The organism is Rhodococcus sp. Q, from assembly GCF_005503035.1.
Classification (GTDB): Bacteria; Actinomycetota; Actinomycetes; order Mycobacteriales; family Mycobacteriaceae; genus Rhodococcus_G.
Window position 1 is genome coordinate 57,186 of sequence record NZ_SCOY01000018.1, and the last position, 47,568, is coordinate 104,753.

The 47,568-nt window shown below is 69.3% G+C and carries 48 protein-coding genes, 1 tRNA gene and 2 pseudogenes (1 of these 51 cut by a window edge); 31 read left to right on the top strand and 20 right to left on the bottom strand.

Translation table 11 applies throughout. From position 1 onward, the window contains the following. A protein-coding gene (locus FFS72_RS17085; RefSeq protein ID WP_137875044.1) for a UvrD-helicase domain-containing protein crosses the window boundary here: on the top strand, positions 1-507 show its end. Its footprint begins 1,983 nt before the window's first position; the window shows 507 of its 2,490 coding nt (coding positions 1,984-2,490); its start codon lies off the left edge, out of view; it ends in the stop codon at positions 505-507. 36 nt (positions 508-543) lie between these two features. Here FFS72_RS17085 and FFS72_RS17090 read toward each other — a convergent pair whose 3' ends face one another. Continuing rightward, positions 544-1,212, bottom strand: a complete 669-nt coding sequence (locus tag FFS72_RS17090; RefSeq protein WP_137875045.1) for a response regulator — start codon at positions 1,210-1,212, stop codon at positions 544-546. Further along, on the bottom strand, positions 1,209-2,417 hold the full coding sequence (locus tag FFS72_RS17095; protein WP_249353376.1) for a sensor histidine kinase: 1,209 nt from the start codon (positions 2,415-2,417) through the stop codon (positions 1,209-1,211). Before FFS72_RS17095 ends, FFS72_RS17090 begins: the two co-directional genes overlap by 4 nt. 171 nt (positions 2,418-2,588) lie before the next feature. Between FFS72_RS17095 and FFS72_RS17100 the strand changes: the two genes are divergently transcribed. The 3 genes from FFS72_RS17100 to FFS72_RS17110 are packed head-to-tail and all read left to right on the top strand — an operon-like array spanning position 2,589 to position 6,165. Next, on the top strand, positions 2,589-2,960 hold the full coding sequence (locus FFS72_RS17100) for a hypothetical protein (RefSeq protein ID WP_137875047.1): 372 nt from the start codon (positions 2,589-2,591) through the stop codon (positions 2,958-2,960). A 14-nt stretch (positions 2,961-2,974) separates the two neighbouring features. Beyond that, positions 2,975-3,685 (top strand): ABC transporter ATP-binding protein, encoded by a 711-nt coding sequence (locus FFS72_RS17105; protein ID WP_137875089.1) that lies wholly within the window; start codon positions 2,975-2,977, stop codon positions 3,683-3,685. Beyond that, positions 3,682-6,165, top strand: a complete 2,484-nt coding sequence (locus FFS72_RS17110) for an ABC transporter permease (protein WP_137875048.1) — start codon at positions 3,682-3,684, stop codon at positions 6,163-6,165. Before FFS72_RS17105 ends, FFS72_RS17110 begins: the two co-directional genes overlap by 4 nt. Positions 6,166-6,226: 61 nt before the next feature. On the opposite strand, the pseudogene FFS72_RS27130 reads toward FFS72_RS17110, so the two are convergent. From FFS72_RS27130 to FFS72_RS17125, 4 genes and pseudogenes are all read right to left on the bottom strand, one after another. Next, positions 6,227-6,352: pseudogene (locus tag FFS72_RS27130) on the bottom strand (M23 family metallopeptidase); the annotation flags it as partial. Positions 6,353-6,379: 27 nt separating this feature from the next. Then, positions 6,380-7,333 (bottom strand): glutaminase A, encoded by a 954-nt coding sequence (gene glsA / locus FFS72_RS17115; RefSeq protein WP_137875049.1) that lies wholly within the window; start codon positions 7,331-7,333, stop codon positions 6,380-6,382. Next, positions 7,330-8,877 (bottom strand): glutamine/gamma-aminobutyrate antiporter GadC, encoded by a 1,548-nt coding sequence (gene gadC / locus FFS72_RS17120; RefSeq protein WP_137875050.1) that lies wholly within the window; start codon positions 8,875-8,877, stop codon positions 7,330-7,332. The genes glsA and gadC overlap by 4 nt, the downstream gene beginning before the upstream one ends. A gap of 317 nt (positions 8,878-9,194) precedes the next feature. Further along, a complete protein-coding gene (locus tag FFS72_RS17125; RefSeq protein ID WP_502704126.1) occupies positions 9,195-10,190 on the bottom strand; it encodes a M23 family metallopeptidase in 996 nt (331 codons plus the stop codon). A 334-nt stretch (positions 10,191-10,524) separates the two neighbouring features. On the opposite strand from FFS72_RS17125, the gene FFS72_RS17135 reads away from it, so the two are divergent. The 7 genes from FFS72_RS17135 to purH all read left to right on the top strand — a co-directional run bounded on the left by FFS72_RS17135 (position 10,525) and on the right by purH (position 19,541). Further along, positions 10,525-12,318 (top strand): hypothetical protein, encoded by a 1,794-nt coding sequence (locus FFS72_RS17135; protein WP_137875052.1) that lies wholly within the window; start codon positions 10,525-10,527, stop codon positions 12,316-12,318. Between the two features lie 145 nt (positions 12,319-12,463). After that, a complete protein-coding gene (gene sucC / locus FFS72_RS17140) occupies positions 12,464-13,633 on the top strand; it encodes an ADP-forming succinate--CoA ligase subunit beta (RefSeq protein WP_137875053.1) in 1,170 nt (389 codons plus the stop codon). Between the two features lie 13 nt (positions 13,634-13,646). Then, the gene (gene sucD / locus FFS72_RS17145; RefSeq protein WP_050062822.1) at positions 13,647-14,561 is read left to right on the top strand and encodes a succinate--CoA ligase subunit alpha; all 915 of its coding nucleotides are present in this window, start codon (positions 13,647-13,649) and stop codon (positions 14,559-14,561) included. 205 nt (positions 14,562-14,766) lie between these two features. After that, on the top strand, positions 14,767-15,708 hold the full coding sequence (locus FFS72_RS17150; protein WP_137875054.1) for a DUF5336 domain-containing protein: 942 nt from the start codon (positions 14,767-14,769) through the stop codon (positions 15,706-15,708). Positions 15,709-15,793: 85 nt separating this feature from the next. After that, the gene (locus FFS72_RS17155; RefSeq protein WP_137875055.1) at positions 15,794-17,236 is read left to right on the top strand and encodes a cell division protein PerM; all 1,443 of its coding nucleotides are present in this window, start codon (positions 15,794-15,796) and stop codon (positions 17,234-17,236) included. A gap of 95 nt (positions 17,237-17,331) precedes the next feature. Beyond that, a complete protein-coding gene (gene purN, locus FFS72_RS17160) occupies positions 17,332-17,991 on the top strand; it encodes a phosphoribosylglycinamide formyltransferase (protein WP_137875056.1) in 660 nt (219 codons plus the stop codon). Then, entirely contained in the window at positions 17,988-19,541 is a 1,554-nt protein-coding gene (gene purH, locus FFS72_RS17165; protein ID WP_137875057.1) for a bifunctional phosphoribosylaminoimidazolecarboxamide formyltransferase/IMP cyclohydrolase, read from the top strand. Before purN ends, purH begins: the two co-directional genes overlap by 4 nt. A 90-nt stretch (positions 19,542-19,631) precedes the next feature. Here purH and FFS72_RS17170 read toward each other — a convergent pair whose 3' ends face one another. The 3 genes from FFS72_RS17170 to FFS72_RS17180 all read right to left on the bottom strand — a co-directional run bounded on the left by FFS72_RS17170 (position 19,632) and on the right by FFS72_RS17180 (position 21,786). Beyond that, entirely contained in the window at positions 19,632-19,823 is a 192-nt protein-coding gene (locus tag FFS72_RS17170; protein WP_137875058.1) for a hypothetical protein, read from the bottom strand. A 385-nt stretch (positions 19,824-20,208) separates the two neighbouring features. After that, positions 20,209-21,180 carry an alpha/beta hydrolase family protein gene (locus FFS72_RS17175; protein ID WP_137875059.1) on the bottom strand — a complete coding sequence of 324 codons (972 nt, stop codon included), beginning with the start codon at positions 21,178-21,180 and terminating at the stop codon, positions 20,209-20,211. 27 nt (positions 21,181-21,207) lie between these two features. After that, a complete protein-coding gene (locus FFS72_RS17180; RefSeq protein WP_137875060.1) occupies positions 21,208-21,786 on the bottom strand; it encodes a DUF4126 domain-containing protein in 579 nt (192 codons plus the stop codon). A 76-nt stretch (positions 21,787-21,862) separates the two neighbouring features. Here FFS72_RS17180 and FFS72_RS17185 point away from each other — a divergent pair, with 76 nt between their 5' ends. The 3 genes from FFS72_RS17185 (at position 21,863) to FFS72_RS17195 (ending at position 25,798) form a co-directional block, all read left to right on the top strand. After that, a complete protein-coding gene (locus FFS72_RS17185; RefSeq protein WP_212744367.1) occupies positions 21,863-23,272 on the top strand; it encodes a sigma 54-interacting transcriptional regulator in 1,410 nt (469 codons plus the stop codon). Next, positions 23,272-25,218, top strand: coding sequence for a vWA domain-containing protein (locus tag FFS72_RS17190; protein WP_137875061.1), 1,947 nt, complete (start codon positions 23,272-23,274; stop codon positions 25,216-25,218). The genes FFS72_RS17185 and FFS72_RS17190 overlap by 1 nt, the downstream gene beginning before the upstream one ends. Positions 25,219-25,297: 79 nt before the next feature. After that, entirely contained in the window at positions 25,298-25,798 is a 501-nt protein-coding gene (locus tag FFS72_RS17195; RefSeq protein ID WP_137875062.1) for a hypothetical protein, read from the top strand. A gap of 10 nt (positions 25,799-25,808) precedes the next feature. On the opposite strand, the gene FFS72_RS17200 is transcribed toward FFS72_RS17195, so the two are convergent. The 3 genes from FFS72_RS17200 to FFS72_RS17210 all read right to left on the bottom strand — a co-directional run bounded on the left by FFS72_RS17200 (position 25,809) and on the right by FFS72_RS17210 (position 28,682). Further along, positions 25,809-26,735, bottom strand: a complete 927-nt coding sequence (locus tag FFS72_RS17200) for an AEC family transporter (RefSeq protein WP_137875063.1) — start codon at positions 26,733-26,735, stop codon at positions 25,809-25,811. Positions 26,736-26,885: 150 nt separating this feature from the next. After that, the gene (locus FFS72_RS17205; RefSeq protein ID WP_137875064.1) at positions 26,886-27,824 is read right to left on the bottom strand and encodes a TauD/TfdA dioxygenase family protein; all 939 of its coding nucleotides are present in this window, start codon (positions 27,822-27,824) and stop codon (positions 26,886-26,888) included. 111 nt (positions 27,825-27,935) lie between these two features. Beyond that, positions 27,936-28,682: an IclR family transcriptional regulator gene (locus tag FFS72_RS17210; protein ID WP_137875065.1), complete on the bottom strand. Its 747-nt coding sequence runs from the start codon at positions 28,680-28,682 to the stop codon at positions 27,936-27,938. A gap of 175 nt (positions 28,683-28,857) precedes the next feature. Here FFS72_RS17210 and FFS72_RS17215 point away from each other — a divergent pair, with 175 nt between their 5' ends. Next, positions 28,858-29,631: an RsiV family protein gene (locus FFS72_RS17215; protein ID WP_137875066.1), complete on the top strand. Its 774-nt coding sequence runs from the start codon at positions 28,858-28,860 to the stop codon at positions 29,629-29,631. 77 nt (positions 29,632-29,708) lie between these two features. Here the strand turns inward: FFS72_RS17215 and rpsR are convergent, their stop codons facing one another. Genes rpsR through rpmB form a run of 4 tightly spaced genes read right to left on the bottom strand, consistent with a single transcriptional unit; the run spans position 29,709 to position 30,702 of the window. Then, a complete protein-coding gene (gene rpsR / locus FFS72_RS17220) occupies positions 29,709-29,966 on the bottom strand; it encodes a 30S ribosomal protein S18 (protein WP_050062834.1) in 258 nt (85 codons plus the stop codon). A gap of 17 nt (positions 29,967-29,983) precedes the next feature. Continuing rightward, positions 29,984-30,289, bottom strand: a complete 306-nt coding sequence (gene rpsN, locus FFS72_RS17225) for a 30S ribosomal protein S14 (RefSeq protein ID WP_137875067.1) — start codon at positions 30,287-30,289, stop codon at positions 29,984-29,986. 9 nt (positions 30,290-30,298) lie between these two features. Continuing rightward, entirely contained in the window at positions 30,299-30,466 is a 168-nt protein-coding gene (gene rpmG, locus FFS72_RS17230) for a 50S ribosomal protein L33 (RefSeq protein ID WP_050062836.1), read from the bottom strand. After that, positions 30,466-30,702 (bottom strand): 50S ribosomal protein L28, encoded by a 237-nt coding sequence (gene rpmB / locus FFS72_RS17235; protein WP_137875068.1) that lies wholly within the window; start codon positions 30,700-30,702, stop codon positions 30,466-30,468. Before rpmB ends, rpmG begins: the two co-directional genes overlap by 1 nt. Positions 30,703-30,809: 107 nt before the next feature. Between rpmB and mrf the strand changes: the two are divergent. From mrf to FFS72_RS26815, 10 genes and pseudogenes are all read left to right on the top strand, one after another. Next, positions 30,810-32,058: pseudogene (gene mrf / locus FFS72_RS17240) on the top strand (ribosome hibernation factor-recruiting GTPase MRF). After that, the gene (locus FFS72_RS17245) at positions 32,055-32,315 is read left to right on the top strand and encodes a type B 50S ribosomal protein L31 (RefSeq protein ID WP_137875069.1); all 261 of its coding nucleotides are present in this window, start codon (positions 32,055-32,057) and stop codon (positions 32,313-32,315) included. The pseudogene mrf and the gene FFS72_RS17245 overlap by 4 nt, the downstream one beginning before the upstream one ends. A 25-nt stretch (positions 32,316-32,340) precedes the next feature. After that, positions 32,341-32,514 carry a 50S ribosomal protein L32 gene (gene rpmF, locus FFS72_RS17250; protein WP_050062840.1) on the top strand — a complete coding sequence of 58 codons (174 nt, stop codon included), beginning with the start codon at positions 32,341-32,343 and terminating at the stop codon, positions 32,512-32,514. Positions 32,515-32,652: 138 nt separating this feature from the next. Continuing rightward, the gene (gene cycA, locus FFS72_RS17255) at positions 32,653-34,101 is read left to right on the top strand and encodes a D-serine/D-alanine/glycine transporter (RefSeq protein WP_171018725.1); all 1,449 of its coding nucleotides are present in this window, start codon (positions 32,653-32,655) and stop codon (positions 34,099-34,101) included. A 91-nt stretch (positions 34,102-34,192) separates the two neighbouring features. Continuing rightward, positions 34,193-34,801: a trimeric intracellular cation channel family protein gene (locus FFS72_RS17260; protein WP_050062841.1), complete on the top strand. Its 609-nt coding sequence runs from the start codon at positions 34,193-34,195 to the stop codon at positions 34,799-34,801. Positions 34,802-34,859: 58 nt separating this feature from the next. Continuing rightward, positions 34,860-35,546, top strand: a complete 687-nt coding sequence (locus FFS72_RS17265) for a response regulator transcription factor (RefSeq protein ID WP_137875070.1) — start codon at positions 34,860-34,862, stop codon at positions 35,544-35,546. Beyond that, the gene (locus tag FFS72_RS17270; protein WP_137875071.1) at positions 35,546-37,015 is read left to right on the top strand and encodes a sensor histidine kinase; all 1,470 of its coding nucleotides are present in this window, start codon (positions 35,546-35,548) and stop codon (positions 37,013-37,015) included. Before FFS72_RS17265 ends, FFS72_RS17270 begins: the two co-directional genes overlap by 1 nt. 104 nt (positions 37,016-37,119) lie before the next feature. Continuing rightward, on the top strand, positions 37,120-38,559 hold the full coding sequence (locus FFS72_RS17275; protein ID WP_137875072.1) for a trypsin-like peptidase domain-containing protein: 1,440 nt from the start codon (positions 37,120-37,122) through the stop codon (positions 38,557-38,559). Between the two features lie 71 nt (positions 38,560-38,630). Then, a complete protein-coding gene (locus FFS72_RS17280) occupies positions 38,631-39,128 on the top strand; it encodes a MogA/MoaB family molybdenum cofactor biosynthesis protein (protein WP_212744368.1) in 498 nt (165 codons plus the stop codon). Then, a complete protein-coding gene (locus FFS72_RS26815) occupies positions 39,125-39,310 on the top strand; it encodes a hypothetical protein (protein ID WP_137875074.1) in 186 nt (61 codons plus the stop codon). Before FFS72_RS17280 ends, FFS72_RS26815 begins: the two co-directional genes overlap by 4 nt. 11 nt (positions 39,311-39,321) lie before the next feature. Here the strand turns inward: FFS72_RS26815 and mscL are convergent, their stop codons facing one another. From mscL to FFS72_RS17305, 4 genes are all read right to left on the bottom strand, one after another. Then, entirely contained in the window at positions 39,322-39,714 is a 393-nt protein-coding gene (mscL, locus tag FFS72_RS17290) for a large conductance mechanosensitive channel protein MscL (protein ID WP_137875075.1), read from the bottom strand. Positions 39,715-39,802: 88 nt separating this feature from the next. Beyond that, a complete protein-coding gene (locus tag FFS72_RS17295; RefSeq protein ID WP_137875076.1) occupies positions 39,803-40,471 on the bottom strand; it encodes an SAF domain-containing protein in 669 nt (222 codons plus the stop codon). A gap of 88 nt (positions 40,472-40,559) precedes the next feature. After that, the gene (locus FFS72_RS17300; RefSeq protein WP_050062848.1) at positions 40,560-40,847 is read right to left on the bottom strand and encodes an FmdB family zinc ribbon protein; all 288 of its coding nucleotides are present in this window, start codon (positions 40,845-40,847) and stop codon (positions 40,560-40,562) included. 98 nt (positions 40,848-40,945) lie between these two features. Next, positions 40,946-41,524 carry a 5-formyltetrahydrofolate cyclo-ligase gene (locus FFS72_RS17305; protein WP_137875077.1) on the bottom strand — a complete coding sequence of 193 codons (579 nt, stop codon included), beginning with the start codon at positions 41,522-41,524 and terminating at the stop codon, positions 40,946-40,948. 76 nt (positions 41,525-41,600) lie between these two features. On the opposite strand from FFS72_RS17305, the gene FFS72_RS17310 reads away from it, so the two are divergent. The 6 genes from FFS72_RS17310 to FFS72_RS17335 all read left to right on the top strand — a co-directional run. Continuing rightward, entirely contained in the window at positions 41,601-42,521 is a 921-nt protein-coding gene (locus FFS72_RS17310; RefSeq protein ID WP_137875078.1) for a UTP--glucose-1-phosphate uridylyltransferase, read from the top strand. 24 nt (positions 42,522-42,545) lie between these two features. Further along, the gene (gene glp / locus FFS72_RS17315) at positions 42,546-43,805 is read left to right on the top strand and encodes a molybdotransferase-like divisome protein Glp (protein ID WP_050063399.1); all 1,260 of its coding nucleotides are present in this window, start codon (positions 42,546-42,548) and stop codon (positions 43,803-43,805) included. A 16-nt stretch (positions 43,806-43,821) separates the two neighbouring features. Beyond that, complete coding sequence (locus FFS72_RS17320; RefSeq protein WP_050063400.1) at positions 43,822-44,466, top strand: GNAT family N-acetyltransferase; 645 nt, start codon at positions 43,822-43,824, stop codon at positions 44,464-44,466. A gap of 190 nt (positions 44,467-44,656) precedes the next feature. Beyond that, positions 44,657-45,487 (top strand): divisome protein SepX/GlpR, encoded by an 831-nt coding sequence (sepX, locus tag FFS72_RS17325; protein WP_137875079.1) that lies wholly within the window; start codon positions 44,657-44,659, stop codon positions 45,485-45,487. A gap of 89 nt (positions 45,488-45,576) precedes the next feature. After that, positions 45,577-45,652, top strand: a tRNA-Ala gene (locus FFS72_RS17330). A 282-nt stretch (positions 45,653-45,934) separates the two neighbouring features. Further along, a partial coding sequence (locus tag FFS72_RS17335) for an Ig-like domain-containing protein (RefSeq protein WP_137875080.1) occupies positions 45,935-47,568 on the top strand: 1,634 nt, incomplete at its 3' end.

The following is a 47,568-nucleotide window of genomic DNA, read 5'->3' on the forward strand; positions in this document are numbered from 1 at the left end:
GCGGAGTTGTCCGAGGAGCGACGCCTCGCGTACGTGGGCATCACCCGGGCACGGCAGCGGCTGTACGTCTCGCGTGCCGTGCTGCGCTCCGCGTGGGGGCAGCCGATCACCAATCCGGAATCACGGTTCCTGCAGGAGATTCCGCAGCACCTCATCGACTGGCGTCGGGAGGACCCCGGGCCGGGTATGGGCGGTGCGATCGGCGGCGGCCGGTTCCGCGGCGGACAGGGCTACGGTGGCGGCTACGGCGGCGGTGGTGGTTTCGGTGGCGGCGGCTACGGGGGTCGTGAGAAGGCGGAGGCGGCACCGAGTTTCGGCGCCGCACGGCCTCGCAACAACCACCTCGTGCTCGCGGTCGGCGACCGGGTCAGCCACGACAAGTACGGCCTCGGCACCGTCCTGGAGACGAAGGGCGCAGGCCCGACGGCAACGGTGACCGTGGACTTCGGCTCCGCGGGCAAGGTGCGCCTGATGCTCATCGGCGGCGTGCCGATGATCAAGCTCTGACGGCTCGCCGTCAGGTCAAGCTCTGACGGCCCACCCTCAGGGGGTGGGAGCGCCGGGGGTCACGATGCCGTGGTCGAACGCGTACACGATGGCGGCGGCGCGGTCGCGCAGGTCGAGTTTGACGAAGATGTGGCCGACGTGCGACTTCACCGTCACCTCGGAAATCCCCAGGTCGAGTGCGATCTCGCGGTTCGTGAGACCGCGGGCGATGCGGACCAGCACGTCGGCCTCCCGCGCGGTCAACTCGCCCGGTGCCTCGCGCCGGGGGGTCGCCGCGGACCGGTAGGCGGTGAGCACGCGTCCCGTCACCGCCGGGTCGAGGCACGATCCTCCGACCGCCACGGTGCGGACCGCGCGAATCAGGTCCTCGGCAGCCGAGTCCTTCAGGACGAAACCCGCCGCCCCGGCACGCAACGACCCCGAGAGCAGTTCGTCGTCGTCGAAGGTCGTCAGCACCAACACGGGCGGATGGTCGCCCCGGGACGCCAGGTTGCGCGTTGCGGTGATCCCGTCGACCCGCTTCATCCGCAGATCCATCAGCACCACGTCGGGGCGGTGCTCGTCGACGGCTGTGGGCACCTCGTCGCCGTCGGAACACTCGGCGACGATCGAGAAGCCATCCTTGCGGCGCAAGATCCGGCGCAGCCCCGACCGCACCAGCTCCTGGTCGTCGACGAGCAGTACCCGCACGTCGGGCGCCGTCACGACATACCCGGGAGGATGCGCAGGAACGCCGGCCGACACGATCCGCCCGGCAACGGAACCCGGGCGCGCACCGACCAGCCGTCACGGTCGGGGCCCGCCCGGAGGTCGCCGCCGAGCAACGCGGCGCGCTCGCGCATGCCCCGCAGCCCCGTCCCCGGTGGCCCCTTCGTGCGTCCGGGAGCCGTGGCCAGGCGGTTGCGGACCTCGACGGTGACGGCATCCGGCGCGATCGCCACCCGGACCGCCGCTGCCGTTCCCGGCGAATGCTTGACGACATTCGCCAGCGACTCCTGCGAGATCCGGTAGACGCCGAGACCGGTCGCCGGGCTCACGGAAGCGAGGTCACCGGTCATCTCGAAGTCGACGGGCAGGCCGACCCGGCGGAAGTCGTCGATCAGCTCCGGGACGTCGGCGATGCCGGGTTCGGGTCGGTGCGCGGACGGTCCGGAACCGAGCAGTCCCACCGTCCGGCGGATGTCCGCCATCGCCTGCCTGCCGAGCCGTTCGGCGTCGGTGAGCGCGTCGACGGCCTCGTCGACGTCGCGGTCCTGTTCGAGCGCCCTCCGCGCGGCCGTCGTGTGGAGCAGGGTGATGCTCAGCGAGTGCGCGATCACGTCGTGGACTTCGCGCGCGATCCGCTGCCTCTCCTCCGTCGCGGACTGCTCCGCCGCGGTGGCCCGGGCCGCCCGCTCCTGGTGCAGGAGCCGCAGCTGGACCTGCATGAGCCTGCCGATGATCCAGCCGAGCGCGATGATCAGGGCGTACAGCCAGGCGGCGCCACCGAGCGGCCCCAGTGCGGCGAAGGCCAGCGGCACCGCCAGGGACGCGGCCAGGGTCGTCAGGCTCACCGCGAGGCCGGACGTCGCCGCGACCTCGCCCACCATCATCACCAGCAGGAGCGGGGCGAAGTCGAACTGGGTGGCAGGAGGATCCAGCATCAGCAGCGACGTCGCCGCGATGACGACCGCGGCCAGCACCGGCCGCGGGACCAGTGCGCCGGTGCGGACCATGTCGGCGATCATCGGGGCGACCGAGGCGATCACCCCGAGCAGAAGCGGCCAGCCAGGCGGGACGAACGCGTCCCGCTGCGCGACCGCGACGACGGCGATGACGCACGTCGCGACGTGCTCGAAGACGGGCACCCCGACGGGATAGTCGTATCCGCTTGCCGCCAGCCGTGGGCGGAAGAACTCCGTTACCGGCACAGGGTCAGCGTAAACGGGGGTCGGCGCCGGCGCATCCACCCGTGACCGGACCTGCATCTCCTACTGCGGTAGGAGGCGAGATCCCGACTCCGGCACGGCGACGGGACGCGTCCGCTTTCCTAGGGTTGGTTCCACGATGCAGTCACGTCACCACGGCTAGGGGGCCGAGAGATGTCCTGGACCGAATTCCGAGAACGTCGCCGAGTGCTGGAGGACGTCATGACCCGGGCGGCGGCGGACCCGACGATCGTGCGCCGGCTCGGTGAGATACCGAGCGCCCGTGAGCATTTCCGGTCACCCGACGAAATTCTGCTGGCGCTGCAGCACCGCTGGAGCGGCCATCTGGCGGCCCTCCTCGACCAGGCGCTGGAGGACGGGACGACGCCCCAGCAGGCGTGGTTGCGGCTGGCGTCCGAGCAGCCGGTGCTTCGCGCCGTGCTGGACGAGGGCGCGACCATGTCCGCCGCGCTGCGCCGAGAACAGCGTGGCGAGCAGGGTATGGCCGACGCCATGGCGACCGGTGTCTCGGCAGCGTCGGTGTGACCGGCCCGCGAGAGGTGACGGTCGAACTGTCCGATGTGGTCCGCGAATACCGCATCGGCGGCGGCCTCGTCCGGGCACTGGACGGCGTGTCCCTGACGCTCGGCGCAGGGGAATTCGTCTCCGTCGTCGGACCGTCGGGTGCGGGCAAGAGCACCCTGCTGCATCTGCTCGGAGCGCTCGACAGTCCGGACTCCGGCTCGATCAGGTTCCAGGGCAAGGAGATCGGGACCCTCGACGACGGTCAGCAGTCGGATTTCCGGCTTCGCCGCGTCGGCTTCGTCTTCCAGTTCTTCAACCTGATCCCGACGATGTCGGCGTGGGAGAACGTCGCCGTGCCGAGACTGCTCGCCGGTGTCCGGCTCGGCCGGGCGAAGGCCGACGCGATCGCGCTCCTCGACCGGGTCGGGTTGGGGGACCGCGCCGACCACCGGCCGTCGGAGATGTCGGGCGGCCAGATGCAGCGCGTCGCCCTCGCCCGCGCACTGATCATGGATCCCACCCTGATCCTCGCCGACGAACCGACCGGCAACCTCGACTCCGTCACCGGTGCTGCCGTCATGGAACTGCTCGCCGACGTCGCACACGAGTCCGGACGCGACCGCACCGTGGTGATGGTGACCCACAACCTGGACGCGGCGGAGTCGACCGACCGCGTCGTCACCATTCGAGACGGTCGGGTCGGATCGGACCGGCCGGCCACGGTCCGTGTCGGGAGCGGTGGATGATCGGCTCCGGACTGTCCCGAATCCGCGCCCTGAACCTGCGTGAACTGCGGGTCCATCCCGGACGCACCGTCACCTCGGCAGGGGTCGTCGCGGTCGCCGCGTGCCTGCTGGTCGCAGTCTTCGGCATCTCCGGGTCGGTCACCGGATCTGCCGAGCGGCTCGTCGACGGGGTCGGTGGCACGGCGGACCTGGAGGTCTCCGGCGTCACGGACAGTGGTTTCGACGAGGGCCTGGCCGGGTTGGTCGCCGCTGTTCCGTCCGTCGCGGTGGCGGCGCCGATGCTCCGGATGCAGGCCGGCCCCGACCGTCTGCTGGTTCTCGGGGCCGACCCGCGTGGCGCCTCGCTCGGCAGCGATCTGGGTCGGCTGGTTGCGCCGGTAGCCGTGGCGTTGGCGACGACTCCGAACGGTGTCGCGGTCGGCCCGGACACCGGACTGGCAGTAGGGGATTCGGTTGATCTGGGTGCGGGAACGGCGACGGTCGCCGCGGTACTCGGCGGCGACGCCCGCGACCTGTCCGGTGGGCGGTTCGTCGTCGCGCCGCTGACCACTGCCCAGAATCTCACCGGCAGACCCGGGCGGATCGACTCCGTCCTCGTCGCCACCGACCCCGGCGCCAACACCGTGCGGGTGCGCGACGACATCGACGCCGCGATCGGCGGCCGAGCCCTCGTCGCGACGCCGAACCTGCGGGCGCTCCAGTCCAGCGGCGGCATCTCACTGATGCAGGCGCTGACGCTGTCCGCCGCGTCCGGTGCGCTGGTGGTCGCGGCCTTCCTCGTCTACAACGTGACCAGCATGGCCGTCGCCTCACGCCGCCCGACGATCTCGCTGCTGCGCGCGATCGGCGGGCGTCGCCGGGTGATCGTGGCCGACCTCCTCGGCGAGGCGGCGGTCCTGGGGATCGTCGGCGGTGTGGTCGGCGCCGCCGCGGGGGTGCTCGTCGGCCGTGCCGTCATCGGACGGATTCCGCCCGCACTGTTGCAGGGGGTCGAAGCCGACATCGAGTACATACTGCCGCCGTACGCGATCCCGGCCGCGGTCGCGGCCTGTCTGTTGGCGGCGGTCGCCGCTGCCGCGCTGGCGGCACGGCAGGTGTACGCCGTCGCCCCCGTGGAGGCGCTGGTCCCGGTCGGGGCGTCCAGCATCGACACCGCCACGCGGAGTACGCGTGTCCTCGCACTCGTCGCCGGGGTGTTCGTGGCGGCCTGCGCGGTCGGTGTCGCGACCCAGGCGACGGGACGCGTCGCGGTCACCGCCATCGCGTTGACCTCCGCAGCGCAGGTCCTGCTGTGCTTCGCGGCGGGCCCCTATCTGGTGCGCGCGACGGCCTCGGTCGCCCGGACGCTGGGTACGCCCGGCGTCCTGGCTGCTACCACGCTCGAACGTGCACCCCTTCGCGTCTGGACGACCCTGATGACCGTCGTCGTCGGAGTGTCGATGACCGTGTCGACGACGGGCTCCAACACCAACGTGATCGACTCGGCGACAGCGAGTTTCGCGTCCCTCGGAGAGGTCGACGCGTACGTCGGCAGCGCCGATCCCGGCGTGTTCCCCACCGCGCCGATCCTCCCGGCATCCGTGGAGGCCGCGGTCGGGGCGACCCCGGGCGTCGCGGGGGTCGGTGAGGGGCAGATGGCGTACACGACCGTCGGGGACAGCAGGGTCATGCTCACCGGGCTTGCACCGGGCAGTACCGCACCGCCCGCGGATGCGCTGACGGACGAGACGCGCGAGCGCCTGATCGACGGCGAGGGGGTCGCCGTGTCCCGCGATGTCGCCGCGGCCCTCGACGTCGGCGCGGGCGACGTCGTCGACCTCCCCACCCCGACCGGCGTGCACCCTGTCGAGGTGCTGCAGGTCGTCCCGTTCTTCGCAGCGTCAGGAGGTGTCGTGGCGCTGAGCATGACGCAGCTGCGAGCGTGGTTCGAGCGGCCGGGAGCGACGATCCTCGGTGTCCTGTTCGAGCCGGGCGCCAACCCCGAGACCGTCATGGGCGCGCTGCGCGCCGCGCTGCCGGAGGGCATCAACGTGTACTCGGGCGCCGAGAGTGTCCGGGCCGTTGGCGAGTCGGTGCGCGGAGGGACGGTGCTGGTCGCCGCGATGGCCTGGATCGTCGTCGGCGTCGCCGCCGTGGCACTGCTGAACACCCTCACGCTGTCGGTGCTCGAGCGCCGTCGGGAACTCGGTGTGCTGCGCGCGATGGGGGCGTCACGTCGTTTCGTCTCCCGGTCGGTACTCGCGGAGGCGGCGGCGATAGGCGTCGTCGGCGGGGTGCTCGGAGCGGCGTTCGGGGCTGCGAGTCAATACGTGACGTCGTTCGCGATGAGCAGGGTGCTGGGAGTCGACGTCGCCTTCGCCACCGGACCGATGCTGCTCGTGTCCACCTGCGTCGCAACAGCTCTCGCGATGGTGGGCGCGGTGGCGCCGGCCGTGCGGGCGTCGCGGCGCACCATCGTCGGGGCGGTCGCCGTGGAATGAGACACGAACGACTGTGCCGTGGAGTGAGGAACGAACGACTGTGCCGTGGGGTGGGGCGGTGTCAGTCGCGTTCGACGCCGAGGCTGATGCCGCGGGTGGCGAGCCACGGGAGGGGGTCGATCTTGTTGTAGCCACCGAGATGTACCTCGAAATGCAGGTGCGGGCCGGTGGAGAAGCCGCGGTTGCCGGTGAGGCATGGGGGCGTCCGCCGGAATCAGGGCAGGCCAGGGACCCGGAACAGGCCCAGTTTCAGTGCCGCCGCGACCTGGCCGACGGCCGCCTGAGCGCGCACGCTGTTGCCTGCGGAATCGAGCGGCGGCGAAAATCCTGCTATGGCGAGCTTTCCTGGCGCGACCGCGACCAGTCCGCCGCCGACGCCGCTCTTTCCGGGAAGGCCGACGGTGTAGGCCCAGTCGCCCGAGCGGGTGTACAGGCCCTCCATGGTCATCTCCGCGAGCATGTGCGGCACGTTCACGGCGCTGACCACTCGGTCGCCGGTGACCGGGTTGACTCCGCCCGCGGCCAGTGTCGCCCCCATCGCCGCCAGGTCGACGGTGTTGACCAGGGTGGAGCACTGCCGCGTGTAGATCTCGCATGCCTCCATCGGATCCGAGTACATCGCGCCGCCGCACTGCAGCAGCCAGGCGATCGCCCGATTGTGCGTGTTGGTGGTCTGCTCGGAGGTATTGATCGCGTCGCTCAGGGTGATCTGCCGACCGGCGAACCTGGACTGCGCGCCGAGGATCCGTCGCCAACGGTGCTCCTTGTCGTCGGCCTGCACCGCGCTGGTCGCCGACATCGCGCCCGCGTTCACCAGCGGTGTCAGGGGCATGTCGTCGTTGAGTTCGAGCGCCATCACCGAGTTGAACGGCAACCCGGTCGGATCCGCGCCGATCCTGCGGTGGAACTCTTCCGCGCCGAGATCCTCGAGCGCGACCGCCATGGTGACCACCTTGGAAATCGACTCCAACGCGAATTCGACCCTGCTGTCGCCGGCCTCGAACACCTGACCGTCCACGGTGACCACGGCGACGCCGAACAGTGACGGGTCCACGGAGGCGAGGTACGGGATGTAGCTCGCGTTCTTGCCGCCGTTCACCCCGGTGCAGTCCCGGTGGGCGTCGGCGACGGCGGTCTCGACGGCCGCGGGCGCGATGGCGGGGCTCACGCGGACTCCCCCTTGACGGCCGTGCTGGTGTCGGTGGCCGAGGGGCTGACCACCCCCGGATGGGTTCCTTCCGCCTGCCACGTGAACGGGGCGAAGTCGTTGCCTGGGTCCACCCAGTGTGGCTTACGCGCGTGGTAGATGAAGAACGGCAGGGACACGAAGAAGACGGTGAGCGCCAGCAGGATCACCACGTACACGACCGGGCTTCCGACGGCGATCTGGTCGGGCGGGATGAAGCTGAAGATGAAGGCAAGCAGTGCGCCGGTGAACCCGGCGCCGGCCACGATCCACATGCCGGCGACTCCGCCGGGGATCCGGTACGGGCGAGGCCGGTTCGGCTGACTGAACCGGAGGTAGATCGCTGCCGCGAACATCAGCAGGTACATCACCAGGTAGAGGATCACGGTGAGCTGGCTGAGGATCTGGTAGGCCGCCTGTACGGAGGGCAGCACCACGAACAGGATCGAGAGCATCGTGACTGCGAGAGCCTGGATGAGCATGATGTGTGTCGCCATGCCGTGCCTGTTGGTCGTCTGGAAGAACCGGGGCAGGTATCCGGCCTTCGCGACCTGTAGCAGGCCGGAGGACGGTCCTGCCACCCAGGTGACGACGCCCGCGAGCACACCGACTGCGAGGGCTGCGGCCATGATCGGTGCCGCCCATGAGATCCCGGCCCACCTGAACATGTCGACGTACGCGGTGAGCAGGGACTGGGTCAGGTTGATGTCGGACCGGGGGACGACGAAAGCGATGGCGAGCGTGCCCAGGACGAAGATGATCACGGTGCCGAGCGCCGCGATGCCCACCGCGATCGGATAGTTTCTCGTCGGGTTCTCGACGTCCTTGACGTGAATCGCGTTCATTTCCATACCCGCGTAGAAGAGGAAGATGCTCGCGGCCAGGACCACGTTGCTGAAATTGTTGAAGTTGGGGATCAGCTCTCCCCACTCCAGGTCGATCTGCGACTTGTTGCCCGCGAGGACGTACGAGAATCCGAGCACGATCAGGATCGCGGCAGGGATGATGGTGCCGAAAATGCCGCCCCATTTGGCAACGCGGGCAAAGGCGTTCACGCCGCGGAAAGAGATGAATGTCGCCAGCCAGTACACCGCGAGCACGATGACGAGGACGAAGACCTTGTTCGACGACAGCTGCTCGGCGAAGCTGAGATCTCGGTCGGTGTAGGCCAGTGAGACGGCCGCGAATGTGAGGGCGGTGGGGAACCAGACGCTGACCTCCACGAACAGCATGAACATCGCGAGAAACGCCCATTTGGCTCCGAAAGCCTCACCTACCCAACGGAATACGCCACCTTTTTCCGGCCAGCCGGTGGCCAGCTCTGCCGCGACGAGGGAGACGGGGACGAGGAAGAAGAGCGCCGCGAACAAGTAGTAGAAGATCGACGAGAGACCGTACTCGGCCTCCGCGGGCAGACCGCGGAGACTCACCACAGCAACGATGTTCATGATCGCGAGCGCGAAGATGCTGATCTTGCCTACTGGTGCTCGGGTGGCTGTGGTCTTCGAGTGGTCTGCGGGCGCCATGATGCCTCCACATGTCATCGATCGCCGGTGATCTGTACATCGCGACGACTCGGACGGCGGCGCAGGGTTGGACGAACGAGACGGCCACATCCGTCGCGGACGCAGCACCGTGGTCGCAAGTCGTTCGGTCGTCGATCAGTCACCGTCGTTGTGCGCTTCGTCGTCGCCGACGCTAGTCGCGTCGGCCCGGAACCGCTCGGTGAACGGGCGCGGTCGCCAAATCGTTAGTAGTTGTCAGAGTGGGCGTCGACGACTCGGGCCGCCTCCCCGAGCGGGGAAGACGGCCCTCGATGATGTGTGGGTGTGGTGGTCGGAGCTCAGTCGCGTTCGACGCCGAGGCTGATGCCGCGGGTCGCGAGCCAGGGGAGCGGGTCGATCTTGTTGTAGCCACCGAGATGTACCTCGAAGTGCAGGTGCGGACCGGTGGAGAAGCCGCGGTTGCCCATACGCGCAATCTGGTCGCCCGCCATGACCTGCTGGCCGACCGACACCAGGGACGAGTCGATGTGTCCGTACACGGTGACGGTGCCGTCGGCGTGCTGCAGGCGTACCCACATGCCGAAGCCGGAGGCCGGGCCGGAGTCGATGACGACGCCGTCGGCGACGGCGTAGATCGGGGTTCCGATGGCGTTGGCGATGTCGACACCTGCGTGCAGCTCGCCCCATCGTGCGCCATAGCCGGAGGTGTAGGCGCCGAGCGCGGGGAGTGCGAACAGGGGGCGACGGGCGGCGAGGTCGCGGGCGGCGCGCTCGGCGCCGAGTCGCTCGCCCTTCGCGAGGAGGTTGGAGAACTGGCTCAGGTCGGCGGGATCGGCGACGTTGAGCACCTGCGGCGCCTGCGACGAGCTCGCGGTGTCGGCGGCGAACTGTGCGGCCTGCGGCTCGGCGGTCGACGCGATGGTGGAGGCGTCGTCGGCGGCGGCGAGCGTGAAGTCGGGAGAGGCTTCCGGTCCGTCGCCCGCGGCCTGCCCTGCGGCGACGACTGCGCCTGCGGCGACGGCCACGACTGCGGCGCGGCCCTTGAGGGCGGTGGGCGGAGTGGGGATGCGGTGCGCTCCACCGCGGCGAGCGGGAGCTGCGACATTCGCATGATCGGACGCGGGTCGGTCCGTGTTGTTCGGGAGCGGGGGGAACTCGTGCAGAGCGGGGACGATCGCGGTGGGTCCGTCGTCGACCTCGTCATGCTCGGTACTGGGGTGAGGCGTCGTGGTGCGGTAGTTCATGGAGCCGTGGGTCTCGAGACGTGATGACCCGGTGTAACGCGGAGCCGAGTACTGCGGATGTGAATACGTGCTCGCGTCGTCTCCCGCCATCCAGTCCCTGCGTCTACTCGGGTCCGGCGTCGGGGCCTGCTGCGGCATGACGGTCTGAGCTGCGATGTTGTCGGCATAGGGCGAGTCCGGTACTGGGACGGTGCCGTAACTGTGGGTCGTGGAGGGCGCGCGGTGTCTGGACAACCTGCCGTCCTCCATTCGTGACCCGTCTGTGACTTTGCCTCAGCGACGGTAACGAAACGGCCGCAACAGCCGCAACCTCTGCGCACAGGTGACCCAACAATGTGAGATGCATCACAAATGCATCACGGACGAATCCCGAGGTCGTCTCGTCGTCCGCCACTCGAGGAGTTCCCGGCTAGCGTCGGGCGCCGTGTCCACCACATCGCGTCCGGTCCTCGCGCCTACCTCCGGCAGCGACCCGGCACCGAATCCGACCCGGCCTGCCGTCGCCGCCACCGCCGCAGCTCTCCTCGGCGCGGTGCTGCTGGTCGCGGCACCCGTTCTCGGTGTGGTCGGTCCGAACGCAGGGCCTGCAGTGGGCGCCGCCGCCGCGGTGGCGCTCGCCTGTGCCTTCCTCCCGCCGCTCCTCTCCGTTGTCGCGCTCGCCCGCCGCGCAGTCGCCGTGGCCGGTGCCCTGCTCGCGGGCTCGGGCGGCGTCGCCCTCGGAATCGTCGTGCTCGACGCCGCCCTGTGGAGCGACCCGATCGACGCCAACCGCCTCGACCTGTTCCGGCCGCTGACGGCAGCGCACCTGCATGCGGGCCCGGGCGCCGTCGCCCTCCTGGTCGGCCACGTCCTCGCGGTCGTCGCGGGGATCCTCGGACTCGTCGCCGTCACCCGCGCCGCACAGGCCGACGGATACGGGCTCGGCGCGGATCCCGCGCTCGACGGTGCGCCCGTCGCCCGCCGCATCGGGCCCCTGTCCGGCGCCGTCGCGGTCGGTGCCGCGCTGCTGCTCGGCGCAGGAGCGTTCGGTGTGCCCTGGGCGACCACCGACCCCGTGCTGGTCGTGCACCCGCTGCTCGGCTCGAACGCTCCGACGGCAATCGGTGTCGCCCTCGTGGTTCTTGCCGTACTGGTCGTGGTGGCGGCCGCCCTCGCCTCGGAGTCGACCGACGTCGCGGCGGCCGCGGTCGTCGGTGCCGGAGTCGGCGCACTCGGACTGTTCGGTTCTCGGGTCGCGGCGGGTGTCGCGGCCGGCGGTGGAGTGTCCGTCGCAGCCGGATCGGTGGTGTCCGCGCTCGCCGCGCTCGTACTGATCGCGGTGGGGGCGACGATGCCTGCGGCGGCTCGGGCACGCGCCCGGTCCGTCACTCCGGTCCGGGCGTCGGGCGCCTCCCGTGCAGTGGCCCACCGCGCTCGTCAGGCACGCCAGCACGCTGTCGCAGGAGCGGCAGGCGTCGTGTCGGGCGCGCTCGCCGTGGTCGGGTCCTTGCTTCCCGTGTTGGCGGTGCCCGACGGCGTCGACCGTCCCCACGTCCTCGTCGCCCGAGTTGCACTCGTCGCAGGCGCGATCCTGTTCGTCTCCTCGACGGCACTGCTGCTTCCCGGACTCGCGTCGGTCGTCCGGCCCGCCGTCGCTGTCGTGTGGGCCGCTCAGTTCGCGGCCGTAGCTGCGGTGTTGCAGGCGGTCGTCGTCGCCATCGACGTCCCCGGTGTCGGAATCGGCGCCGGAACAGTCCTGCTCGGGGCGTCCGCGCTCGGCGCCGTCGCGACGGGAGCACTGTGCTGGCATGCGGGTTCCGTCGAACGTGACGTGGTCGATCGCTCCGTCGGAACCCCGTGGCGTCGCGCGGTCCTTCTGGTCGGGGTTCCCGCGGTCGTCGTCTCGACGATCGCGCTGGCCCTTCCTCTCTACACCGGGCCCGGCTACGCGCCCGACTCGGTGACCGACTGGCCGTGGGGGTGGGACACATGGGGCAAGGGAGTACTGGTGGTGACTCTCGTGGTCACCGTCCTGACCGCGGCACGGGCCCGCCCGGCGCGCGCAGGGGTGGGGGCGGTTGGGGCCGCATTGTCGATGGGCGTATACCTGACTGGGTGGCCCTTGACCAACAGTCGGATCGCCGAGGCGGCTATCGGACCGGGAACCTGGGCTGCGATCATGGGTGTGGTGCTGTTCGTGGCGACCGCCGTCGTGGCGGTTCGGCCCAGACGGCCGTGACCTGCAGCGCGCCACATCGGACTCCGTGACATATGCCACATAGCACCAAGGCGAGGGCTGCGTCACGGAATCAACTAGATATTGTCCCGGACGGACCCGCTCCTACCCCTCGAGCGGGCGTCAACGCAGACGAGACGGTGAGCAGATGGATCTCTTCGAATACCAGGCGAAGGAACTCTTCGCCAAGCACGATGTGCCGACGTCGGCCGGCCGTGTTACCGACACTGTCGCCGGAGCCCGCGAGATCGCCGAGGAAATCGGCAAGCCCGTGATGGTCAAGGCGCAGGTCAAGGTCGGCGGCCGCGGCAAGGCCGGTGGCGTCAAGTACTCGCCCGACGCGGACGCCGCGCAGGCGAACGCCGAGGCGATTCTCGGCCTCGACATCAAGGGCCACGTCGTCAAGAAGCTGCTGGTCGCAGAGGCGAGTGACATCGCCGAGGAGTACTACATCTCCTTCCTGCTCGACCGCACCAACCGCACCTACCTGGCCATGTGCTCGGTCGAGGGTGGCGTCGAGATCGAGGTCACCGCCGAGGAGAACCCCGACGCCCTCGCGAAGATCCCCGTTGACGCCGTCAAGGGTGTCGACCTCGCGTTCGCGCGCAGCATCGCCGAGGCAGGAAAGCTGCCCGCAGAGGTGCTCGACGCCGCGGCCAACACGATCCAGAAGCTGTGGGAGGTCTTCATCAAGGAAGACGCTCTCCTCGTCGAGGTCAACCCGCTCGTCCGTACGCCCGACGACCAGATCCTCGCCCTCGACGGCAAGGTCACCCTGGACGCCAACGCCGACTTCCGTCAGCCCGGCCACGCCGAGTTCGAGGACAAGGACGCGACCGATCCGCTCGAGCTCAAGGCCAAGGAGAACGACCTCAACTACGTCAAGCTCGACGGCGAGGTCGGCATCATCGGCAACGGCGCGGGCCTGGTCATGTCGACCCTCGACGTCGTCGCCTACGCAGGTGAGAAGCACGGCGGCGTCAAGCCCGCCAACTTCCTCGACATCGGTGGCGGCGCCTCCGCAGCCGTCATGGCCGCCGGTCTCGACGTCATCCTGAACGACGTCCAGGTCAAGAGCGTGTTCGTCAACGTCTTCGGCGGCATCACCGCCTGTGACGCGGTCGCCAACGGCATCGTCGGCGCCCTGGAGACCCTGGGTGACGAGGCCAACAAGCCGCTCGTCGTCCGTCTCGACGGCAACAACGTCGAGGAGGGCCGCCGCATTCTCGCCGAGGCCAACCACCCGCTGGTCACGGTCGTCGCCACCATGGACGAGGCCGCCGACAAGGCCGCCGAACTCGCGTTCGCAGCGAAGTAAGGGACACAGAACAATGGCTATCTTCCTGACCAAGGACTCCAAGGTCATCGTCCAGGGCATCACCGGCGGCGAGGGCACCAAGCACACCGCCCTGATGCTCAAGGCCGGCACCCAGGTCGTCGGCGGCGTCAACGCCCGCAAGGCCGGCACCACCGTTTCGCACACGGACAAGGACGGCAACCCCGTCGAGCTGCCCGTCTTCGCTTCCGTCGCCGAGGCGATGGAGAAGACCGGCGCGGACGTGTCGATCGCGTTCGTTCCCCCGGCGTTCTCCAAGGACGCCATCGTCGAGGCCATCGACGCCGAGATCCCGCTCCTCGTGGTCATCACCGAGGGCATCCCGGTGCAGGACTCCGCGTACGCGTGGGCCTACAACGTCGAGAAGGGCAACAAGACCCGGATCATCGGCCCCAACTGCCCCGGCATCATCACCCCCGGCGAGGCGCTGGTCGGCATCACCCCGGCCAACATCGCGGGCAAGGGCCCCGTCGGCCTGGTCTCGAAGTCCGGCACCCTGACCTACCAGATGATGTTCGAGCTGCGTGAGTACGGCTTCTCGACCGCCATCGGCATCGGCGGCGACCCGGTCATCGGCACCACCCACATCGACGCCATCGAGGCGTTCGAGAACGACCCGGAGACCAAGCTCATCGTCATGATCGGCGAGATCGGCGGCGACGCCGAGGAGCGTGCGGCCGATTACATCAAGGCCAACGTCACCAAGCCGGTCGTCGGCTACGTCGCGGGCTTCACCGCCCCCGAGGGCAAGACCATGGGCCACGCGGGCGCCATCGTCTCCGGTTCCTCGGGCACCGCGCAGGCGAAGAAGGATGCGCTCGAGGCAGCCGGCGTCAAGGTCGGCAAGACGCCGTCCGAGACCGCGGCTCTCGCGCGTGAGATCCTCCAGACCCTCACCGTGGGCGCGTAACACACCCACTCGACGCCGACGGGCACCTGCAATTGCAGGTGCCCGTCGGCGTTTGCGCGTCCGACACGGTGGCGCCACTCCAGCACCACGCGCCACCGGCTCGGCGCGGCGGCGTGCGCTAGCGTTGTGAGGCACCGCCCGTGTGACGAACAGCCCTGCGGCGGCGCAGACGCCGAATTCAGCGCCCACATATCGAGGAGCCGAGATGACGTACCCGCCCACCGGACCCGGTTACCCGTCTTCGGGCCAAGCGGGCCCGGGTCAGCCGCCGTCCGCTTCGGCCCCCGGCGGCGGGAGCCTGACCTCCAAGCCGTTGCCGTACCTGTTCTCGATCGCCGTCCTCGTTCTCGGCATCGCGGGCTTCCTCTTCGGATTCGCGCCGTACATGAAGGTCACCGCCTTCAGCGCCGCCGCCGTCTCCCAGAACTCCTTCGAGGGTGGCTACCCCGTCATCGGGCTGGCACTGCTGCTGATCGGCGGACTGCTCGCCGGCGTCTCCCTGCTGCCGGGGCAGTCCCAGCCGGCGGCTGCGGCGGTGACCTCGCTCGTCGGATTCGTCGTCGGACTCTTCTTCGTGTTCAACCTGTCCGACGGCGTCAGCCTGGCGTGGGGCGGCATCCTCGGCCTCGTCATCGCCTTCGTGCAGGCGGCTCTCGCCGTCGCGTTGCTGCTGTTCACGGTCGGTATCGTCCAGCCGCCCACCCCGCGCAGCGCCGGTTATCAGACGCAGCCGTTCGGGGCACCGGGATACGGCGCGCAGCCCGGATACGCGCCCGGTTACGGTCAGGCACCGCCGCCGGCAGGCCAGCCCGGCTACGGTCAGCCGCAGGGCGGATATGCCGCTCCCAACCCCTACTCGGCCCCGCAGCAGCCGTACGCGCCTCCGCAGCAGTTCGGGCAGGCCCCTCAGTTCGGACAGGCTCCGCAGCCGGGACAGGCGCCGCAGTACGGCCAGCCCCAGCAGTACGGTCAGGCTCCGCAGTACGGCGAGTCCCAGCAGTACGGCGAGCCCCAGCAGTACGGTCAGTCGCAGCATGCTCAGGGCGCGACGCCGCCCTCGGCCACGCCGGATTCGCCCACCGGATCCACGCCCGCCGCACCGACGCAGGCATTCGGCGTCGACAAGCCCGAGAAGACCGACGACTGATGCCGCGGCGATGAACTCCGTGCTCAGCCGCGGCGGCGCGCGCTCGGACGGAGGGCGGCGCACCACGCGCACGCCGGAAGGCCGGATGCCCAGCCGAAGCCGGCCGAGCCCCACCCCGGAGCAGGTGCGGGCGCTGCTCGGTGTCGCGCTGCGGCCCGCGCTGCTCGCCCTGGTCGTCATCGCGACGTGCATGGTTCTCACTCTCGTCGCAGCCAACAGTGACCTCACCGGAACCAGCGGCGCCATCGCTGCGGGATGGCTTGCGCTGCATCAGGTTCCGCTCACCATCGGTGGAGCCTCCCTCGGTGTGCTGCCGTTGCTGCCGACTTTGGTGATGATCGCGGCGGTCGCCCGCGGCTGCTCCCGTGTCGTCACCGCGTCGACGCCCCGCCACGAGTGCTGGTGGGTGCTCGGTGCCGCGGTCGCGGGCCCGGTCGTCGTGACCGCGATCGCGCTCGCCGTCGTGGCCGACGCGTCGTCCGTCATCCCGCTGTCCTCACCGAACACCCTCGCTGCGCTGGTCTGGGTGATCGCCGTTCACCTGATCGGTGCGGGTATCGGAATCGGCGTGCGCCTGTGGCGTCCCATCGTCACCCTGCTCGGCGTGCCGGACTGGGTCCTCGCGGCCGCCCGGCCCGCAACGCGCTCGGGTATGGCCCTGCTCGCCACGGGCGCCGCGATCACCGTGGCGTCGCTGCTCGCCTCGTGGTCGACAGTGGGAATGCTCGTCGAGGCAGGCGACGGGTTCATGGGCGGACTCGGATTGACCGTCCTGTCGATCCTGTACCTACCGAATGTCGTGGTCGGGGCCACGGCGGTGCTGGTCGGATCCGCGATCCACGTCGGATCGGCGTCCGTCAGCCTCTTCGACGTCATCGGCGGACCGGTGCCCGCGCTGCCCGTCCTCGGTGCGCTGCCCGAACAGGCAGGCGGCGACGGCTGGCTCGTCGGACTGGTGGTACCCGCCGCGATCGGCATCATGTTCGGCCGCGAATGCGCACGCCGCGCCCCCTCGCCGCTGTCCGCCGTGCAGACGGCGCTCGTGGGGTCGGCCGGGGTCGCTCTCGTCTTCGCGCTGCTCGGTTTCGTGTCCGGCGGCGCGATCGGCTCGTTCGGCTCGGTCGGCATCGACCTGCTCACGTTCGTCGGGGCCACCTTCGGGTGGCTCGCGGTCTTCGGCTCCGCCGCGGCGGCGCTGACCCGGTGGCGGACGCCACCTGCCGCGTCCGGGGAGCCGCGGCGTGCGCCTGTGTCGGCTTCCGCTGCTGCCGCAGCGACCCCGGCACTGCCCGCGGGTCCGCACTCGCCCCCGCGAACCGAACGCGGTGACGCATCGACCGTGATCGACGCGGAACTGCTCGACGACGGAGCCGAGGCTCTGCCCGGTGGCGACGCCGAACCCGCCACTGTCGTCGTCGATGCCGAGGTCGTTGACGACGCAGTCGCGGAAGACGACGCAGTGGCGCAGGTCACGGAGCCGACTGGTCAGCCCGACCTGCCCGACGGTCGTCGGACCAGCAGCGACTAGTCTTGTCGCGTGCCGACTGCTGTTGCCGTCGGTGGCGCCGAAGGTGTAACCAGCTCGGCGGCGCCGAAGGTCCCCCGGTCGGAGTCGCCCGGCCGATGCCTACGAGGAGTAGAGCGCTGACTGCCCCGCACGTGTTCCGGCCCACCACAGGCAACCCGGCCCGGGTAGTGGTTCTCGCTTCCGGTACCGGAAGCCTTCTGCAGTCCCTGATCGCCGCTGCCGTGAACGACTACCCGGCACGGATCGTCGCCGTCGGTGTCGACCGCGACTGCGCCGCGATCGGGCATGCCCAGTCCGCCGGGATTCCCGCCTTCACCGTCGCGTTGAGCGCTCACCCCGACCGCGCCGCGTGGGATGGTGCGCTGACCGCAGCCGTCGCCGCCCACGACCCCGACCTGATCGTGTCCGCCGGGTTCATGAAGATCCTCGGACCGGAGTTCATGACGCGATTCGGCGGCCGCATCGTCAACACCCACCCCGCGCTGCTGCCGTCGTTCCCCGGCGCGCACGCCGTCCGGGACGCCCTCGCCTACGGCGTCAAGGTCACGGGGTCGACCGTGCACCTCGTCGACGCGGGCGTCGACACCGGGCCCGTGCTCGCGCAGGAGCCGGTCGCCGTCCTCGACGACGACGACGAGGCGACGCTGCACGAGCGCATCAAGACCGTGGAACGGCGACTGCTGGTGGAAGTTCTCGCCGCCGTCGCCACCCGAGGAGTTGTATCCGATGGACGAAAGGCCGTGATCCCGAAGTGACCGAACGTAAGGCACTGCGCCGCGCACTGGTGAGCGTGTACGACAAGACCGGTCTGGTGGAACTCGCCACCGGCCTGCACGAGGCCGGTGTCGAACTGGTTTCCACCGGATCGACCGCCGCGAAGATCGCCGAGGCGGGCATCCCCGTGACGCCCGTCGAGTCGCTGACCGGATTCCCGGAATGCCTCGAGGGCCGCGTCAAGACGCTGCACCCGCGCGTGCACGCCGGCGTCCTCGCCGACACCCGCAAGCCCGACCACCTCGCCCAGCTCGAGGAGCTCGGCATCGAGGCGTTCCAGCTCGTCGTGGTGAACCTGTACCCGTTCACGCAGACCGTCGCCTCGGGTGCCACGCCCGACGAGTGCGTCGAGCAGATCGACATCGGCGGCCCGTCGATGGTGCGTGCCGCCGCGAAGAACCACCCGTCGGTCGCCGTCGTCGTCGACCCCGCGAAGTATGCCGACGTGCTCGCCGCGGTCGCGGCAGGCGGGTTCACCCTCGCCGAGCGCACCGCGCTCGCCGCGCAGGCGTTCCAGCACACCGCGTCGTACGACGTCGCGGTCGCGTCGTGGATGACGTCCACCCTCGTCGAGAGTGACGTGCAGTTCCCGGAGTGGGCAGGCGCCAGCTGGGATCGTTCCGCGGTGCTCCGCTACGGCGAGAACCCGCACCAGGCGGCTGCCCTGTACGTGAACCCGGCCGCACCCGCGGGCCTCGCACAGGCGAAGCAGCTGCACGGCAAGGAGATGTCGTACAACAACTACACCGACGGTGACGCCGCGTGGCGTGCCGCGTACGACTTCGCCGAGCCCGCCGTCGCGATCATCAAGCACGCCAACCCGTGCGGCATCGCGGTCGGCGCGGACATCGCCGAGGCGCACCGCAAGGCCCATGCGTGCGATCCGGTCAGCGCGTTCGGTGGCGTCATCGCCGCGAACCGCGAGATCACCGTCGAGATGGCGGAGCAGGTCGCGGAGATCTTCACCGAGGTCATCATCGCGCCGTCGTACGCGGCTGGTGCCGTCGAGGTTCTCGCGCGCAAGAAGAACGTGCGCGTGCTCGAGGCCGTCGCGCCGACGGAGACCGGCATCGAACTGCGTCCCATCTCGGGCGGTGCGCTGCTGCAGGAACGCGACGTCCTCGACGCCGAGGGTGACAACCCCGCGAACTGGACCCTCGCGGTCGGGGAGCCGGCGGACGAGCAGACCCTCAAGGACCTCGAATTCGCCTGGCGGGCTTGCCGTTCGGTCAAGTCGAACGCGATCCTGCTGGCCTCGGGCGGCGCCTCGGTCGGTGTCGGTATGGGTCAGGTCAACCGCGTCGACTCCGCGCATCTCGCGGTGAACCGGGCCGGTGAGCGCGTGGTCGGGTCGGTCGCGGCGTCCGACGCGTTCTTCCCGTTCCCCGACGGCTTCCAGGTTCTCGCGACAGCGGGCGTCAAGGCGGTCGTGCAGCCGGGCGGATCGGTTCGCGACAACGAGGTGATCGAGGCGGCACGTGAGGCCGGCGTCACGATGTACCTGACCGGGGCGCGCCACTTCGCGCACTGACGATCGGTACCTCCGGAAGGTGCACCCTCGGCCCCGCGTCGAGTGTGCACCTTCCGTCGTTTCCGGGGAGGACGCACGCTCGCGCGAGGGTCAGGCGGCGGTACCGGAGATGACGATGCGCGCAGCACCGCGGTCGAGCAGTTCGCGAGCCAGGTCGGTGGCGGCGGCGCGCTGGTCGGCGTCGGTGTGCGAGAGGTCGAGCGTGATCGCGTGACCGGTCAGGTCCTCGGGTAGCTCGGCGAGAGGCCGTGTCTGGGACAACTGGTTGAAGCGAAGTTTCATGTCGGAGCTCCTTGGCTCGGTGCCTGCACGACGAGTGTGTCGGCGTCGTGTGTTCGGCAGGTTTCGTCGTGGCGACGGTTCGGGAAAACGTCCGGGAAAAAGAAAAGGCACCCGGGCCGGGTGGCCGTGGGTGCCGAGAAGTCGATCTGCGTCGTCAGGACGATTCTCGGCGTATGTGCTTGGCGAAAATGTGGAACTGCCACATGGCTGCTGCGGGTACGACTACGGCGTGCGCAAACATTTCGTGCGGTTCCTTTCTCGCTCGGCGACTGGTTAGCCGAGGACGCTACAGCATCGGCGGGGTCGCGCGCACCTCGGTTTCCACGCCGAGGGTGCGCGCGAGGGGCACACGCCGCCGCGTTGCCCCCCGCGACCGGGTGCTGGGTCAGCGGGGGAGGGCGGCCAGCCAGGCGTCGAACGCGGCGCTGAACTCGTGCGAGAACGGCAGGTCCTCGATGTAGTCGGCGCCGGTCGACGGGCGCTGCCCGATCTCCTTGAGCACGTGATTCGCGGTCGTCATCCGGACCGGCGTCACCGCGGTCGCCGCCAGCGCGACGTCGAGGGCGTCGACGTCGTCGCAGTCCACCTGGATGTCACGGGCCGAACAACTGGTCAGGACCGGGAGCCCGGCAGGCAACTGCGCGGCCAGAGCGCGCGGATCGAGGGCGTCCTCCTCGGCCAGGGTCTTCGCGTTGACGGACACCAGCCCGGCCAGACGCAGTGGCTCGGGCAGGTCGTCCGGCACCGTTCCGTCGGTGCGCAGCGATTCGACAGCGTCGGCGAGACCGGTGCGCAGCTGATCGGCAAGGTCCAGCGGCAGCTGACCGCCCGCGACGGCAGCGTCCACCTGGCCGGTGATCTGCCGGGTCAGCAGGTCGAGCAGCCGGACTGCGAGCGGTTCGAGCAGACCGAGACCGATCAGTGCGGGAGTGTCGTCGCGGACCGCGAGTGTCATGGCGACCAGCGCACCCTCGCTGTGGCCGATCACGAGCAGCCGGTCGGCGTCGATGTCGGGTTGGGCGCCGAGGTTGCGCAGGGCGTCGGCCGCAGCGTCGACGAACACCGAGAAGCCCAGCCCGGCAACGTCGTCCACGTCGTACGGCCCGAGTCCGGTCACCCCGCTGCCGAGCTTGTCGTAACGCAGGCTGGCGATGCCTGCTTCGGAGAGGGTGTCGGCGAGGAATCTCAGGGTGCCGATCGGACCGGGTAGCACCGCGCTGTCGCCGTTGCGGTCGGTGGGGCCGCTGCCGGCGAGCAGCAGAGCCGCGGGCACCGGCTGCGTCACGCCGTCAGGAAGCCGGAGGGTGCCGTGAACCGTGACGTCGCCGCTGCTGAAGGTGATCTCGGAATCCGCCATGGCTGCCAGTCTGTCAGGTGCGCTGCCTCAGCCCGTGACGGGACGCGGCCGCCGCAGTCGACGCACGCCCTTCCACGCGAACCACAACAGGAACGCGAGCGCGACCGGAATCAACAGGGGCAGGATGAACGCGATCAGGACGAGCACGAACGTGACGACGTCCTCGACGACCGACACCACCGGGTTCGCGAGACCGGCCGTCGACGCGGTGCTCACCGCCCGCGTCCCGGTTTGGGCCGTGCTGAACGCGAGCGCGGTGGGTGCGCCGACGATGATGCCCGCGATCACCGCGGCGGACGGGTCGAGGCCGGTGAACACGGCGCCCGCGGCGATGGCGGCGGCGATCGGCCGGGTGACGGTGCCTATCGCGCCGAGCAGGTTGTCGACGACCGGGACGAGGTCGGCGAGCAGTTCGACCGCGGTCGCGACGGCCAGCGTGACGAGCGCCGCCGTCGACCCGACCCAGGCGAACGACTCGCCCAACGAGATGCCGAACAGCCCGAAGTGGGCGGCGGCGCTGAGCATCAGCAACGGCAGGAATGTGCGCAATCCCGTTGCCGCCGCGAGGCCGAGGCCGAGGAACAGCGACAGCACCCAGGTGTCCATGAGTGGAGTGTACGAACCACGTCGTCTCGAATCACCCGACACGGATGCCGAATCGACCGAACCCTCGTAGCGTGGAGTGGTGACTGCGCCCACACCCGACACCCGGTCCCCGCGCCCCACCGCCGCGACGGTGGGTGCACTGCGCGCGACCGGTCACGTCCAGCGTCCCGTCAAGGACGAGCTCCGCGACAACCTCCTCGCCGCCCTGCGCGACGGCCGTGACCCCTGGCCGGGGATCGTCGGTTTCGAGGACACCGTGCTGCCGCAGCTCGAACGGGCCCTCATCGCCGGCCACGACGTCGTGCTGCTCGGCGAGCGTGGTCAGGGAAAGACGCGGCTGTTGCGGACGCTGCCGCTGCTCCTCGACGAGTGGACGCCCGTGATCGCCGGTTCGGAGCTCGGCGAGCACCCGTACGAACCGATCACCCCTGCGTCGATCCGCCGGGCCGCCGAACTGGGCGACGACCTGCCCGTCGAGTGGCGGCACCGCGACGAGCGGTACTCGGAGAAGCTCGCGACCCCCGACACGTCGGTCGCCGACCTGGTCGGCGACGTCGATCCGGTCAAGGTCGCGGAGGGTCGCAGCCTCGGCGACCCGGAGACCATCCACTTCGGTCTGGTGCCGCGCGCGCACCGCGGGATCGTCGCGGTCAACGAACTGCCGGACCTCGCCGAGCGCATTCAGGTGTCGCTGCTGAACGTGATGGAGGAACGCGACATCCAGGTACGCGGCTACACGCTGCGGCTACCGCTGGACGTGCTGCTGGTGGCGAGCGCGAACCCGGAGGACTACACGAACCGCGGTCGCATCATCACTCCGCTCAAGGACAGGTTCGGCGCCGAGATCCGCACCCATTACCCGCTCGCGATCGAGGACGAGGTCGCCGTCGTCGAGCAGGAGGCGCAGCTGCGCGCCGAGGTGCCCCCGCATCTGCTGGAGATCCTGGCCAGGTTCACGCGGCTGCTCCGCGAGTCGCCGTCCGTCGACCAGCGTTCCGGTGTGTCGGCGCGGTTCGCGGTCGCGGCGGCGGAGACGGTGGGCGCGGCGGCGCTGCATCGCGGGACGATCCTCGGTGAGTCCGAGCCGGCCGCGCGAGTCGTGGATCTCGGCAGTGTCATCGACGTCCTGCGCGGCAAGATCGAGTTCGAGTCCGGCGAGGAGGGCCGGGAGATCGAGGTTCTCGAGCACCTGCTGCGGCGGGCCACCGCCGACACCGTGCGTGACCTGCTCGGCGGCATCGACTTCGCACCGTTGGTGGCCGTGATCGAGGAGGGAACACCGGTGGTGACGGGTGACCGCGTCACCGCGAAGGACCTGCTCGGGGAGCTGCCCGACCTCGACGTCGTCGACGAACTCGCACAGCGCCTCGGTGCACAGACGCTGGGCGCGCGGGCGGCGGCGGTCGAGTTGGCGCTCGAGGGGCTGTATCTGGCACGGCGGATCGCCAAGGACGCGGACGACGACGGGCAGTTGGTGTACAGCTGATGTACCAGCGCTACGGCCGCTATCACGGGGGACCGGACCCACTGGCCCCGCCGGTGGATCTGCGTGAGGCGCTGGAGGCGATCGGCAACGACGTCCTCGAGGGCTCCTCGCCGCGGCGGGCGTTGCGGGAACTGCTGCGCCGCGGGACATCGTCGATGCGAGGGCTGGACCGGCTGGCCGCGCAGGCGAACCGCCGTCGCCGGGAACTGTTGGACCACAACAACCTCGGTGGCACCCTCGACGAGGTGCGAGAGTTGCTCGATCGCGCGGTGCTCGCCGAGCGCAAGGAGTTGGCGCGTTCCCTCGACGACGAGGCCCGGTTCGCGGAGATGCAGTTGGCGGAACTGCCGCCGTCGACGGCGCGGGCCGTCCAGGACCTGTCCGAGTACCGGTGGCGGGATGCACAGGCACGCGAGGACTACGAGAAGATCCGGGACCTGCTGGGTCGGGAGATGCTCGATCAGCGGTTCGAAGGCATGAAGCAGGCGCTGGAGAACGCGACCGACGAGGACCGGCAACGCGTCGACGCCATGCTCACGGATCTGAACGACCTGCTGGACAAGCACTCTCGCGGCGAGGACACGCCGGAGGACTTCGAGCGTTTCATGGCCGAGCACGGCGAGTTCTTCCCCGAGAACCCGCGGAACGTCGAAGAGCTGATCGACACGCTGGCCAGGCGGGCGGCGGCGGCGCAGCGACTCCGGAACTCGCTGACCCCCGAGCAGCGCGCCGAGCTGGATGCCCTGGCGCAGCAGGCATTCGGAAGTCCGAGTCTGATGCAGCAGCTGGACCGGCTCGATTCGAATCTGCGCTCGGCTCGTCCCGGCGAGGACTGGGACGGCAGTTCCCGGTTCCGCGGCGATGACGGCATGGGCCTCGGCGAGGGCACGTCCGCGCTCGCGGACATCGCCGAACTCGAGCAGCTCGGCGAGCAGTTGTCGCAGGAGTACGCGGGTGCGCAGCTCGACGACATCGATCCGGAGGCCCTGCTGCGCCAACTGGGTTCCGAGGCCGCCGCCGACGCCCGCACACTCGCGGAACTGGAGAAGGCGCTGCAGCAGCAGGGTTTCCTCGACCGAGGAGCGGACGGGCAGTGGCGGCTCTCGCCGAAGGCGATGCGCAAGCTCGGGCAGTCGGCGCTGCAGGACGTGGCGAAGCGGCTCTCGGGGCGCGGCGGTGCCCGCGACACCCGGCGAGCGGGCGCGATGGGCGAACCGACAGGTGCCAGCAGGCAGTGGGAGTTCGGCGACACCGAGCCGTGGGACGTGACCAGGACGGTGACGAACGCGGTGCTGCGGGAGGCGTCGTCGGGTCGGCCGAACGTGCCGGTGCGATTGCAGGTGACCGACGTCGAGATCGCCGAGACAGAGCAACGCACCCGCGCCGCGGTGGCCCTGCTCGTCGACACCTCGTTCTCCATGGTGATGGACGGCCGCTGGGTTCCGATGAAGCGGACCGCGTTGGCGTTGAACCATCTGGTGCGCACCCGATTCCGCGGCGACGACCTCCAGCTGATCGCGTTCGGCAGGCAGGCCAGGACCGTCACCCCGGAGGAACTCGCCGGACTCGACGGCGCCTGGGATCAGGGCACCAACCTGCATCACGCGCTGCTCCTCGCGGGACGGCACCTGCGTCGCAACCCCAACGCGCAACCGGTGGTCCTGATCGTCACGGACGGCGAGCCGACGGCGCACCTGGAGCCGGACGGCCGCGCGTTCTTCGACTACCCGCCGCATCCGAAGACGCTCGGGCTGACGGTCCGTGAGCTCGACCATCTGGCGAAGCTCGGCGCACAGGTGACGATCTTCCGGCTCGGTGACGATCCCGGTCTGGCGCGGGTGGTGGACCGGATGGCGCAGCGCGTCGGTGGTCGCGTCGTCGCGCCGGACCTCGACGGGCTCGGGGCGGCGGTGGTCAGCAATTTCATGCGGTTGCGGCGCCGATGACCTGCGTGCCGTGCCGTGCGGCGTCGGTGGTCGCGTCATAGGCTGAGGGGAAGTCAGCGCCGAGAGACGGGAAGCGTCCATGAAGAAGCTGCTGAAATCGCTGTCGGAGAAAGACTTCCGCCTTTACCGGCAAACGAAGCGGGATCGGCTTCGTGAGCTGGACGAAGACGAACTGATCGACCTGCACGCCCGGGTCCGAAATGCGCGGAACAAGCACATGACGGTGTATCGACGCGAGGCGGCTGCTGCCGTTACCGACAAGGCCGCGCGGGGGGGCGCTCGCCGCACGACCGGCCGCAATGCCGCTCGGGTCGAGGCGCTCGAGACTGCGCTCGCCCGGGTCAGTCGGCGGCTCGGTACCGTCGCCAAACAGAATGCGGCCGCGTTGAAACAGGAGCGGCTCGATGCCGCGCGGTCGGATGCACCGTCGTTCGCCGGGTCCGGTGCCGACGACCCGGCGGCCGCCCGCCTGCCCGGTGGGAAGACCAAATCGAAGCAGAAGTCGGCCGGGCGCAAGAAGCGGGAGGTCTCGGACATCGCTGCCGGCACGAAGCGTCAGGCCAAACGCGACAGCAGGTGAGGACGTTCCCTCAGGTCAACAGTGCTGCGACGAGGCCGATCGCGGGGATGGACGCGAGTGTCGTGACCAGGGCGGTGTCGCGGGCGAGGACGATGCCTCGGCCGTAGCGGCTGGCATAGACGAAGACGTTCTGCGCGGTCGGCAGCGCGGAGACCACGACGACGGCGAACAGGTCGTGCCCCTCGAGGCCGAGCGCGAAACGTCCCATCAGGTACGCGAGAACGGGCTGGACGACGATCTTCAGCACCGACGCCAGGGCGATTTCCCTGCGCGGAGCCAGGCCACGCTGCAGTACGCGCACGCCGTACAGCGAGATACCGAAGGCGAGCAGGGCGCCGGGCACGGATGCGCCGCCGACGAGGCGAAACGGCTCGGTCAGCGCCGTCGGTGGCACCCACCCGGAGATCGACACCGCGAGTCCCGCGACGCCGGCGAGCACGATCGGATTCTTGAACGGCGTCGTCACCGTCTCCACCCACGACCCACCGCGGGTGCCGGTGGTCAGGTCCAGCATCGTCAGGGCGATCGGCGAGTAGACGACGATCTGGAACAGCAGCAGCGGTGCGACGAACGAGGCGTCCCCGAGCACGAACACCGCGATCGGGATGCCGAGGTTGGCGGAGTTGACGTAGGACGAGGCGAGGGCTCCGATGGTCGCCTCGGGGACGGGCCTGCTCATGACGGTGCGGGTGATGACGAAGTACGCGATGCCGATGGCGAACGCCGTCGCCGAGGCGACCGCGAGGGTGGAGGAGAAGATGACCGACAGGTCCGATTTCGCCAGGGTGTCGAACAGGAGCGCCGGTGTCGCGACGAAGAAGACCAGACGGCTGAGAACGAACTCACCGTGCTCGCCGAGGACTCTCGACCGGCCCAGCGCATAGCCGATCGTGATGACGACGAAGATGACGGTGAAGCCGGCGAGTACACCAGACACCGGGACCTCCTAGGGCGAACAACCCCGACGAGTCTAGTGGGTAGCCGACCTAACGACCGCAGCGCATGCACCGGCCCCGCCGGACCGGGTGTCGGTCCGGCGGGGCCCGGTGAACTGCTCGCTACCGCGCGGGTGCGCCTGCCGTCGGGCTCACTTCTCCCCGCGGAACGCGGCACCGGAGAGAGACACCGACTCGCGGCCGTCCGGGCCGACCGGAACATCGCCCTCGATGGTGGTGCGGTAGAGCACCCGCGTGACGTCGAGATGGTCGAGATCGGTCGGTGCGAGATGCGCCGTCGCACGGTTGTCCCACACCGCCAGAGTGCCGGGACGCCAACGGAACCGAACCGTGTACGCCGGGTTGGTGACCTCCTCGAACAACAGGTCGAGCACGCGGTCGCTCTGCGACGGCGACAGGCCGACGATGCGCGCGGTGAAGCCGGGCTGAACGAACAGCGCCTTCTCGCCGGTCACCGGATGCACCCGGACCACCGGATGTTCGGTGACGAACGGGTTCTCCTGCACCTTCCGGCCGTACTCGCTGTCCGCACCCCACAGCGGCCTGCGTCCGCCGAAGCGGTGCTCGGCACGTAGCCCCAGGACGAACTGCTGCAGCGGCTCCGGCAGGCCCTCGTAAGCGGCGACGAGGTTCGTCCAACTGGTGTCGCCCCCACGCTCCGGCACCTCGTGGGCGCGCAGCAGCGTCACGGCAGGCGGATTGACGGCGGCGGTCACGTCGGTGTGCCATTGACTGTCGTAGCTGTACTTCTTGCGTCCGAAGCGCCGCTCGTACTTGGCGCTGTCGACGGCGAGGATCTCGGGGAAGCCCTCCGGCGCCTCGTCGTCGTAGGGGTGGGACGGCGTGACCGTCCCGAAGATCCGCGAGAACTCGATCTGCTGGGCGTGGTCGATGTGCTGGTCGTGGAAGAACAGCACCTTGTACTTGTGCAGCTTCCGGCGGACCTTCTCGGTGTCGTGGTCCGAGAGCGGCTCCCGAAGGTCGATTCCCGTGACGTCGGCGCCGATGTGGCCGGCGACGGGACGGACCTGCAGATTGGTGGCGGTGGACAGTTCCGGTGCAATGGTCATGTGGAAATCCCCTCGGGCTGTGTGGTTCTCGGCCTCCATCCGGCCGTCCGACACCCACGATGTACTCGGTCGGCATGTGGGGAAAGGGTGTTTCCACCATGCGAAAAACACTCAGCGTGAATCTATGTCGACGCGGACGGCGGGCGATTCGGTGGTCCGCGCGATGAGCGCGGCGGTGTGCTGCATCGCGGGCACGATCCTCCGCACCGTCGGCTCGTTGAGGCGCCGCCGCCGCGCTTGCACTCCGACGGCGCCCCACGGCCGATTGCCGTTGTCGAACACCGGTACCGCGACGGCGAGCACCGTCGGGTCGTCGATGTCGACATCGACGGCGAACCCCCGCCGACGGATTCGATCCAGGTCCACCTCCGACTCCCGGCTCGCCCGCCTTCGCCCGAGCTGCTCGAACGCGAGCACCGCCCGGCCCATCACGCTGGTGTCTACGGGTTGTCGGGCGCGCGGAATCTGAATGTCGCAGAACCGATCCGGTGGACGCGCCGAGAACACTGTCAACGCGTCGTCGCCTCGAACGACGGCGAGGCTCGCGGTGATGCCGATGCCCGCGGCCAGCGCGTACAACTGCGGCGCACAGGCGTCCGCCCCGAGTCGGACCAGCGGCGGCACGGCCAGGGAGATCAGACCCGATCCGATGCGGTATCCGTCGGGTGCGCGTTCGAGGAGTCCGCCGCGCACGAGCGCCTGTGCGATTCGGTGCGCGCTACTCACCGGCAGTCCCGCCCGCGCGGCCAGCGAACTGACCGTCAATTCGGCGGCGCCGTCGTCGAAACAGCCGAGCACGGCAACAGCGCGCTCGACTGCGCGTGAACCCGAACGGGACTGGCTTTCCGAAGTCGGCATGGCACCTCGCGACGTCATCGCCTCGACCAGGTGCGCCGAGGAAGGTCAGCGGTGACTATCGCGGTGCGTCGCTCGCCGGTCAACGGTTACACGCGCCGAGAATCCGAAGTCGACGTCGGCGGTTCACCCAGCGCGTCGCCTTGTCCGCGTCGGCGCCGCTCGCCAGGATGGGCGGATGTCGATTTCCCGGATCCTCGCCGTGCCGTTGGCGGCGGTAGTTCTCGTCGGCGGGAGTGCCTGTTCGGATGACCCCGACGACGCAGCCTCGACGCCCGGCGTCACCACGACTGCACGCGTGACGTCGGTGTCGCCCACCGTCCGGGAGGACCCCGAAGCCGGCTACTCCGCGACCTCCACCCAGGTCACGGGCGACACCGGACGGGTCCGCTACGACGTGACGGTGCCGCAGGTCGAGGGCGGGGATCCCGCGGTCGCGGCGGAGTTCAACGAGTCGATGCGTGCGGCTCTCCAGGACCAGATCGACGGGTCGTCGGGGGAGCGGTTCACCCTCGATTCCCGCACCGAGTCCGGGGTCACGCACATCGGGTCGCGGGTGCTGAGCGGACTCCTGGTGACATCGTGGAACGCCGACCCGCCGGGGGCGCACCCGACTCCGTTGGTCGCGACGGTCGTCGTCGACACGGACAACGGCAGGCCGATCACGCTGAACACGCTGTTCCCCGACCTGCAGGCGGGCCTGGATCGGCTGTCCGAGGAGTCGGCGCGCTTGCTGCCCGGGACGGCGGCGGGGGCCGAGTTCGAGCGATCGGGCATCGAGCCGACGCGGCAGAACTTCTCGAACTGGCTGGCCACACCGGAGGGGATGGAGATCCACTTCTCCGACTATCAGGTGGGCCCGCATGCCGTCGGGTTGGTCGAGGTGACCGCGCCGTGGGATCGGTTGCAGGACGTGATGGCGCCCGCGATGGTCGGCGTCGTCTCCAGCTGACCGCCCGAACGCGAGCGGCCCCCGGAAATGCGAAAGGCCGCACAGTCGGGGACTGTGCGGCCTTTCGGAAACTCCGACTACCGGCTGGTGAACGGCAGCAGGGCCATCTCGCGGGCGTTCTTCACCGCGACGGCAACCTGACGCTGCTGCTGCGGGGTCAGGCCGGTGACGCGACGGCTGCGGATCTTGCCGCGGTCCGAGATGAAGGTGCGGAGCAGGTTGACGTCCTTGTAGTCGACGTGCTCGATCTTCGCCGCGAAAAGCGGGTTCTTCTTGGGCTTGCGGCCGGTGTCGGCGCCGCGGGACTTCTTGGACGGGCCCCTCTTGACTGCCATTGCTTCCCTCTCGAGTTCTACCAGCTGGACTTGCGCACGCCGGGCAGCTCCCCACGATGAGCCAACTCGCGCACGCGCACGCGGGACAGCCCGAATTTTCGCAGGTGACCGCGCGGACGACCGTCCGCAGCGTCACGATTACGCAATCGTACCGGACTCGCGTCACGCGGCAGACGCTGCAAGGCCCGTAGGGCCGCGGCCCGCTCGTCGTCGGTGCTCGACGGTCGCCGGACGATCTCCTTGAGGGCCGCGCGGCGCTCGGCGTACCGCGCCACCACCGCGGCTCGCTGCTGGTTGCGAGCGATCTTCGACTTCTTTGCCATCCGGGTTCCCTACTTCTCTTCGCGGAAGTCGACGTGTCGTCGGACGACGGGGTCGTACTTGCGCAGGACCAGGCGGTCCGGGTCGTTGCGGCGGTTCTTGCGGGTGACGTAGGTGTATCCGGTTCCCGCGGTGGACTTGAGCTTCACGATCGGCCGGATGTCGGTGCTCCTCGCCATCAGATGCGCACTCCCCGCGCGCGGATCCGGGCGACGACGGCCTCGATGCCGTCCCGGTCGATGGTCTTGATGCCCTTCGTCGAGACGGTGAGCGTGATTCGTCGTCCCTCGCTGGGCAGGTAGTACGCCTTGCGCTGGATGTTCGGGTTCCAGCGGCGGCTCGTCCGGACGTGGGAGTGCGAGACGGACTTCCCGAATCCGGGGGCGCGTCCTGTGACCTGGCAGTGGGCGGGCATGGGACCTCCTCGATCTTTTTGTAAGTGAAAACGGTTTTCGACAAACGAGTGATCGCACTGTAGCGTCCACCTTCGGTAAATGACAATCGTTATCGAAAGGAGCGGCAGTGACCCGGACACCCGTCGTCCTCGTCTCGGGCTGGCACCACACCGCACGCATCGCGGACACCCTCCTCACGGATGGCACGGTCCTCGTGCACCACGACCTCGGTCACCTCCGTGAAGGGGTGGTCCGGCGCACGATCACCCACCCCGACCGCCGCGTCGACACGACCGTCCTCGAGCTCGCCCACGGCTGCGTGAGCTGCACCCTCCGGGAGGACCTGCTGCCACTGCTGCGACGACTGCGCCGCCGCGACTCCGTCCGCCGTATCGCACTGCTGCTCGATCGCACTCTCGAGCCCGAGGTGGTGTGCCTCGCCGTCGAGCAGGTCGTGGTCGCGGGCGTGGTCGGGCAGCTCGACGGACCCGCCTCCCGAGACGTCCGGATCGAGGCGGTCCTCACCTGCGTCGACGCCGCCACCTGGCTCGACGACGCCACCGGCGACGACGACCTCGCCGATCGCGGACTCGCCGCCACCGCCGACGACGAGCGCACCGTCGCCCAGGTCGTCGTCGGTCAGGTCGCGATCGCCGACGCCATCGTCGTCGCAGGAAGGGGACACGACGGCTGGAGCCAGGCCAGGCTGCACGCTGCGCTGACGCGCCTCGCGCCCACCGCCCCGATCGACTGGATCGGCGACGACCTTCCCCCCGACGCAGACGGCCTGCTGGCCCGCGTCCCGGCCGATGCCCGTCGCGGGTCCGCCTCCGACGTGCACGCATCACTGCTCCGCGGGCAGCCGCCGCTCTCGTCCGACTGCGGCGTCACCCTCGTCGAGTTCGTCGCCACGCGGCCCTTCCATCCAGAACGCCTGCACAGTGCCGTCGACACACTCCTGGACGGAGTTGTCACGGCACGAGGACGACTGTGGGTGGCGACCCAACCCGGCAACGTGCTGTGGCTCGAGTCGGCGGGGGGGAGGGCTGCGCATCGGACGGGCCGGTCGGTGGCTGGCGGCGATGACACCAGACGAACAGGAAACGGAGTCGGCGACACGGCGTGCGCTCGCCGCACTTTCCTGGGACGAGCGCCACGGCGATCGCCACACCTCGCTCGTCGTGTTGGCCTGCGGCGCGGACCCCACCGAGATCGACCGCGCCCTGCAGTGGGCGCTGGTCACGGACGACGAACTCCAGGACGTCGCGGCCTGGTGCGCGTGGTCCGACCCCTTCGCCGAATGGCACGAAGACCCCTGCGGTGAGCAGGACCTCCCATCCGAATACCTGGAGACCTACCGAGAGGACCGATCGTGAAGAAGTCGATTCATCCCCCCTACCGCCCCGTCGTCTTCCGGGACGGCGGCACCGGAAAGCAGTTCCTGACCCGGTCGACGGTCACCAGCAAGCAGTCGGTCGTGTGGGACGACGGCAACACGTATCCGCTGGTGGTCGTCGACGTGACCTCCGACTCGCACCCGTTCTGGACGGGCGCGTCCCGGGTCGTCGACACCGCGGGACGCGTCGAGAAGTTCGAACGCCGCTACGGAACGCGGCGTCCGCAGGGCCGCTGACCAGCAGAGAAGGAAGGAACACGCCATGGCAGTCCCGAAGCGCCGAATGTCGCGCTCGAACACCCGCAGTCGACGGTCGCAGTGGAAGGCGACGGTCCCCGACCTGGTCGACGTGACTGTCGGGGGTGTCACACATCGGGTCCCGAGACGCCTGGTCAGGGCGGTCGAGCGGGGCCTCTACGACCCGACGGGACGGTGATCTGCGACGTCGGGACCGGGTGCGACCTGCTCGTTCGCTAGAATAACGATCGCCTTGCGCCCATCGGCGCGCTCGGTCCCGACGTCCACCGACGTCCGATGCGTAGACCACGGCCCTGCCGTGGGCGAGGAGAACCCAGTGTCCGAAGACACCCAGATCGTCGCGGCCGAGGATCGAGAACCCGGCCTGTCGCGGCAGCTGACCAACCGGCACATCCAGCTCATGGCGATCGGCGGTGCCATCGGCACCGGCCTGTTCATGGGCTCGGGCAAGACCATCTCCCTGGCCGGGCCCTCGGTTCTGTTCGTCTACATGATCATCGGCACGATGCTGTTCTTCGTCATGCGGGCGATGGGCGAACTGCTGCTGTCGAACACCGGGTACCGGTCCTTCGCCGACTTCGCAGGCGACTACCTCGGACCGTGGGCGGGCTTCTTCACCGGCTGGACGTACTGGTTCTGCTGGATCGTCACCGGCATCGCCGACGTCATCGCGATCTCCGGCTACGTGTCCTACTGGTGGGGTTCGCTGCCGCTGTGGATCCCGGCGCTCGCCGCCGTCGTGCTCCTGATCGCGCTCAACCTCCCGACGGTGAAGGCCTTCGGTGAAACCGAGTTCTGGTTCGCTCTCATCAAGATCGTCGCCATCGTCACGCTCATCGTCGTAGGGCTCGCGATGGTCTTCACCCACTTCGTCGCGCCCAACGGATCCGAATCCGCATTCGCGAACCTGTGGAACGACGGCGGGTTCTTCCCCACCGGACCGATGGGCTTCGTCGCCGGATTCCAGATCGCCACCTTCGCGTTCGTCGGAATCGAACTGGTCGGCACCGCCGCCGCGGAAACCAAGGATCCACAGAAGAACCTGCCCAAGGCGATCAACTCGATCCCGATCCGCGTGATGCTGTTCTACGTCGTCGCGCTGGCCGTGATCATGTCCGTCACCCCGTGGCGCGAGATCAGCGGCGACCGCAGTCCGTTCGTGGCGATGTTCGCGCTCGCCGGCATCGGCATCGCCGCATCGGTGGTCAACTTCGTCGTGCTCACCTCGGCGGCGTCGTCGGCGAACTCCGGCATCTACTCGACGTCACGCATGGTCTACGGCCTCGCCCAGGACGGCGACGCACCCGGCGCGTTCGCGCGGCTGACGAAGCGGCGGGTGCCGGCCAACGCCCTCTACCTGTCCGGAGTGTTCCTCCTGTCCGGTGTGGTGATGGTCGTCGTCGGCGACTCGCTCATCGAGGCGTTCACCATCGTCACGACCATCTCGTCACTGTGCTTCATGTTCGTCTGGTCGATGATCCTGATCAGCTACATCGTCTACCGGCGCAGGCGCCCCGACCTGCACGAGCAGTCCACCTTCCCGATGCCAGGCGGCGTCGCGATGTGCTACGTCGTGCTGGCGTTCTTCGGGTTCCTGGTGTGGGCGTTCACGCAGAAGTCCGACACCCTGCAGGCGCTGCTGGTGACGCCGGTCTGGTTCGTGATCCTCGGCGTCGTGTGGGCGGTCATCCGGCGACGTCCGGTGCAGATGGCCCGCGCCGCGGCGTTCGACGCCACCCGAAACGGCGACACGGTCGACCGCTGACGCCTGCCTCCGCCGCGACTCCGCGGCGCGAATGGATCATTCACTCGATCCGGTCGACCGAACCGATCATGGCCGTCCATGGAGGTGAGCAGTGCTGCTGACGGTGCTCGAACTGGTCGGCGTGGTCGCGTTCGCGGCGTCCGGCGCGCTGGTCGGCGTCACCAAACGGCTAGACCTCTTCGGAGTGAGCCTGATCGGGGTGTTCACCGCCATCGGCGGCGGTGTGCTGCGCGACGTCCTGCTCGGCATCACCCCGCCGACCTCGCTGACCACCTGGAAGTACTTCACCACCGCGCTCGTGACGTCGGTGGTGGTCTTCTACGCCCACGCCGCGATCCGTCGGCTGCGCCGCGAGATCCTCGCCCTCGACGCCCTCGGCATGGGCCTGTTCGCGAGCAGTGGTGCGACGATCGCGCTCGACGTCGGCGCGAGCAACCAGGCCGCGATGCTGATCGGCGCGACCGCCGCGATCGGAGGCGGTGTGCTTCGCGACATCCTCGTCAACGAGGTGCCACTGCTCCTGCACCGCGACCTGTACGCGATTCCGGCGCTGATCGGGTCGAGCGTCGTCGTGGCGTGCGCGGCTGCGGGCCTGGGCTCGAACGTCGGACTCGTCGTCGGGACGGCATCGGCGTCGCTGCTCCGGCTGCTCGCGCTGTGGCGCAAGTGGAACCTGCCGGGTCCGCGGCACGTGGACTGAGCGACACGGTTAAGCGACCTCTCAGCACGATCTCAGTCGCTGGGGGGAAACTATGAGGATGCGCATCCTGGTGGTCGACGACGACCGAGCCGTGCGGGAGTCCCTCCGCCGTTCACTCACCTTCAACGGATACACCGTCGACCTCGCCGTCGACGGGTTGAACGCACTGGAGAAGGTGGCCGAGTCCCGGCCCGACGCCGTCGTCCTCGATGTGATGATGCCGCGACTGGACGGCCTCGAGGTGTGCCGCCGGTTGCGCAGTGCGGGCGAGGACCTGCCGATCCTGGTGCTCACCGCCCGCGACTCCGTGTCCGAACGGGTCGCGGGACTCGACGCGGGTGCCGACGACTACCTGCCGAAGCCGTTCGCGCTCGAGGAACTGCTGGCCCGGCTCCGGGCGTTGCTCCGCCGCGCGGTTCCCGACCCCGACGCCGACTCCGAGGTCCTCGCGTTCGAGGACCTGACCCTCGACCCGGTCACCCGGGAGGTCACCAGGAAGGGCCGGTCGATCAGCCTGACCCGCACCGAGTTCTCCCTGCTGGAAATGCTGATGTCCAACCCGAGGCGGGTGCTCTCGCGCAGCCGCATCCTCGAGGAGGTGTGGGGCTACGACTTCCCCACCTCCGGCAACGCCCTCGAGGTGTACGTCGGGTACCTGCGGCGCAAGACCGAGGCCGAGGGCGAGCCCCGCCTGATCCACACCGTCCGCGGCGTCGGTTACGTGTTGCGGGAGACCCCTCCGTGATGGTTGCCCCGTTCGGACGTTCGCCCTCCGACCCGTCGTCGCCCAGCACGATTCCCGAGATGCGTCCCCCGATGCCGCTGACCCGATCAGTGTCCTTGCGGTGGCGGGTCACGTTGCTCGCGGCATCGGTGGTGGCGATCGCGGTCGCCGTCATGGCGATCGCCGCGTACGCCGTCGTCTCGCGTGCCCTCTACAACGACGTCGACTCCCAGTTGCGCAACAGGTCGACGACGTTGATCGCCAACAACTTCGACGCCCTCGACATCCGCACGATCTCGCTGGCGACGGTGTACTCCAACGACATCAGTGTCGCCCTGGTGTTCCCGGACCTCACGGTCTACATGCCGCCGGGGTCGAACACGCCGATCGGCGATGCCGAGATGTCCGTCGCGCGTGGCGAACACGAGTCGACACTGCGGACGCTCGCCGGGCAGCGGGTGTTCGCGCAGCGCACGAACCTCGGCTCGACACTGGTCATCGCGCAACGGCTGGAGCCGACGGAGGAGGTGCTCGAGCGGCTCGCCTGGGTGCTGTTCGTCGTCGGTGGGTGCGGCGTGGTGTTGGCTGCGCTCGCCGGGATGGCCGTGGGACGCACCGGGTTACGGCCCATCAGCAGGCTCACCGCCGCGACCGAACGGATCGCGCGGACCGACGAACTGAGTCCGATCCCGGTGACGGGCAACGACGAACTCGCCCGGCTGACGGTCTCGTTCAACACGATGCTCCGCGCACTCGCCGAATCCCGGGACAGGCAGTCGCGTCTCGTCGCGGACGCGGGGCACGAACTGCGCACCCCGTTGACGTCGCTGCGGACGAACACGGAGTTGCTGATGGCGGCGGGCAGGCCCGGTGCTCCGCACATCCCCGACGAGGACATGGCGGAGCTGCGAGCCGACGTCATCGCTCAGATCGAGGAGCTCTCGACCCTCGTCGGCGACCTCGTCGACCTCGCGCGCGAGGACGCGCCGGAGACGGTGCACGAGCGAATCGACCTGGCGGACACCGTCGAACGGTCCCTCGAACGGGTGCGCAGGCGCCGCAACGAGGTGGACTTCGACGCGGAGACCGTGCCCTGGTTCGTCCACGGGGACGGAGCGGGGCTGGCCAGGGCAGTCCTGAACGTCCTCGACAATGCGGCCAAGTGGAGTCCGCCCGGCGAACAGGTCCGGGTGCGGATGCGTCAACTCGACGCAGGACATCTGGCCCTCGTCGTCGACGATGCGGGACCCGGAATCCCTGAGGAGGACCGGGATCTGGTGTTCGAGCGTTTCTACCGTTCCACCGAGGCGCGCTCGATGCCCGGTTCCGGGCTCGGACTGGCGATCGTCCGTCAGGTCGTCGTGAAACACGGAGGCACCGTCACCGCGGGTGCATCCGCGCGGGGAGGGGCACTGCTCACGATCGTGTTGCCGGGCTCGGCGACGGCACCTGCCGACGACGAGGTCGACAGCAGGATCTCGGCAAACTGAAAGCCGGGTCTCAGGACTCTCTAAGTCCGGACAGGCAGGCTTGGGCGTAACGAGAAGGACTACAGCGCACCGACCTGGTGCGCAGGGGAGAACGGATCACACGCATGACCGACGATTACAGCGACGGGCGCGGCGCAGGACAGGGTGGCGAGGCCGGACCGGCTGGTTCGCCCTGGGCGCCGAACCAGCAGGCAAACCCGCAGCCACACCAGTCGGCGACCCCGAACCAGCCCGGTGCGCAGTACCCGGCGGATCAGCCGACGGCGCAGTACCCGACGGGTGACCAGCCGACGGCCCAGTACCCGACCTACCAGCAGCCGACCTACGGTCAGGCGCCGTACGCCGGTTACTCGTCGCACGACACGCAGCAGCCGACCGACCCGAACGTCTCCCATCAGGCTCCGGGCCAGTACGCGACCGCGACCGCCACGAAGCCGAAGCCGGCGCGCACGGCGATCGTCGCGGGCGCGGTGGCGCTCGCACTCGTCAGCGGCGGCATCGGCGGCGCCGTCGGAGCCTGGACGCAGAGCAGCTCGTCCTCCGGAGCCGTCACGAACGCGCTCGACGCCCCGCGCACCAACGCGACGCAGACCGCGAACGCCCCGGCGGGCACCGTGCAGGCAGTAGCCCAGAAGGTGCTGCCCAGCGTCGTGCAGATCCAGGTGGCGGGCGCGCAGGCCGAAGGTGAGGGATCGGGTGTCGTCCTGTCGTCCGACGGACTGATCCTGACGAACAACCACGTGGCGGCCGGAGCGGGCGCCAACGGCAAGATCACCGTTGCGTTCTCGGACGGAACGACGGCGTCCGCGACCCTCGTCGGCGCCGACCCGATGTCCGACATCGCCGTCATCAAGGTCGAGGGCCGTACCGACCTCACGCCGATCGAGCTGGGCACGTCCGCGGACGTGCAGGTCGGTCAGCCCGTCGTGGCCATCGGATCTCCGCTCGGTCTCGCGGGCACCGTCACGAGCGGAATCGTGTCCGCGCTCAACCGGCCGGTGTCGACGAGCGGCGAGTCCGGCAACCAGAACACCGTCATCGACGCCATCCAGACCGACGCCGCCATCAACCCCGGCAACTCCGGTGGCGCCCTGGTGAACATGGACGGCAAGTTGATCGGTATCAACACCGCCATCGCGACACTCGGCGGTGAGGCGGCGAGTGGCCAGCAGGGCGGTTCGATCGGGCTCGGCTTCGCCATCCCGGTCGACCAGGCAAGCCGCATCGCGGACGAACTCGTCAAGACCGGCAAGGCGACCCAGGCGATCATCGGTGTCTCCGTGTCGTCCCGGGACACCTCGCACGGCGCAGGCGTCATGGACGTGACGGCGGGCGGGCCTGCCGACAAGGCGGGCATTCCGAAGGGCTCGGTCATCACCCGCGTCGACGACCGGGTCGTCGACAGTGGCGACTCGCTGATCGCCGCGATCCGCTCGCACGCACCCGGCGACAAGGTCGAGGTCACCTACACCGACGCCAACGGCAAGAACGGCGCGACCGTCGAGGTCACCCTCGGGACGGCTCCCACTCAGGGCGGTCGCTGATGCCGCCACGCCCGGTGTCGTTTCGCCTCCACACCGGACCGGGCCCGGGCGGTACCACTACCGTAGGGACCATGGACATCGAAGCCCCGCTGGCCGGCCGCGCACTCGTGGTGATCGTCGACGACCGCACCGCGCACGGAGACGAAGTGGACTCGACGGGACCGCTCGTCACCGAACTGCTCAACGAGGCAGGCTTTCTGGTCGACGCCGTGGTCGCCGTCTCCGCCGACGAGGTGGAGATCCGCAACGCACTCAACACCGCCGTCATCGGTGGCGTCGATCTCGTGATCTCGGTCGGCGGAACGGGTGTGTCGCCGCGCGACGTCACCCCCGACGCGACCGCCGCGGTCCTGGACCGCGAGATCTCCGGAATCAGCGAGGCGCTGCGCTCGTCGGGCCTCGCCGCAGGCTCGCTCGATGCGGGACTCTCGCGCGGGGTCGCGGGCGTCTCGGGAAGTACGCTGGTGGTGAATCTGGCGTCGTCCCGCGCTGCGGTGCGCGACGGCATGGCCACCTTGACACCGCTCGCCAGTCAGGTGATCGGTGAGGTGTCCCGTATCGAGGAGTGACCATCACCGACGACGCGCCACGCGCACACCCCAGCCGGGACCCGAAGACTCGGGCCCGGCTGGCGCGCATATTCGGTGACGTACTACCGGAGACGACCGGCGATGAGCGGTCCCCCGAGGATGCCCGCGACTCCTCCTCGGATGAGTGGCTGCGGCGTCAGGTTCCGCCGCACCACGGCTGAATCGGCCGCAGTCAGTCCTGCGATGCGGACCGGTCGGCGAGCAGGTCGCGGATCTCCGCGAGGAGTTCGGTCTCGGTGGCTTCGGGGCCCTTCTTCGGTCCGCCGAACCGTTCCTTCGCGTGGTTGTACGGCAGGATCAGCACGAAGTACACGACCGCGGCGATGATCACGAAGTTGATGCCCGCGGTGATGACCGCTCCGATGTTGACGAACGTCTCGGGGTTGTCGGTGATCTGGAAGCCGAAGCCCATCTCGTCGGAACCGCCGAGGGCCGCGATCAGGGGATCGATGATGTTGTCGCTGAAGGCGGTGACGATCGCAGTGAAGGCGGCGCCGACCACGACGGCAACGGCCAGGTCGATCACGTTGCCCTTCAGCAGGAAATCCTTGAAGCCCTTGAGCATGGCCCGGTCCTCGTTTCGCATCGATCGGTGGCAGGTACTCGAACCTCAGAATGCCAAAGAAACGATCGGCTCGCGCCCTTCGACACGCTCAGTGCAGCGTCACCGTGATCGTCCCCGTCATGGTCGCGGCGGCAACCGCGGTAGCGCTCACCTCGGGTAATGCCACGAGCACCGCGGGATCGGACGCTGCCCGTCCGCTGTCGCGGGCTGCGGCGAGCACCACCGTGGCGTTCGTGGCGAGTACTCGCGGCGTCCCAGATCCCTCCGCATCGGCGGTGAGGATGTCCACGACGTCGCCTGTGCGCAGGAGCCCGGCCACCTGGGCGTCGTCGATACGGAGGGGCACGACGCGGGCGTCCGGTCCGGCGGCGGCGTCCGCCAGTCGGGAACCCAGCAGGCGGACGTCCGTCAGCGTCTCACCTGCGCGGGCGGGACCGGCCAGGGTGTGCCCGATCACGCCCTCCACGCTGTGCGCTGCGCCGTCGGGAACGGCATCGACAGGGAGTGGGATCAGCCGGACGTCCGCGTCGCCGAGGACGGTGCCGGGAGGGACGTCGCGCGCGACCGTCACGACATCGACCTGATCGTTTCCCGGGTCGCCGCGGATCGCCAGTACCAACGCGATCACGGCGAGTGCCGCCGCGGCGATCCGGCGACCGGTCGTCGTGCGGGTCCAATCGGGCCGGGTCAGCCGGGAGATGCGGTCGAGCGCGGTCGGGGAGAGGGCGTCGCGGAGGCGCCCGACATCACGTGCCATGCCCTCACGGTAGGGACGGCATCATCACCCGACGGGTCGTGCAGGCCTGCCCTGTGGATGAATCAAGGGGCCTGTGGACAACGCTGTTTCAGCTGGCAGCGGGCGCGGGCGTGCTCGCGGGAGCGGACGATTCCGACTTCGTCGAGGACGAGGAGTCGGAGGACTTCGCGGCAGGCTCGCTGGCGGTGCTGCTGCCGCCACCGCGGTTGTCGGTGCGGTAGAAGCCACTGCCCTTGAACACGATGCCCACCGAGTTGAACAGCTTGCGCAGCTTCCCGTTGCATTCGGAGCAGACGGTCAGGGTGTCGTCCGTGAACGACTGCACGATGTCGAAACGGTTGTCGCATTCGGTGCAGGCATAGGAGTAGGTGGGCACTGCAGGTTCCTCCGCACGGGGTACTCGAGGCCTGGGTAGGTGATACGACAGGCATTGGCACTTTACAGTCAAGAGTGCCAACGCTGCCAATTTGCCTGCTATTCCAGGGTGCGCAGGCCACCGCGGGGAGTGAGCACCTCACGCATCCGGACATCGTGGGGGTCCTCGGGCAGTTCGTCGACGAATTCGGTGTCGCGCACCACCGCCACCAGTCGAGGCCCCGACGCCAGTGCGAGGGTGCGGTCGTAGAACCCGGCTCCCCGGCCCAGACGCACACCGCGGCGGTCCACGGCCAATGCCGGGACCAGCAGCAGTGCGGCCTCGGCGACGACGTCGGGAGGCAGGAACGGCGGCGCCGGCTCCTTCAACCCGTACGGGGCCGTCACCAGCGCGTCAGCACCCCGGTACGGCGCCCACTCCAGCGGTCCGGGCTCACGGGCGACCGGAAGCAACACCCGCCCGACCACCCCTGCAAGCGCGTCGAGCATGGCCACCGACCCGGGCTCACGGCCGACCGGAACGTACGCGCACACGGTCGCATCCGCGCCCAGCGTCACACCGATCTCGCGTGCGGCCGCCGCGAGGGCGTCCGCCTCGGCCGCCCGGGTGTCGGCGTCCATCTCCCGCCGCGACGCGAGGATCGCCGTGCGCCACTGGGACTTGGTCCGCGACGTCATCGGCCCCCTGCCGTTCTGCTCATACCGGCAACCCTAGAATCTCGGTCTCACCGGCCGGGCGGCTAGGGTGTGGCCCATGACAGACACCGGTACCAACGACAACAGGGCATTCCGCACGGCGGTGGTCCCCGCGGCAGGACTGGGTACCCGTTTCCTTCCCGCGACGAAGACCGTGCCGAAGGAACTGCTGCCCGTTGTCGACACGCCGGGTATCGAGTTGGTGGCCGGGGAGGCCGCGGATTCGGGGGCGACGCGGCTGGTGATCGTCACGTCCGAGGGCAAGGACGGCGTGGTCGCGCATTTCGTCGAGGACCTCGTCCTGGAGAGCAAGCTCGAGGCGAGCGGCAAGTCGCACCTGCTGGAGAAGGTTCGGAAGGCGCAGGGCCTGCTGAAGGTCGAGTCGGTGGTGCAGGACGAGCCGCGTGGTCTCGGGCATGCGGTGGCGTGCGCGGAGGCGGTTCTCGACAGCGACGAGGACGCGATCGCGGTGCTGCTGCCGGACGATCTGGTGATGCCGCGGGGTGTGTTGGAGACGATGGCGCGGGTGCGCGCCAAGCGTGGTGGCAGCGTCCTGTGCGCGATCGACGTGCCGAAGGACCAGGTCAGCGCCTACGGCGTGTTCGACGTCGAGGAGGTGCCTGACGCGGTGAACCCGGACGTCCTCAAGGTCGTCGGGATGGTGGAGAAGCCGAAGGTCGAGGAGGCGCCGTCGACGTTCGCGGCGGCGGGTCGGTACCTGCTGGACCGGGCGGTGTTCGACGCGTTGCGCCGCATCGAACCCGGCGCGGGTGGCGAGTTGCAGTTGACCGATGCGATCGCACTCTTGATCGAGGAGGGCCATCCCGTGCACGTGGTGGTGCATCGGGGTGGGAGACACGACCTCGGAAATCCCGGCGGCTACCTGCGTGCTGCGGTTGACTTTGCGCTTGCCAGTGAAGAGTACGGTCCGTCCCTGCGTGAGTGGCTCGTCGAGAGACTCGAGCAGACGGAGCGGTAAGTGGGGTCGGGAGGCAGCATCCACATGCGCTCGGTTGAGGAGCAGCAGGCCAGGGTAACCGCTGCCGCCGTCGCCCCCAGACCTGTGCGGGTCGCGATCTCCGAGGCCCAGGGCCTGCTCTGCGCGGAGGAGGTCGTCACCGAGCGTCCACTTCCCGGTTTCGATCAGGCTGCGATCGACGGTTACGCCGTCCGCAGTGTCGACGTCGCAGGCGCGGGCGGCCGCCAGGTCGGTGACGACGGCGCGCCCGTCGACGTCGTGCTCCCGGTGGTCGGTGAGGTTGCAGCGGGGTCGCGTCAGGCCACCCGGTTGCAGCCTCGTCAGGCCGTCCGAGTCGACACCGGCGCTCCCATGCCGACTCTCGCCGACGCCGTCCTGCCCCTCGATCGCACCGACGGGGGACGCAACCGTGTCCGGGTGCTGAGCTCCGTTCGGTCCGGCGACTACGTCCGTCGCGTCGGCGACGACGTCCAGCCGGGCGACGTCGCCGTCCGCGCGGGCACCATCATCGGAGCGGCGCAGGTCGGCCTGCTCGCCGCGGTCGGCCGCGACAAGGTGCTGGTGCATCCGCGACCACGCCTGTCGGTGATCAGCGTCGGCGGCGAACTCGTCGACGTCGACCGCACGCCCGGACCGGGCCAGGTGTACGACGTGAACTCCTATGCTCTCGCCGCCGCGGCTCGGGACGCGGGCGCCGACGTGAACCGGGTCGGCATCGCGGGCACGGACCTGCGACGCCTGCGTGAGGTCGTCGAGGGGCAGCTGATTCGCTCGGAGATCGTGGTCATCGCCGGTGCCGTCGGCGGGGGAGCGTCCGACCAGGTCCGCGAAGCGCTGCGCGAGCTCGGTGACCTGGAGGTCGAGCGGGTCGCCATGCATCCGGGGTCGGTGCAGGGCTTCGGTCAGCTCGGCCGGGACGAGGTTCCGACCTTCCTCCTGCCGTCGAATCCGGTCAGTGCCCTCGTCGTGTTCGAGGTGATGGTGAGGCCGCTGATCCGGATCGCGCTCGGCCGCAGGCAGCCGATGCGTCGGATCGTCTCGGCGCGGACCGTCGCGCCGATCACCTCGATCGAGGACCGCAAGGGCTTCCTCCGCGGGCAGTTGATGCGTGACGAGTCGACCGGGGAGTACCTCGTTCAGGCGCTCGGCGGGGCGCCCGGATCCTCGTCCCATCTGCTGGCGACACTCGCCGAGGCGAACTGCCTGGTCCTGGTGGACCCGGAGGTGACGGACATCCGCACGGGTGACCGCGTCGACGTCGCATTCCTCGCTCAGCGGGGCTGACAGCGTGAGTACGTCGCTGCGCCGCTACACGGTGCACCCGGGTTGGCCGGCACGCCTGGGTCCGTTGGTGGTGCCTGCCGGTCGGGTGACGTTGCGCCCGATCCGGCTACGGGATGCCGCGACCTGGAGCCGGCTGCGAATCCGCGACGAGGACCACTTGCGCCCCTGGGAGCCCACGGGCGAGGGGCCGTGGGATGCGCGACATCACATCGGAAACTGGCCAGGGCTGTGCTCGTCGCTGAGGGCGGAGGCACGTCGGGGGCGGATGTTGCCGATGGTGATCGAACTGGACGGCAGGTTCTGCGGTCAGTTGACGATCGGAAACGTGGTGCGCGGTGCGCTCCGATCGGCGTGGATCGGGTACTGGGTGTCGCAGGCGGACGGTGGTCGGGGTGTCGCGACGGCAGCGCTCGCGCTCGGGCTCGATCACGGCTTCGGGCCCGTCGGGCTGCACCGGATCGAGGCGACCGTGCGCCCCGAGAACCTCGCGAGCCGGGCGGTGCTACAGCACGTCGGTTTCCGGGAGGAAGGTCTGCTCGAGCGGTATCTCGACGTCGACGGGCGGTTCCGTGACCACCTGCTGGTTGGCCTCACCGCCGAGGAACTCGAGGCCACGGCAGCCGATCGGCTGGTGCGTGCCGGTCGCGCCGCGTGGGGCTGAGGGCCTGGTTACATTTCCGCTACCGAGGATGCATCGATGCGGCAGTAGTGACTAATGTGGCATGTGGGAAAGCTGAGTCGGCGCGTCTGCGGGGAACAGCGAGTCGAGACAACTAGCCTGAGTAGGCCTACCGGGTCAAATACGCAGGTGAGTGCTGCGCTGGCAGACGACAGGGAGGGAGGTCGCCGACATGCCGAACTCACTGGTGGTTGTCGCGCTGGTCGCGATGTGGCTGTTCGTGCTGCTTCCGATGCAGGCCAAGCGTCGTCCGCGGATCCGGCAAACCACGGACGCGGCGCTGGCGACCAGAGTCCTCGACCGTGATCAGCACGCGCGGCAACATCGCCGCGGCCCGGCGACCGGGCACCGGAGCGACCCGCACTGGAGCCCGGATCCGAATCGGCCGATGCATGCGGAGGACTGGATGGAATCTCAAGCCAGAACGGACGCGGACCACGACCAGGGCTACGACGAGGTCGACACGCACGGCGAGTACGACGAATACGACGACTACGACGTGCGCGACCGCGAGGAGCACGAGGCGGCTGCGGAGTCGCGTGAACGTGCGACCTATCGCCGCGGACGCGGCGGCTTCGATCCCGAGGCGGATGCGATCGCTCGCGCCGCGCGGTACGGGTTTCGGCAGCGGACGGTCCTCGGCCTCGTGCTCGCCGCGATCATGGCTGCAGCGCTCGCGTTGATCATCTCGTCGACCATGTGGTGGTTGTGTGCCGCCGTGGTGGCGACGCTCGGCGGGTACCTCGCGTACCTGCGTCGACAGGTGCAGATCGAGCACGAGATTCGGCACCGGCGCCTGGCTCGGCTGAGCCGGTCTCGGCTCGGTGTGGAGTCGCGAGACGATGCCGAACTGCGTCTCGTGCCGTCGCGGCTGCGCCGGCCGGGCGCGGTGGTCCTCGAGATCGACGACGAGGATCCCGTCTTCGACCACCTGGCCCACCATGACATCCACTTCGACGAGGGTGACGGCACCGACGAAGTGCGCCGCGTCGTCGGTCAATAGCCCGAAAACCTCCTGCGACCAGCCGATTTTCCTGTTCCAGGATGTGCCTGTTAGAGTTGCCGAGCACTCCTTGAAGGGGTGTGAGGACTGGGGCTGTGGCGCAGTTGGTAGCGCGCTTCGTTCGCATCGAAGAGGTCAGGGGTTCGATTCCCCTCAGCTCCACCAGTTCGACACAGAGGGCGCTCCCGCGATCGGCGGGAGCGTCTTCTTTGCTTTGTGCGATGTGGCCCGAGATGGGTGTTGCTGACTGATTGCTTAGCATGTGGCCAAGTTGGACGTCTGTCCATCTTTCGTCGCGAAAACGCTCTTGACCTGATGTCTGATGTGGTCTAATCCTCTGCGACTTTGTGCCCGCGAGGCGACATGCCGAGGTAACTGGCGCACCGAGAACACGAGTACGGCGGATCGGATCACCCCTGTGTTTTCGGGCCGCCGTGGAGGAAATGCATGTCAGAACACAGCATTCGCCGCGTGGTTGGCGGGGTCAGCGCTTTTGCGATCGCGGCAGGCTTCGCCGTGGTCACCGGATCGGGTGTCGCCCAAGCGGCGTCCGGGACGGTCGACTGGTGGGACGGGAACAGCCACTTCACCCGGACAGTGAGCAACACGACGCCCGCAGAGGGAGACGTGGTCACGGTCTCCACCAAGTTCGAGCGCAAGGCATGGACCACGCTCGAGATTCTCTACGGCGTAAAGGACGTGCATGCGCCCTGCCTGACGTACGTCGAGGGGTCCGCGAAGGTCGACGGCTCGCCGCGTGGTCTGGACAGTCAGGGGGCGGACTTCGCGAAGGTCGCCGGCAGCTGGACGGTGTACCCGAACATCGACCCGAAGTCCCACACGTTCGAGTTCTCCTACAAGGTCGGGCCGGATTGCGCTCGCGACACCGCGCTGCAGTCGGGCATGCACTACAGCGGCTCGCTCGGTTCGGGAACCTACGACAACAAGGGCCCTGCGATCACGGTCGGCAAGAACGCCTCGACGACCACTCTCGCGGGCGTCACCTCAGCTGAGACCGGTACCGCAGTGACCCTGTCCGCGACCGTCACCGGCGGTGCGAACGGCGACGCCGTCGAGTTCTTCGACGGCAGCACCAAGATCGGGTCCGGCACCTTGAACAACGGTGTCGCGACCGCCTCGTGGACCCCGACCGCGGGCGGCGCGCACGCACTGACCGCCAAGTACCTCGGCAGCGCCCGTGCCAACGGTTCCACCTCGGCCGTGCAGAACGTCACCGTCTCCGTTCCGAACGTGGCCACGACGACGACGGTCTCGGGCCCTGCGACGGTCGTCGAGGGGGAGGCCGTGACGTTGACGGCGCAGGTCGCCCCGACGCCGGCCGGCGGCACGGTGCAGTTCAAGGACGGTGCCACCGATCTCGGGGCACCTGCGACGGTCGGAGCGGACGGGAAGGCGACGCTGTCGCTGCCCTCGCTGGCGGCGGGCGCGCATCAGGTCACCGCGGTGTACTCGGGTGTCGCGGGATTCGCAGGTTCCACCTCTGCTCCGTTCACGGTGACGTCATCCGTTCCGGACGTGGCGACCACCACGACGCTGACGGCTCCGGCGACTGCGGACGAGGGTCAGGAGGTGACGCTGACGGCTGCGGTTTCGCCTGCTCCTGCCGGTGGCACGGTGCAGTTCAAGGCTGGTGGCGTTGATCTCGGTGCGCCGGTTGCGGTGACGAACGGTTCGGCGTCGATCAATCGGACGCTGGCGGTGGGTGCGCACGAGCTGACCGCGGTGTACTCGGGTGCTCCCGGGTTCGTGGCGTCGGTGTCGGAGGCTCGGACCCTGACGGTGTCGACGGTCGTCGTACCGGACGTCCAGACGACCACGACGCTGACGGCTCCGGCGACTGCGGACGAGGGTCAGGAGGTGACGCTGACGGCTGCGGTTTCGCCTGCTCCTGCCGGTGGCACGGTGCAGTTCAAGGCTGGTGGCGTTGATCTCGGTGCGCCGGTTGCGGTGACGAACGGTTCGGCGTCGATCAATCGGACGCTGGCGGTGGGTGCGCACGAGCTGACCGCGGTGTACTCGGGTGCTCCCGGGTTCGTGGCGTCGGTGTCGGAGGCTCGGAC

Coding starts and splice junctions, on each gene's coding strand:
- FFS72_RS17310 (WP_137875078.1), top strand. CDS start 41,601: ATGACAGACACCGGTACCAACGACAACAGGGCATTCCGCACGGCGGTG.
- sucC (WP_137875053.1), top strand. CDS start 12,464: ATGGATCTCTTCGAATACCAGGCGAAGGAACTCTTCGCCAAGCACGAT.
- FFS72_RS17295 (WP_137875076.1), bottom strand. CDS start 40,471: ATGGCACGTGATGTCGGGCGCCTCCGCGACGCCCTCTCCCCGACCGCG.
- FFS72_RS17170 (WP_137875058.1), bottom strand. CDS start 19,823: ATGAAACTTCGCTTCAACCAGTTGTCCCAGACACGGCCTCTCGCCGAG.
- rpmG (WP_050062836.1), bottom strand. CDS start 30,466: ATGGCGAGGAGCACCGACATCCGGCCGATCGTGAAGCTCAAGTCCACC.
- FFS72_RS17125 (WP_502704126.1), bottom strand. CDS start 10,190: ATGGCGGGAGACGACGCGAGCACGTATTCACATCCGCAGTACTCGGCT.
- rpsN (WP_137875067.1), bottom strand. CDS start 30,289: ATGGCAAAGAAGTCGAAGATCGCTCGCAACCAGCAGCGAGCCGCGGTG.
- FFS72_RS17265 (WP_137875070.1), top strand. CDS start 34,860: ATGCGCATCCTGGTGGTCGACGACGACCGAGCCGTGCGGGAGTCCCTC.
- rpsR (WP_050062834.1), bottom strand. CDS start 29,966: ATGGCAGTCAAGAGGGGCCCGTCCAAGAAGTCCCGCGGCGCCGACACC.
- rpmF (WP_050062840.1), top strand. CDS start 32,341: ATGGCAGTCCCGAAGCGCCGAATGTCGCGCTCGAACACCCGCAGTCGA.
- gadC (WP_137875050.1), bottom strand. CDS start 8,877: ATGGCGCCCGCAGACCACTCGAAGACCACAGCCACCCGAGCACCAGTA.
- FFS72_RS17275 (WP_137875072.1), top strand. CDS start 37,120: ATGACCGACGATTACAGCGACGGGCGCGGCGCAGGACAGGGTGGCGAG.
- FFS72_RS17305 (WP_137875077.1), bottom strand. CDS start 41,524: ATGACGTCGCGGACCAAGTCCCAGTGGCGCACGGCGATCCTCGCGTCG.
- purN (WP_137875056.1), top strand. CDS start 17,332: ATGCCTACGAGGAGTAGAGCGCTGACTGCCCCGCACGTGTTCCGGCCC.
- FFS72_RS17210 (WP_137875065.1), bottom strand. CDS start 28,682: ATGCCGACTTCGGAAAGCCAGTCCCGTTCGGGTTCACGCGCAGTCGAG.
- FFS72_RS17100 (WP_137875047.1), top strand. CDS start 2,589: ATGTCCTGGACCGAATTCCGAGAACGTCGCCGAGTGCTGGAGGACGTC.
- sepX (WP_137875079.1), top strand. CDS start 44,657: ATGCCGAACTCACTGGTGGTTGTCGCGCTGGTCGCGATGTGGCTGTTC.
- FFS72_RS17270 (WP_137875071.1), top strand. CDS start 35,546: ATGGTTGCCCCGTTCGGACGTTCGCCCTCCGACCCGTCGTCGCCCAGC.
- FFS72_RS17175 (WP_137875059.1), bottom strand. CDS start 21,180: ATGGCGGATTCCGAGATCACCTTCAGCAGCGGCGACGTCACGGTTCAC.
- sucD (WP_050062822.1), top strand. CDS start 13,647: ATGGCTATCTTCCTGACCAAGGACTCCAAGGTCATCGTCCAGGGCATC.
- FFS72_RS17215 (WP_137875066.1), top strand. CDS start 28,858: ATGTCGATTTCCCGGATCCTCGCCGTGCCGTTGGCGGCGGTAGTTCTC.
- FFS72_RS17110 (WP_137875048.1), top strand. CDS start 3,682: ATGATCGGCTCCGGACTGTCCCGAATCCGCGCCCTGAACCTGCGTGAA.
- FFS72_RS17195 (WP_137875062.1), top strand. CDS start 25,298: ATGAAGAAGCTGCTGAAATCGCTGTCGGAGAAAGACTTCCGCCTTTAC.
- glp (WP_050063399.1), top strand. CDS start 42,546: ATGCGCTCGGTTGAGGAGCAGCAGGCCAGGGTAACCGCTGCCGCCGTC.
- FFS72_RS17180 (WP_137875060.1), bottom strand. CDS start 21,786: ATGGACACCTGGGTGCTGTCGCTGTTCCTCGGCCTCGGCCTCGCGGCG.
- FFS72_RS17190 (WP_137875061.1), top strand. CDS start 23,272: ATGTACCAGCGCTACGGCCGCTATCACGGGGGACCGGACCCACTGGCC.
- FFS72_RS17205 (WP_137875064.1), bottom strand. CDS start 27,824: ATGACCATTGCACCGGAACTGTCCACCGCCACCAATCTGCAGGTCCGT.
- FFS72_RS17280 (WP_212744368.1), top strand. CDS start 38,631: ATGGACATCGAAGCCCCGCTGGCCGGCCGCGCACTCGTGGTGATCGTC.
- FFS72_RS17155 (WP_137875055.1), top strand. CDS start 15,794: ATGCCCAGCCGAAGCCGGCCGAGCCCCACCCCGGAGCAGGTGCGGGCG.
- FFS72_RS17150 (WP_137875054.1), top strand. CDS start 14,767: ATGACGTACCCGCCCACCGGACCCGGTTACCCGTCTTCGGGCCAAGCG.
- mscL (WP_137875075.1), bottom strand. CDS start 39,714: ATGCTCAAGGGCTTCAAGGATTTCCTGCTGAAGGGCAACGTGATCGAC.
- rpmB (WP_137875068.1), bottom strand. CDS start 30,702: ATGCCCGCCCACTGCCAGGTCACAGGACGCGCCCCCGGATTCGGGAAG.